Origin of the sequence: Roseomonas gilardii subsp. gilardii, from assembly GCF_023078375.1 — a bacterium.
Classification (GTDB): Bacteria; Pseudomonadota; Alphaproteobacteria; order Acetobacterales; family Acetobacteraceae; genus Roseomonas; species Roseomonas gilardii.
Window position 1 is genome coordinate 113,324 of the sequence record NZ_CP095554.1, and the last position, 57,671, is coordinate 170,994.

Annotated in this window: 49 protein-coding genes (2 of these 49 running past the window's edge); 32 read left to right on the forward strand and 17 right to left on the reverse strand. The window is 71.8% G+C overall.

Translation table 11 applies throughout. The features are described 5' to 3' along the window. From MVG78_RS00575 to MVG78_RS00585, 3 genes are all read right to left on the reverse strand, one after another. Window positions 1-831 carry the 5' portion of an ABC transporter substrate-binding protein gene (locus MVG78_RS00575; RefSeq protein ID WP_247557158.1) on the reverse strand. The gene continues 156 nt to the left of window position 1, outside the view, so 831 of the gene's 987 nt are visible here — the first part of the coding sequence; its start codon is at window positions 829-831; its stop codon lies off the left edge, out of view. 134 nt (window positions 832-965) lie between these two features. Further along, entirely contained in the window at window positions 966-2,102 is a 1,137-nt protein-coding gene (locus MVG78_RS00580) for a DUF808 domain-containing protein (RefSeq protein ID WP_247557161.1), read from the reverse strand. 52 nt (window positions 2,103-2,154) lie between these two features. Then, window positions 2,155-2,655: an MOSC domain-containing protein gene (locus MVG78_RS00585; RefSeq protein ID WP_247557164.1), complete on the reverse strand. Its 501-nt coding sequence runs from the start codon at window positions 2,653-2,655 to the stop codon at window positions 2,155-2,157. Window positions 2,656-2,891: 236 nt separating this feature from the next. On the opposite strand from MVG78_RS00585, the gene MVG78_RS00590 reads away from it, so the two are divergent. Next, window positions 2,892-3,113, forward strand: a complete 222-nt coding sequence (locus MVG78_RS00590) for a DUF4170 domain-containing protein (RefSeq protein WP_247557166.1) — start codon at window positions 2,892-2,894, stop codon at window positions 3,111-3,113. Window positions 3,114-3,216: 103 nt separating this feature from the next. Continuing rightward, window positions 3,217-4,023 carry an IS5 family transposase gene (locus tag MVG78_RS00595; protein ID WP_247557169.1) on the forward strand — a complete coding sequence of 269 codons (807 nt, stop codon included), beginning with the start codon at window positions 3,217-3,219 and terminating at the stop codon, window positions 4,021-4,023. A gap of 57 nt (window positions 4,024-4,080) precedes the next feature. Here MVG78_RS00595 and MVG78_RS00600 read toward each other — a convergent pair whose 3' ends face one another. Beyond that, entirely contained in the window at window positions 4,081-6,882 is a 2,802-nt protein-coding gene (locus MVG78_RS00600) for an SLBB domain-containing protein (protein ID WP_247557172.1), read from the reverse strand. A gap of 236 nt (window positions 6,883-7,118) precedes the next feature. Between MVG78_RS00600 and MVG78_RS00605 the strand changes: the two genes are divergently transcribed. From MVG78_RS00605 to MVG78_RS00655, 11 genes are all read left to right on the forward strand, one after another. Then, window positions 7,119-8,852, forward strand: a complete 1,734-nt coding sequence (locus MVG78_RS00605) for a heparinase II/III domain-containing protein (RefSeq protein ID WP_247557191.1) — start codon at window positions 7,119-7,121, stop codon at window positions 8,850-8,852. Window positions 8,853-8,929: 77 nt separating this feature from the next. Beyond that, window positions 8,930-10,111, forward strand: coding sequence for a hypothetical protein (locus MVG78_RS00610; protein WP_247557194.1), 1,182 nt, complete (start codon window positions 8,930-8,932; stop codon window positions 10,109-10,111). A gap of 5 nt (window positions 10,112-10,116) precedes the next feature. Beyond that, entirely contained in the window at window positions 10,117-11,337 is a 1,221-nt protein-coding gene (locus MVG78_RS00615; protein WP_247557196.1) for an O-antigen ligase domain-containing protein, read from the forward strand. Next, window positions 11,330-12,034: a sugar transferase gene (locus MVG78_RS00620; RefSeq protein ID WP_247557199.1), complete on the forward strand. Its 705-nt coding sequence runs from the start codon at window positions 11,330-11,332 to the stop codon at window positions 12,032-12,034. Before MVG78_RS00615 ends, MVG78_RS00620 begins: the two co-directional genes overlap by 8 nt. Before the next feature lie 141 nt (window positions 12,035-12,175). Then, window positions 12,176-13,441: a DegT/DnrJ/EryC1/StrS family aminotransferase gene (locus MVG78_RS00625; RefSeq protein ID WP_247557217.1), complete on the forward strand. Its 1,266-nt coding sequence runs from the start codon at window positions 12,176-12,178 to the stop codon at window positions 13,439-13,441. Next, on the forward strand, window positions 13,438-14,703 hold the full coding sequence (locus MVG78_RS00630; protein WP_247557219.1) for a glycosyltransferase family 4 protein: 1,266 nt from the start codon (window positions 13,438-13,440) through the stop codon (window positions 14,701-14,703). The genes MVG78_RS00625 and MVG78_RS00630 overlap by 4 nt, the downstream gene beginning before the upstream one ends. A 4-nt stretch (window positions 14,704-14,707) precedes the next feature. Further along, window positions 14,708-15,847: a non-hydrolyzing UDP-N-acetylglucosamine 2-epimerase gene (gene wecB, locus MVG78_RS00635; protein ID WP_247557222.1), complete on the forward strand. Its 1,140-nt coding sequence runs from the start codon at window positions 14,708-14,710 to the stop codon at window positions 15,845-15,847. Further along, window positions 15,844-17,040, forward strand: coding sequence for a glycosyltransferase family 4 protein (locus MVG78_RS00640; RefSeq protein WP_247557224.1), 1,197 nt, complete (start codon window positions 15,844-15,846; stop codon window positions 17,038-17,040). Before wecB ends, MVG78_RS00640 begins: the two co-directional genes overlap by 4 nt. A gap of 10 nt (window positions 17,041-17,050) precedes the next feature. Then, window positions 17,051-19,036 (forward strand): polysaccharide biosynthesis protein, encoded by a 1,986-nt coding sequence (locus tag MVG78_RS00645; RefSeq protein ID WP_247557227.1) that lies wholly within the window; start codon window positions 17,051-17,053, stop codon window positions 19,034-19,036. Window positions 19,037-19,108: 72 nt separating this feature from the next. Beyond that, on the forward strand, window positions 19,109-20,575 hold the full coding sequence (locus tag MVG78_RS00650; protein WP_247557246.1) for a nucleotide sugar dehydrogenase: 1,467 nt from the start codon (window positions 19,109-19,111) through the stop codon (window positions 20,573-20,575). A gap of 111 nt (window positions 20,576-20,686) precedes the next feature. Beyond that, window positions 20,687-21,841, forward strand: a complete 1,155-nt coding sequence (locus MVG78_RS00655) for a DegT/DnrJ/EryC1/StrS family aminotransferase (RefSeq protein WP_247557269.1) — start codon at window positions 20,687-20,689, stop codon at window positions 21,839-21,841. A gap of 237 nt (window positions 21,842-22,078) precedes the next feature. Here the strand turns inward: MVG78_RS00655 and MVG78_RS00660 are convergent, their stop codons facing one another. After that, window positions 22,079-22,771 carry a LysE family translocator gene (locus tag MVG78_RS00660; RefSeq protein ID WP_247557271.1) on the reverse strand — a complete coding sequence of 231 codons (693 nt, stop codon included), beginning with the start codon at window positions 22,769-22,771 and terminating at the stop codon, window positions 22,079-22,081. Window positions 22,772-23,102: 331 nt separating this feature from the next. Here MVG78_RS00660 and phnC point away from each other — a divergent pair, with 331 nt between their 5' ends. The 7 genes from phnC to MVG78_RS00695 all read left to right on the forward strand — a co-directional run bounded on the left by phnC (window position 23,103) and on the right by MVG78_RS00695 (window position 28,827). Then, window positions 23,103-23,879: a phosphonate ABC transporter ATP-binding protein gene (phnC, locus tag MVG78_RS00665; protein ID WP_247557273.1), complete on the forward strand. Its 777-nt coding sequence runs from the start codon at window positions 23,103-23,105 to the stop codon at window positions 23,877-23,879. Window positions 23,880-23,895: 16 nt separating this feature from the next. Next, window positions 23,896-24,105 (forward strand): hypothetical protein, encoded by a 210-nt coding sequence (locus MVG78_RS00670; protein WP_247557275.1) that lies wholly within the window; start codon window positions 23,896-23,898, stop codon window positions 24,103-24,105. Continuing rightward, a complete protein-coding gene (gene phnD, locus MVG78_RS00675) occupies window positions 24,071-24,892 on the forward strand; it encodes a phosphate/phosphite/phosphonate ABC transporter substrate-binding protein (RefSeq protein WP_247557277.1) in 822 nt (273 codons plus the stop codon). Before MVG78_RS00670 ends, phnD begins: the two co-directional genes overlap by 35 nt. 57 nt (window positions 24,893-24,949) lie before the next feature. Continuing rightward, window positions 24,950-25,831, forward strand: coding sequence for a phosphonate ABC transporter, permease protein PhnE (gene phnE, locus MVG78_RS00680; RefSeq protein ID WP_247557280.1), 882 nt, complete (start codon window positions 24,950-24,952; stop codon window positions 25,829-25,831). Continuing rightward, the gene (gene phnE, locus MVG78_RS00685) at window positions 25,828-26,673 is read left to right on the forward strand and encodes a phosphonate ABC transporter, permease protein PhnE (RefSeq protein ID WP_247557283.1); all 846 of its coding nucleotides are present in this window, start codon (window positions 25,828-25,830) and stop codon (window positions 26,671-26,673) included. Before phnE (MVG78_RS00680) ends, phnE (MVG78_RS00685) begins: the two co-directional genes overlap by 4 nt. A gap of 171 nt (window positions 26,674-26,844) precedes the next feature. Continuing rightward, the gene (locus MVG78_RS00690; RefSeq protein ID WP_247557286.1) at window positions 26,845-27,096 is read left to right on the forward strand and encodes a hypothetical protein; all 252 of its coding nucleotides are present in this window, start codon (window positions 26,845-26,847) and stop codon (window positions 27,094-27,096) included. 72 nt (window positions 27,097-27,168) lie between these two features. Further along, entirely contained in the window at window positions 27,169-28,827 is a 1,659-nt protein-coding gene (locus MVG78_RS00695; protein ID WP_247557289.1) for an isocitrate lyase, read from the forward strand. A gap of 380 nt (window positions 28,828-29,207) precedes the next feature. On the opposite strand, the gene MVG78_RS00700 is transcribed toward MVG78_RS00695, so the two are convergent. Next, window positions 29,208-30,119 (reverse strand): dienelactone hydrolase family protein, encoded by a 912-nt coding sequence (locus MVG78_RS00700; RefSeq protein ID WP_247557292.1) that lies wholly within the window; start codon window positions 30,117-30,119, stop codon window positions 29,208-29,210. 291 nt (window positions 30,120-30,410) lie between these two features. Here MVG78_RS00700 and MVG78_RS00705 point away from each other — a divergent pair, with 291 nt between their 5' ends. Then, window positions 30,411-31,466: an NAD(P)-dependent alcohol dehydrogenase gene (locus tag MVG78_RS00705; RefSeq protein ID WP_247557294.1), complete on the forward strand. Its 1,056-nt coding sequence runs from the start codon at window positions 30,411-30,413 to the stop codon at window positions 31,464-31,466. 36 nt (window positions 31,467-31,502) lie between these two features. Here MVG78_RS00705 and MVG78_RS00710 read toward each other — a convergent pair whose 3' ends face one another. Continuing rightward, entirely contained in the window at window positions 31,503-32,264 is a 762-nt protein-coding gene (locus MVG78_RS00710; RefSeq protein ID WP_247560560.1) for a DUF2189 domain-containing protein, read from the reverse strand. 875 nt (window positions 32,265-33,139) lie between these two features. Here MVG78_RS00710 and proV point away from each other — a divergent pair. The 3 genes from proV to MVG78_RS00725 all read left to right on the forward strand — a co-directional run bounded on the left by proV (window position 33,140) and on the right by MVG78_RS00725 (window position 36,244). After that, complete coding sequence (proV, locus tag MVG78_RS00715) at window positions 33,140-34,327, forward strand: glycine betaine/L-proline ABC transporter ATP-binding protein ProV (protein WP_247557297.1); 1,188 nt, start codon at window positions 33,140-33,142, stop codon at window positions 34,325-34,327. 73 nt (window positions 34,328-34,400) lie between these two features. Further along, window positions 34,401-35,321, forward strand: coding sequence for an ABC transporter permease (locus MVG78_RS00720; RefSeq protein ID WP_247557300.1), 921 nt, complete (start codon window positions 34,401-34,403; stop codon window positions 35,319-35,321). 35 nt (window positions 35,322-35,356) lie between these two features. Next, on the forward strand, window positions 35,357-36,244 hold the full coding sequence (locus tag MVG78_RS00725) for a glycine betaine ABC transporter substrate-binding protein (RefSeq protein ID WP_247557302.1): 888 nt from the start codon (window positions 35,357-35,359) through the stop codon (window positions 36,242-36,244). Between the two features lie 34 nt (window positions 36,245-36,278). On the opposite strand, the gene MVG78_RS00730 is transcribed toward MVG78_RS00725, so the two are convergent. Then, window positions 36,279-37,136 (reverse strand): sugar phosphate isomerase/epimerase family protein, encoded by an 858-nt coding sequence (locus tag MVG78_RS00730; protein ID WP_247557304.1) that lies wholly within the window; start codon window positions 37,134-37,136, stop codon window positions 36,279-36,281. 289 nt (window positions 37,137-37,425) lie between these two features. Between MVG78_RS00730 and MVG78_RS00735 the strand changes: the two genes are divergently transcribed. From MVG78_RS00735 to MVG78_RS00755, 5 genes are all read left to right on the forward strand, one after another. Further along, window positions 37,426-39,594: an anthranilate synthase component I gene (locus MVG78_RS00735; RefSeq protein WP_247557307.1), complete on the forward strand. Its 2,169-nt coding sequence runs from the start codon at window positions 37,426-37,428 to the stop codon at window positions 39,592-39,594. 425 nt (window positions 39,595-40,019) lie between these two features. Beyond that, the gene (locus MVG78_RS00740; protein WP_247557310.1) at window positions 40,020-40,727 is read left to right on the forward strand and encodes a DUF1194 domain-containing protein; all 708 of its coding nucleotides are present in this window, start codon (window positions 40,020-40,022) and stop codon (window positions 40,725-40,727) included. A 226-nt stretch (window positions 40,728-40,953) separates the two neighbouring features. After that, on the forward strand, window positions 40,954-41,160 hold the full coding sequence (locus tag MVG78_RS00745; protein WP_247557312.1) for a cold-shock protein: 207 nt from the start codon (window positions 40,954-40,956) through the stop codon (window positions 41,158-41,160). 122 nt (window positions 41,161-41,282) lie between these two features. Then, window positions 41,283-41,513, forward strand: a complete 231-nt coding sequence (locus MVG78_RS00750) for a hypothetical protein (RefSeq protein WP_247557315.1) — start codon at window positions 41,283-41,285, stop codon at window positions 41,511-41,513. A gap of 48 nt (window positions 41,514-41,561) precedes the next feature. Continuing rightward, window positions 41,562-41,762 (forward strand): hypothetical protein, encoded by a 201-nt coding sequence (locus MVG78_RS00755; protein WP_247557317.1) that lies wholly within the window; start codon window positions 41,562-41,564, stop codon window positions 41,760-41,762. 103 nt (window positions 41,763-41,865) lie between these two features. On the opposite strand, the gene MVG78_RS00760 is transcribed toward MVG78_RS00755, so the two are convergent. The 9 genes from MVG78_RS00760 to MVG78_RS00800 form a co-directional block, all read right to left on the reverse strand. Continuing rightward, window positions 41,866-43,164 (reverse strand): D-amino acid dehydrogenase, encoded by a 1,299-nt coding sequence (locus tag MVG78_RS00760; RefSeq protein WP_247557320.1) that lies wholly within the window; start codon window positions 43,162-43,164, stop codon window positions 41,866-41,868. A 193-nt stretch (window positions 43,165-43,357) separates the two neighbouring features. Beyond that, complete coding sequence (locus MVG78_RS00765) at window positions 43,358-46,459, reverse strand: efflux RND transporter permease subunit (protein ID WP_282615034.1); 3,102 nt, start codon at window positions 46,457-46,459, stop codon at window positions 43,358-43,360. Window positions 46,460-46,466: 7 nt separating this feature from the next. Next, on the reverse strand, window positions 46,467-49,622 hold the full coding sequence (locus tag MVG78_RS00770) for an efflux RND transporter permease subunit (protein ID WP_247557323.1): 3,156 nt from the start codon (window positions 49,620-49,622) through the stop codon (window positions 46,467-46,469). Then, complete coding sequence (locus MVG78_RS00775) at window positions 49,619-50,941, reverse strand: efflux RND transporter periplasmic adaptor subunit (protein WP_247557326.1); 1,323 nt, start codon at window positions 50,939-50,941, stop codon at window positions 49,619-49,621. The genes MVG78_RS00770 and MVG78_RS00775 overlap by 4 nt, the downstream gene beginning before the upstream one ends. A gap of 14 nt (window positions 50,942-50,955) precedes the next feature. After that, complete coding sequence (locus MVG78_RS00780) at window positions 50,956-52,434, reverse strand: efflux transporter outer membrane subunit (RefSeq protein WP_247557329.1); 1,479 nt, start codon at window positions 52,432-52,434, stop codon at window positions 50,956-50,958. Continuing rightward, window positions 52,418-52,963 (reverse strand): periplasmic heavy metal sensor, encoded by a 546-nt coding sequence (locus MVG78_RS00785; RefSeq protein WP_247557331.1) that lies wholly within the window; start codon window positions 52,961-52,963, stop codon window positions 52,418-52,420. The genes MVG78_RS00780 and MVG78_RS00785 overlap by 17 nt, the downstream gene beginning before the upstream one ends. Before the next feature lie 2 nt (window positions 52,964-52,965). Then, complete coding sequence (locus MVG78_RS00790) at window positions 52,966-53,436, reverse strand: hypothetical protein (protein WP_247557334.1); 471 nt, start codon at window positions 53,434-53,436, stop codon at window positions 52,966-52,968. Window positions 53,437-53,441: 5 nt separating this feature from the next. Next, window positions 53,442-54,113, reverse strand: coding sequence for a sigma-70 family RNA polymerase sigma factor (locus tag MVG78_RS00795; RefSeq protein ID WP_247557336.1), 672 nt, complete (start codon window positions 54,111-54,113; stop codon window positions 53,442-53,444). 214 nt (window positions 54,114-54,327) lie between these two features. After that, complete coding sequence (locus tag MVG78_RS00800; RefSeq protein WP_247557339.1) at window positions 54,328-55,182, reverse strand: TVP38/TMEM64 family protein; 855 nt, start codon at window positions 55,180-55,182, stop codon at window positions 54,328-54,330. 235 nt (window positions 55,183-55,417) lie between these two features. Between MVG78_RS00800 and MVG78_RS00805 the strand changes: the two genes are divergently transcribed. From MVG78_RS00805 to gpmI, 3 genes are all read left to right on the forward strand, one after another. Then, entirely contained in the window at window positions 55,418-56,479 is a 1,062-nt protein-coding gene (locus MVG78_RS00805) for an MBL fold metallo-hydrolase (protein WP_247557342.1), read from the forward strand. 81 nt (window positions 56,480-56,560) lie between these two features. Then, window positions 56,561-56,824 carry a DksA/TraR family C4-type zinc finger protein gene (locus MVG78_RS00810; RefSeq protein ID WP_247557345.1) on the forward strand — a complete coding sequence of 88 codons (264 nt, stop codon included), beginning with the start codon at window positions 56,561-56,563 and terminating at the stop codon, window positions 56,822-56,824. 125 nt (window positions 56,825-56,949) lie between these two features. Next, window positions 56,950-57,671: the start of a 2,3-bisphosphoglycerate-independent phosphoglycerate mutase gene (gene gpmI, locus MVG78_RS00815; RefSeq protein WP_247557348.1), read on the forward strand. The gene runs 808 nt beyond the window's last position; only the first 722 of its 1,530 coding nucleotides appear in the window; the start codon lies at window positions 56,950-56,952; its stop codon lies off the right edge, out of view.

A 57,671-nucleotide genomic window follows, 5' to 3' on the forward strand; every position in this document is an offset into this window, starting at 1 on the left:
GAAGGCCAGTTGCACCGGCTTCTCCGGCAGGCGGATCAGCTTCGCGTTATAAGCGGCGTAGTCCGGCAGATGCGCCGTGGCCCAGTCCCAGCCCCGGCGCTGCCGCCGCATCAGGTCGGCCAGCTCGCCGCGCCGGTCGCGCAGCGCGTTGCGGTGCGCCGCCAGGAAGCTGACCGTGGGGGTGAGGCCCGTGCCATCCTCCAGCACCCGGGCGCCGAACTGCGCCACCTCGATGGAGACATAGGGCTCCCAGATCGCCCAGGCATCCACGGAGCCCGAACGGAAGGCCAGCGCCGCCTCGGCGGGGCCGAGGAAGACATGCTCCACCGCATCCGCCGGCAGCCCGGCCCGTTGCAGCGCCGCCCGCACCAGGAACTGCCCCCAGCCGCCCCGGTTGCCCGCCACCCGCTTGCCGCGCAGGTCGGCGAGGCTCCGGTAGGGCGCGTCGCCGCGCACCAGGATGGCCTGGGAGCGCGGATCGGCGCGGGTGGCGGCATAGGCCTGGAGCGGCGCGCCGGAGGCGAAGACCGAGAAGAAGGCGAGGTCGCCCATGGAGCCGACATCCAGCGCATCGGCGGACAGCGCCTCCAGCAGCGGCGCGGCGGCGGGGAACTCGCTCCACTCGATCCCGTAGGGCACGCCCTCCAGCGCGCCGGAGGCCTCCAGCAGCGAGCGCAGCCCGCCCTTCTGGTTGCCCACCCGCAGCACCGGCGCGGCCCTGGCGGCGCGGGGCAGGCCCAGCAGGGCCGGGGCGGCGAGCAGCCCGGCGGCGGCGATCAGGGAACGGCGGCGCAAGCGTCGCGAGGCCGGGGAAGCAGGGAGCGTCGTCATGGCTGCATTCTGGACCGGCCAAGTCCCCGTCCCGAGTAGTCCAGTCTGGTAAAGTTCGGACGGAAAGGAGGAGATTCCGCTCCCGCGCGCCAGGAGCGGAAAAGGGTTTTCCGGCCCGCCCTGGCGCCCCGCCCTCAGCCCGTTCCGCCACCCAGATCCGCTCCGGCCGGCCGCTTGCGGCCGAAAAGGCCACGGACCCAATCCCATGCCGGGCCGCCCAGATGCTCCACGAAGGGGATCAGCAGGAAGCCCACCACCAGCCCCAGCAGGCCGGACAGCACGGCCGTGACCAGCCAGGACGCCGCTGCCGCGGTGACGGCGGGCACCGCGGCAGCGGCCCAGGCGGCCACCGCCTCCACCCAGTGCTCCGGCAGGGCCAGTCCGAATGTCTCCATCCCATGCAGCAGGATGCCCCCGCCGACCCAGAGCATGGCGGCGGTGCCGACGATGGCCAGAAGTCGCAGGAAAGGCGGCATCCCCCGCACCAGCCCCCGCCCGACCGCCCGCGTCACCGGCGCCAGGGCACGGTCGGCGCCCAGGGGCTGCGGCGCCTCCGGCAGGCGCCGCAACCCGAGCAGGCTGGAAACCGGGCGCGGATTGGACGCCAGCGCCACGCCCACATCATCCGCCCTCACGATCAGCGCCACGCCGCCATAGACCAGCACCGTGAGCCCCAGCCCCACCACCGCCAGGATCACCGCCTGCGCCACCACGGAATCCGTGGTCAGCGAGGCCAGGGTCAGGGCCATGATCTCGGCGGACAGGATGAAATCCGTCTGGATCGCGCTGCGGACGCGCGCAGCCTCGCGCCGCTTCGCCCCGGCCGCGCCGCCGGGCATCGGTTCCCCGGGCACCAGGTGTCCCGGCGACGGCTGTCCGGGGGCCGGCTCGTCATGTTCCTCTCCGCCGGACGGCGGGTGGATCGCGTGCCAGACCTTCTCGGCGCCCTCGTAGCAGAGATAGGCACCGCCCAGCATCAGCAGCACGGCGATGCTCCAGGGCGCCACGACGCTCAACACCAAAGCGAGCGGCAGCAAATAGAGCAGCTTGTTCTTCACCGAGCCGACGGCGATCTTCCACACGATCGGCAACTCGCGGGAGGCCGCGAAGCCCGTCACGTAGCGCGGCGTCACCGCCGCGTCGTCCACCACCACCCCCGCCGCCTTGACCCCGGCCCGCGCCGCCTGGGCGGACACATCGTCCAGCGAGGCGGCCGACATCTTGGCCAGCCCGGCGATGTCGTCCAGCAGCGCCAGCAATCCCGTGCTCACATCCGGTCCTTTCGCCGATCCGGCGGCGTTCCGGCCGCCGCCGCCGGAACACCTAACCGACCCGGAGCGCCGGGGATGCGCCCATGCCGCCGGGATCCGCTTCGCCATCCAGCCGCAGGATGGCTCCACCCAGCGACACCTCTCCAGCCCGCAGCACCCGCGCGGTGATGCCGCCATGGCCGCGCACGGCGTTGTAACCGCCGGGGCCCAACGCCTCCTCCATGCGGGAACAGGGGTGGCATTCCCCGGTCATCTCCAGCACCGCGGTGCCGAGGCGGAAGCGCCGCCCCTTCAGCGCCAGCAGGTTGATCCCGGAGGTCACGATGTTCCGGCGCAGCTCCTCCGGCGCCACCCGCTCCCGCCCCAGGAAGGCAGCGATCGCCGCCAGGTGCTCCGCCTGGATCAGCGTGACCTGTCGCGCCCGGCTCTGCCGGTTGCGGTAGTGGTCCCCCGCCAGCCCTTCCTCCGGCCCCATCCCTGCCAGCAGCACCGGGTGCGGCGGGGCACGCCGGGCGGGGCGCAGGCCGATCCATTCCACCCGGCCGGTCCGCATCGGCGCGTCGAAGAGGCGGGACAGGGGGAGGCGGGGTTCAGCATCGGGGCCGATGCTGAAGCCGCCGCGGTGCCGGGGATCAAGAGGGCACGGGATTCCGTCGGGCTTTCTGACGGTATCCTGATCAGGACATGGCTGATTTCGCCAATCCGATGGTCCCGGGACCATGATCGGGTCTGCCCTTTGGCGGTGCGGAAGCCTAGATATGCCGCACCGCGACAATCCGGAGGCTCAACATGGCAGACAGGAAGCTCTACTTCGTCTGGGGCGGCGTCTTCACCGATCCGAACTGGCAGGAACTCGAGCCCGGCACCGAGGAGTGCTACGGCCCCTATCACGACGCCCAGCAGGCCGAGCGCATCTGGAACGAGAAGGCCCGGCGGAACATCGACATCGCCGCGCACCGCCTCTTCGTCCTGTCGGTGGACCGCCCTGGCGCCACCGCCCTGGCGGCCTGACCGGCCGGTTTCCAGGGGCACGGCCCAGGGACATCAGCCCAGGGACATCAGCCCAGGGACCTAGAGGGTGTTACGGACCTGTAGGTGGCTTCGTTTGGGGTGAATGCCCTCTCGTAAGCCGTACCCGTCCGATGTGTCTGACGAGGAGTGGGCGCTGGTCGCGCCCTACCTGACGCTGCTGCCCGAGGAGGCCGGTCAGCGCGAGCACCCGTTGCGGGAGGTGTTCAACGGGCTGCGATACCTGGTGCGCTACGGCGTGGCCTGGCGGGCCATGCCAAACGACCTCCCGCCCTGGCACGCCGTCTACGACCAGGCGCAGCGCTGGCTGCGGGCGGGCTGCTTCGAGATGCTGGTTCAGGACCTTCGGGCGGTGCTCCGCCTGGCTCAGGGCCGGTCGGAGGAGCCCTCGGCGGCCGTGCTGGACAGCCGCACCTTGCGATCCACACCCGAGAGCGGCGCACGCGCCGCCTGGGACGGGCACAAGCGGACCAGAGGCTCCAAGCTGCACCTGGCCGTCGACACGCTCGGCCACCTGCTGGCACTGCACGTCACCCCGGCCAACGCCGATGACCGCTCGGCCGTCTCCACACTGGCCGAGGCCGTCCAGGACGCAACCGGCGAGAGCGTGAACCTGGCCTATGTCGACCAGGGCTACACCGGTAAGCGGCCCGCCCAGGCCGCAGCCGCCCACGGCATCACCCTGGAGGTCGTCAAACTCCCCGAAGCCAAGCGCGGCTTCGTCCTCCTGCCCAGGAGGTGGGTGGTCGAGCGCTCCTTCGCCTGGTTCGCCCGCTTCCGCCGCCTCGCACGCGACTACGAGCGACTGCCCGAGACCCTCGCAGGCCTTCACCTCGTCGCCTTCACCGTCCTGCTCCTCAAGCGTGCCGCAGAACTCGCCCCCAGTCCGTAACACCCTCTAGCACAGGGACCCAGCGGCGTGGCGGGGCGGCCCGCCACCCTGCCTTCCCTACTGGGCCTGCCGTGAGATCACGGCCAGGGCGGCGGCGCTGACGCTCACCTGGCCCAGGACCTGCGTGATGTCGCGGATGAAGCCCCAGGTCTCGTAGGGGCTGGGGTCCTGCGGCACCACCACGAGGCTGCCCGGCGGCACCGGCGGCCCGCCGCCCTGCCAGGAGCCGATGCCCGCCGGCACGGACTGCCCGTTGGGCAGCACCACGAAGGCGCGGCCGGCATCGGCGAAGCGCTGCTCGCCCCCCGCCGCGCGGACATAGTCCACCGCCTTCTTCCCCGTGGCGAACTGCACGCTGCCGGGGTTCAGCACCGCCCCCACCACCGTCACCTCGTTCGGCCGCTTGGGAATGGCGATCAGGTCGCCCGGCTCCAGCAGCGTGTCCAGCTCCGGCCGGGCCGCGAGGATCGCCGGATTGGCCTCCACCGACATGCGCCCCGCCGCCTTGGCCTCCCGTAGGGCGGAGGCCATCTGCCGCCCGGCGGTGATGGCGCCGCCGAGGTCGCCGCTGGCCCGGCTGCCCGCCACCGCCTGCCCGGCCGCGACCTGGAGCAGGCTGGATTCCAGTTCCCGCGCCGTGCGCTCGAAACCGTCCTGCTGACGCTGCCGCACGCTTTCCCGCGTGAAGACGGCGCCATAGGGATAGGCCTGCGGCGTCAGCCCCCCGGCGCGGCCGATCAGCTCCGACAGCCGCTCGCCCCGCCGGATGTCATAGGTGCCGGGCCGCACGAATTCCCCCACCAGCGTGACCGAGCCGATCTCCCGGTCGCCGAAGCCGCGCGGGATGCGGATGCCGTCGCGCGGCGACAGGCGCACGGCGGCGAAGTTGCGCGAGCGCAGGTCGAGCCGCAGCCGGGTCAGCGGCACGGCCCCGGCCTGGTCCAGCGGCTCGCGCGAGAATTCCACGGCGGCGAGGTCCGCCGTCTCCCCCACATTCCCCGCCGCCGCCAGCACCTGGTCCAGCCCGGTATCCTCCAGCACGGGATAAAGGCCGGGCAGCCCCACCTCCCCGCCCAGCAGCACGCTCTGGTCCAGCAGGAAGGGCAGCAGGGACGGATAGTCCACGAAGACCTGCGGGCAGGGCGGGTTGCCGAGATCCGGGAAGCCCGCGCCGCGCGCATGGGCATAGCGCATCGGGCTGCCCTTCGCCGCCACGGCCAGGGATTGCAGCGCCGGACAGTCCGGCTGCGCCGGTACCGAGGCGGGCAGCCCGGCGGAGACGGCGGTGTTGGCGGTGGGGCCGCCATCGGGCGGGCGCTGGGCGGTGCCGGCCGAGACCGTGACCGGCACCAGCAGCGGGGTGGGCATCTCGCCGCGCAGGGCGCGCTGCACCGGGGGCGAGGAGAGCCAGAGGATGTCGCTCTGCGCCAGGATGATCACCTCGTCGGATTCGGCGAGGGACAGGTTGGCCTGCCCCTGCAGCACCCGGCCCAGGTCGAAGCCGATGAAGCGCCGCACCCGCGTCTGCGGGTCCACCCGCCAGACCACGCCCAGGCGCACATAGGGGTCGGGCCTGATCTGCCGCGAATCGGCCAGGAGCTGGTGCAGGGAGAAGCCCGCCTTGCCATAGCCGCCGCCGGCCGAACGCATCACCGGCACCGCCACATGCCCGGCCAGCCGCAGCGCGTTGGCGGAAACGTCCGCCCCCGGCTGCACCAGCACCGCGTCGCCCCGGCGCAGCGGCGCGGCGGGGGCGATCTCGGCATAGGCCCGCCGCCCCCCGGCATCCGTGCCGAGGAGCAGGAAGCGGTTGCCGGAGGGGCGCAGCGCCTCCCCCGCCAGGCGCAGCACCTGGGCCAGCGGCTGCTGCGCCGCGCCGGGCGGCAGTTCGTAGATCCCGGGGCGCGTCACCTCACCCGCCACCGCCACCACCCCGCCCAGCGGCGGCACCACCACGCGCTCGCCCTCCCGCAGCGACAGGTCCGGCGTGGCCCCGGTGCCGGCGATGGCGCCGTAGAGATCGACGATCCGCGCCCCGCCCGGCCCCTCGACCCGGATGGCGCGCAGCGAACCGGTGCGGCGCACTCCGCCCGCCAGGCTGAGCGCATCGAGCACGCTGGTCAGCGCCGGCAGGGTCTGCAGGCCGGGGCGCATCACCTCCCCCGCCACGAAGACCGCGATCTGCCGCGTCTGGCCGAGGGAGACATAGGCCTCCGACCCGCCCAGCTCCCGGGCCACCCGCGCCTCGATCTCGGCACGCAGCTCGCCCAGGCTGCGCCCGGCGGCAGGGATGGGAGCGAGGTCGGGCAGGGTCAGCATCCCGTCCCGCCCCACCCGCAGGGTGTAGGAGGTCCGCACCCGCCCCCGCACCGCGATGATCACCTCGTCGTCGCGGCCGAGCAGGTAGCTGTCCGGGATGGCACCGGTGGTCAGGCCCGGCATCGCCGCCTGGCGGAAACTGTCATAGCCGAACTGGCGCAGCGGCGGCTGCTGCTCCGGCAGGCGGGCGGCAAAGAAGCTCTCGGTGTTGGACAGCGGTTCCGGCGGTGGCGTCATGCCGGGAAAGGACCCGCTGGCGAAGGCCCCGGCGGGGAAGGCACCGGCCGCGGCGGGGGGCATCGCGAGGGCGGGCGCGGCCGGCGGCAGGGGCGCCGGGGGCGCGAGGGTGGTGGTGGTGCGGCCGGAGGCAGCGTCCAGCAGGCGCTGCACCAGGTCCCCCTGGGTCCCGCCCGCCAGCCCGCCGGACAGGCCGTTGGCCAGGGCACTCGGCAAGGACTGCCCGCCGGGCAGGGTGGAAGGCAGCGAGGGCGGCATCAGCAGGTTCGACTGCGCCCGGGCCGCCGGAGTGGCGAAGACCACCAGAACTGTCAGAAGCGGGGCCGCGAACGGGAAGGGCGACCGGATGTGGTGCGATCCGGAGGGGTGAAGGAGGCTCAATCTGACGTATTCCCGATTCGGCGCGCACGGCCTTGACGGCCAGGGTCATTCCTTGATTTCGATTTACAACTTTAGATGATCATTAATCATTCTCACAACAATTTTAGGTTGCCCAGACAAGACCTGTATGGCCTCCCAAGCGCCTCCCTCCCGCCACCGTGCTGCTGCGCCTTGATGCCGCCTGGCGCCTCGGGGCTTGGCCGGTGGCCCTGCTGCTGCGCCACCGGCTGCGTCTGGCGACCGGCCTGGCGCGCCGTGCCCTGCCCGACCTCCCGGCCGCCGAGGGCCCCTTCCTGCCCACCGGCCATCCCCCGGTTCCGGCGGCTCTGGCGGCGGAAACGCTGCCCGTGCTGATGGCGGTGGCGGAACTCCCGCCACCGGGGCCGGAATCCCCTGCCGCTTCCCATGGCCCCTTCGCGCCCCGGACGCATGGGCTCTCGCTCGACCTCTTCGCGGCCGGGGATGTGCGGCCGGTCTGGGAGGCCAACCGGCTGGGGGAGATCCCGCTCCTCGCCCTGGCGCACCGGCTCGACCCGCAGGGCGGCCACCGCGACCGGGCCGAGGCGAGGCTCACCGCCTGGTGCCGCGCCAACCCGCCCTTCCGCGGGCCGAACTGGGCCTGCGGACAGGAGGCGGCGCTGCGCGCCCTGCACCTCGCCCTGGCCCATGCCCTGCTGGGCGGCGAGGCGGCCAGCCCGGGGCTGCGGGGGCTGCTGGCCCAGCACCGCCAGCGCATCGCCGCCACCCGCCGCTATGCCGAGGCGCAGGACAACAACCACACGGTCAGCGAGCCCGCCGGCCTCTTCGCCTGCGACCTGCTGCTGGGCGAGGACCCCGCCCCCGCCATGGCCCGGCTTTCCGCCGCGCTGGACCGGCTGGTGGCGCCGGATGGTGGCTTCGCCCAGGTCTCGACGGGCTATCATCGCCTGCTGCTGGACGTGCTCTCCACCGCCGAATGGCTGCGGCGCAGCTACGGGGCCTTGCCCTTCCCGCCGCCCTTCGCCGCCCGCGCCGCCGCCGCCAGCCGTTGGCTCGCCCGGCTGCTGGACCGTGGCAGCGGCGCCCTGCCGCGCCTCGGGCATCAGGACGGCTCTCATGTCGCGGACCTGTCGCTGGGCGGGCCGGGCGATGCGCGCGGCAGCGTCGAGCGCGCCGCGCGGCTCTTCCTGGGCGCCTCGGCCGGGGTGGCGGGTGATCCGGGCTGCCTCTGGCTCGGCCTGCCGCCCGCCCCGGTGCCACGGCCCGAGGCGCGCTGGCAGGCCAGCGGCAGCCGTGGCTGGACGATCGGCCGCGCCCGCGCCCTGCTGCGTACCGGCCCGCTGGAGTTCCGCCCCGGGCATTCGGACCTGCTGAACCTCGACCTCTGGGACGGGCCGGTGAACCTGCTGCGCGACGGCGGCACGCTGTCCTACAACCCTGCCCCCGAATGGCGGGTGGTGGCGCTGGGGCTGGAGGATGCCGCGGGCCACAACGCCATCCTCTTCGACGATGCGGAGCCGATGCCCCGCGCCGGGCGCTTCCTGCGCGCGCGCTGGAGCCGGAGCGGGCTGCTGGCGGATGGCGCCTGGGCCTGCGACCGGCGCGGCAACCGGCAAGACCGGCGCGTGCTGGGCCTGGGCCGCCGCTGGAGCGTGCTGGATGAACTGTCCGGCCCCTTTCAACAGGTCACGCTGCGCTGGCGGCTGGCCCCCGCCGCCTGGGAGCGCAGCCCCCAGGGCGTCATCTCCCCACTGGGCCGCATCGCCGTCTCGGCGGATGTGCCGCTCGGCATCGCGCTCACCGAGGGGTGGGAGGCCCCCCGCTATGGCGAGGCGCGCCTCGTTCCCGTTCTGGAACTGCGCGCCCGGGCACCGGTCTCGCGCATCCTGACGGTGATCCGCCTGCCGGTCTGATCCGGCCAGGAGGCGCGGCCGGGATGCCGTGTCCCGTTTCAATCCTGGGTTGAACATTCCGTTCACAAACTCGATACTTGCGCGAAGTCACGCTGGGCCAGGGAATGCCGCTTCCGGAACTGTTGCGCGCCCTCTGGCTCTGGCGCTGGAGGGTCCTGGGAACCTGGCTCGTGCTGCTGGCGGCCGGTGTCACGCTGGTCCTGACCTGGCCGCGCCAGTATGTGGCGGAGGCGGTGGTGACGCCCGCCGAGACCACCGGCCTCGCGGTCTCCACGCTGATCCAGGCCAATGCGGTGCTGCAGGCCGGCGGTCTGCTGGACAATCGCTCGGGCGGGAATTTCGCGGTGTATCTCGCGCTGCTGCGCTCACCGGAGGCGGTGGCGATGCTGATGCGCGACACGGCCCTGCCCGCCTGGATCACCGAGCAGCGCGCCAGCGGCCCGATGGGCCTGTTGCGGCAATGGCTCGACCTGCGGATCGAGAGCAATGCCGACGACCTGCAGACCTGGCTGGAGCGGAACTTCGCCGTCACCCAGTCGCTGCAGACGGTGACGGTGACGCTGGACCTGCCGCATCCCGACCGCGCCATGGCGCTCGACGCACTGGCCCGCCTGCATGCCTTCGCCGAGGACAAGGTCCGGGCGGACCTCGCCAGCCTGACCCGGAACCGTATCGCGCAACTGGAGGAAAGGCTGAGCCGGGAGCGGGACGTCTTCACCCGCACGCCGCTCTACGACCTCCTGGCACAGCACCAGCGCGCCGGGCTCGCACTGCTGACCGACGAGGCGGTGGCGGCGCGGCTGGTCTCCGCCCCCAGCGTGCCGCTCGCCCCCACCCTGCCGAACCGGCCGCTGCTGATCGCGCTGCTGCTGGTGACGGTGCCGCTGGCGGTCCTGCTGGGCGCGGCCTGCCTCGTCCTGCTGCGCCAGGCGCTGCCCGCCGCCAGCCCGGACAGCCGCATGGTGCTGCCGCCCCTGCCACCCGTCGCCCTGCCGCCGGATCTGCGCGGCGGGCAGCCGGGCCACGAGCCGGTAGGCCAGAGCGGGCACGGGAACGGTCCACCGGACGGTCCGCTGGGCGATCCGTTTCCCGCCTCCTCCGGTCTCCCTCCGGGCGCGGCGGCCGGTCCCTATCCCACCGCCCATCCGGCTCCCCCGCGGGCCACGGGAACAGCCGCCGCGCCGCCCCTCGACCGGCGCCGGGGGCATCCGGGTTTCGCGCCGGTGCCGCGCCCGCCCGCCCCGGCGCCGGAGGGCTGAGCCCGGTGCCGCGTCCCGATGCCGCCGCGCCCGGCTCGCTGGCCGGGATGGCCGCGGCGGTGCTGTTCCTGGCCGGGGCGCTGAAATCCGTGCCGCAGACCGCCGCCCTGCCGGACATCACCCTGCTGTCCGCCGGGGCCCTGGCGGTCACCTTCCCCTGGCTCCTGGCCTCCCGCCGCTGGACGGTGCTGCGTCCGGTGGCGCTGCCGCTCGCCGCCGCGGGGGCGCTCTGGCTCTGGATGGTGCTGGCCGCGACCTGGAGCAGTTCGGCGGAGATCCTGGCGCAGAAGTTGCCGGAGGCGGTCCTGCTCGGCCCCGCCATGCTCGCGACGGGCATGGCGACCGGGGCGGATGCGGCGGCCCGGCGATGGCTGGTGGCCACGGCGATGCTGACCGGCCCCTTCGTCGCGGCGGGCGTGGCCTGGGGCCTCGCCTCGGGTGAGGTCGTGCTCGGCGGCCTGGTCGGGGCCACGGATGCGACGCGGGTGCAGTACCAGCTCGCCGGGCTCGCCATGGCCTGCGGCGCCGGGCTGGCGGCGGTGCGGCTGGTGGAGGCGGGCCGGGCCGGGCGGGTGGCCTGGGCGCTGCTGCTGCTGGGCCTCGCCCTGGGGGCGCTGCTGCCGGGCGGGCGGGCGGCGCTGCTCTCGCTGGGCGTGGCGGTCACTCTGGCCCCGGCGGCACGGCTCTGGACCGGCCGCCGCCCGCTGGCCGCCGCAGGCTGGATCGGCGCGATGGTCCTGGCCGGGGGGCTCGGCCTGGGCCTGCTCTATGCCGATCCCGGCCGCAGCCAGGGCCTGCGCACGCTGGAACGCTTCACCGGAGAGGGCATCGCCGCCTCGGCCCGCCCCGTGCTCTGGTTGGCAGCGCTGGACTGGGCCGGGGCCTCCATGCCGCTCGGCCTCGGTGCCGGGGGCTTCACCGTCGCCGCTGGCTATGGCGAGCGGCGCGGCATGTATCCGCACAACCACGCGCTGGAGGCCCTGGCCGAGGAAGGCCCGCTCGGCCTGCTGCTCTGGCTCGGCGCCTTCGGGGGCGGCGCGGCGGTGGTCCTCGTCCGGCTCCTCGCCCTGCCGGAGGATCTGGAGCCCGAGCGGGTGGGGCGGATCGTGGCGCTGGTGATCCCGGTGGCGATCGGCGCCATGGTTTCCACCGATCTGGGCAACCGCATGGTCTGGTTCGCGCTGGGCCTCGCCCTGTCGCTGGGCATCAGGGCGCAGCGTGCCTGAGCCAGGGAAAGGGGCATCCGGACCGGAGGAAGGCCTCTATGCCAGGCGCCTGAAGCGCGGGCTCGACCTTGCGGGCGCGGCGCTGATGCTGGTGCTGCTCGCGCCGCTGCTGCTCGGCACCGCGTTCGCCGTCGCCCTGGCCTTTGGCCGCCCGGTGCTGTTCCGGCAGTGCCGCGCCGGCTGGCGGGGGCAGGTCTTCACCATCCTCAAGCTCCGCTCGATGCGCGACCCCGCCTGGCCGGGCGAACCCGATTCGGCGCGGCTCACCCGCTTCGGACGCTGCCTGCGTGCCAGCGGGCTGGATGAGCTGCCGCAACTGGTGAACATCCTGCGCGGCGAGATGAGCCTCGTCGGGCCCCGTCCCCTGCCGCCCGCCTATACCCCCCTCTACACGGCGCGGCAGGCCCGCCGCCTCGCCGTCCGGCCCGGCCTGCTCGGCCCGGTGACGGCGCGCGGCCGCAACGCCCTGCCGTGGGGGGAGCGGCTGGAATGGGACGCCCACTATGTCGCCCGCGTCACCCTGGCGGGCGACATCGCCATCATCCTCGCCAGCCTGACGCTGCTGCTGCGCGGGCGGGGCGCCACGGCGCCCGGCCATGCCAGCAGCCCCGCCTTCACCGGCGCCTGCCTCGGCACGCCCCCCACCGGCCCGTCCGCGCCGCCCGTGGCGGGGGCGGAGAGCATGGCGCCACGCTGATGCAGCGCCGCAACATTCTTTTCGCGAAGGCGATTTCAGCCTCCGGCCTCATATCTTAAGTTGCAATTCACGATATATTTACAACCCTGAACGCCGGAATCGCCTGGCTGGCCGAGGGATGTCCAGAATGAACAGGACAGCATGGGTATGGATGTGAGCGCCGCCGGGGAGACAGCGCTCCTGTCCTTCTCCGACACGCTGTTCAGCCCGCCCGGACCGATCCGGCATACCGTCCCGCCGCCTCCCCTTTCGCCCGCCCGCATCCATCTCTCCCCGCCGCAGCTTTGCGGGGAGGAGGAACAGGCGCTGCGCGAGACGCTGGCCAGCGGCTGGCTCGCCCCCGCCGGCCCCGCCCTGCCGGCCTTCGAGGCCGCCATCGCCGCCTGCACCGGCTTCCGCCATGTCGCCGCCCTCGCCTCCGGCACGGCAGCGCTGCATCTCGGCTACCGGCTGCTTGGCCTCGAACCCGGTGATGAGGTCTGGACCAGCACCCTGACCTTCGTGGCCACGGTGGCGCCCGCGGCGCAGATGGGCGCGCGCCTGGGCTTCCTCGATGTTTCCCCGGAAAGCTGGACGCTGGACCCGGAGCGGCTGCGCGAGGCCCTGGCCCGCGCGGCCCGGCAGGGCCGCCTGCCGCGCGTGGTGGTGCCGGTGGACCTTTACGGGCAATGCGCCGACCTCGCCGCGATCACGGAGATCTGCACCCGCTGGGGCGTGCCGGTGCTGAGCGACAGCGCCGAGGCGCTGGGGGCCTTGCAGCACGGGCGTTCCGCCGGGCGGGGGGCGCGGCTGGCGGCCTTTTCCTTCAACGGTAACAAGATCGTCACCGGCGGCGGCGGCGGTGCCCTGGCCTCGGATGACGGGGCCCTGATTGCCCAGGCCCGCCATCTCGCCACCCAGGCCAAGGAGCCCTCGCCCCATTACCAGCATGAGACCACAGGCTATTCCTACGGCCTGTCCTCGCTGCTGGCGGCGGTCGGCCGGGCGCAGCTCCGGCACCTGGAGGTGCGGGTGGCCCAGCGCCGCGCCGTCTTCGCGCGCTATGCCGCCGGGCTGGCGGGGCTGCCTGGCCTGCGCCTGATGCCGGAACCCGTCTGGAGCCGCTCCTCGCGCTGGCTCACCGCCATGCTGGTCGACCCCGCCGAGGCGGGCACGGACCGCGAGGCCATCCGCCTGGCGCTGGAGGCTGCCTCGGTCGAAAGCCGCCCGGTCTGGAAGCCGCTGCATCTCCAGCCCGCCTTCCGGCAGGCGAGCCATCTTGGCGGCGTCGTCGCCGCCTCGCTCTTCGAGCAGGGCCTCTGCCTGCCCTCCGGCACCATGACCCCGGCGGAGCAGGACCGGGTGATCGGCATCATCCGCGACTGCTTCACGCCCGCCCGCCCCTCGCGCGGGAGGTCCCGGCCGTGACCGTGCCGCTGCGCATCCTCTATCTGCACCAGCACTATTCCGCCCCGGCCGGCAGCACCGCCACGCGCGCCCATGCCATGGCCTCCGGGCTGGCGGCGCGAGGCCACGACGTGACGCTGGCCTGCGGCCGCTATGATGGCGCCGAGACCGGCCTGGAGGGGCACTTCCGCCGGGGCCGGCGGCAGGGGCGCGCCCCCGGACCGGCGGGCTTCGGCATCGTGGAGTTCGACATCCGCTGCGGCAATGCCCAGGGCCGGGCGGAGCGCCTGATGGCCTTCGGGCGCTACGCCGCCGCGGCCTCGGCGCTGGCACTGTCGCGCCCCTGGGATCTGGTGGTCGCCTCCTCCACCCCGCTCACCGTGGCGGTCCCGGCACTGGCCGCGCGCCGCCTGCGCGGCACGCCCTTCGTCTTCGAGATCCGGGACCCCTGGCCCGAACTGCCGCGCGCCATGGGCGAGGCTCCGGGCTGGGCCCTTGCCGGGATGGAGGCCCTGGCCGATGCCGCCTGCCGCCGGGCCTCGGCGGTGATCGGGCTCACCGAGGGCATGGCCGACACGGCACGGGCGCGTGGCACCGATCCCGCGCGGCTGCATGTCGTGCCCAATGGCTGCGACCTCGACCTGTTCGGGCCGCAGCGCGCGCCCTGGCGCCCCGCCTGCGCCGCACCCTGGGAATGCCTCGCGGTCTATGCCGGGGCGCATGGCCGCGCCAACGGGCTCGACGCGCTGCTCGACGCCGCCGCCGAGTTGCGCCTGGCCGGCGAGAACCGCATCCGCATCCTGCTGGTCGGCGAGGGGGGCGAGAAGCCGCGCCTGATCGCCGAGGCTGCCTCCCGGGGGCTGGGCAATGTCAGCTTCCTCGACCCCCTGCCCAAGCCCCGGCTGGCGGCACTGCTGGCCGGGGCGCAGGTGGCGCTGCACTGCCTCGCCCCGGTGCCGGAATTCGCCGAATGGACGGCGCCCAACAAGCTGATGGACGGGCTGGCCGCCGGGCTGCCGGTGGTGACCAACCTCCCCGGCCGCGCCGCGCGGATCGTCGCGGAGGGGCCGAGCGGCATCGCCACCCCGCCGGGTGATGCCCGCGCCCTGGCCGAGGCCCTGGCGCGGCTGGCGGTCCGGCCCGGCCTGCGCGCCGCCATGGGCGCCGCCGCCCGCGCCCAGGCGCAGCGGCGCTGGGACCGGCGGCTGCAGGTCCGGCAGTTCTGCGCGGTGGTGGAGGCGGCGGCGCAGCCCCTGCCACGGCTCGCCCTGGCCCCGGCCTGACGCCATGACCCGCCCCGCCACAGCCTCCCCCGAACTGCACCTTGTGGTCGCAGCCCGGCCGAACCTGCCCAAGATCGCCGCCCTCTGGCATGCCCTGCGGGAGCATCCGGCAGGCGCGCAGCCGGTGATCCTGCACACCGGCCAGCACCACGACGCCGCCATGTTCGGCGACCATCTGGCGGATCTCGGCCTGCCCGCGCCGGATGTCTCCCTGGGCATCGCCGGCGGCACCCATGCCGAGCTGACCGGCCGCACCCTGATGGCCTGCGCCGCTTTCTGGGAAGCGCGCCGCCCCGCCCTCGTGGTGGTGCCCGGCGATGTGGACGGTGCGCTGGCTGCCGCCCTGGCGGCGCGCAAGCTGGGCATCCCCGTGGCGCATCTGGAGGCCGGGCTGCGCTGCGGCGATCACGACATGCCGGAGGAGATCAACCGCCGCGCCATCGACGCGGTGAGCGACCTCCTCTGGGCCCCGGACCAGGAGACGGCGGCCCGCCTCCTGGCCGAGGGACACTCCCCCCGGACGGTCCGGGCGGTGGGCAATGCGATGGTGGACAGCCTCCGCCGCGCCCTGCCCGCCGCCCGTCGGCTGGCTCTCCCCGAGGGACTGCGTCCCGGGGGCTACGGGCTGCTCACCCTGCACCGCCCGGCCAATGTGGACAGCGCCGCCACGCTGGCCACGCTGCTGCGCGCCGCCGGCGAGGCCGCGCGCCGCCTTCCCCTCGTCTGGCCGGTGCACCCGCGCACGGCGGCCCGCCTGGCCGCCCTTAAGGCCACGAAGGAGCTGGAGCTTCCCCCCGGCATCCTACGCCTGCCACCGCTGCGCTACGGCGCCTTCCTGTCGCTGATGGCGCGGGCCCGGCTGGTCGCCACCGACAGCGGCGGGCTGCAGGAGGAAGCGGCGGCGCTGGACCTGCCCTGCCTGACCCTGCGCCCCTCCACCGAGCGGCCGGTGACGCTGCTGTCCGGTGCCAACCGGCTGGTCCGACCGGAGGACCTGCCCGGGGCGGTGGAGGAGGTCCTCGATGGCCGCTGGCCCGCCGCGCGGCCGATCCCGCTCTGGGACGGACAGGCCGGCGCGCGCATGGCCGCGCATCTGCGCGAGGTCCTTCCCGCCCTGGGCGCTCCCCGGGGGATCGCCGCGTGACCGCCCTCTCCCCCACCCCTCTGCACACCGGCGCCGCCAAGGCGGCGGCGCCCCTCGTGGTGATGCTGTCCGCCGCCCATCCGCCGGAGGATGTGCGCGTCGTCGGCAAGGAAGGCGCCGCCCTGGCCGCCGCCGGCTGGCGGGTCTGGCATCTCTGCCCCCAGCCCGCCGCCACGGCTCCCACCCCGGCACGGTCGCGCGGCGTGATCCTCGCACCCTATCGCCGCCGGCCGGGCTGGCGCGGGCGGCTGCTCGGCATTCCCGCCCTGGCCCGCCGCGCCCGCGCCTGCGGGGCGGCGGTGCTGCATGCCTCGGAGCCCGATTCCTGGCTGGCCGCGCTGATGGCCGCGCGCGGCCGTGGCACACGGGTGGTGCTCGATGTCCATGAGCACTACCCCTCGCGCCTCGACCATCGCCTGCCCCGGGCGCTGCGCCCCATCCTGGCGCCCCTGGTGCGGGCGGCGATTCGCCGGGCCTGCCGCGCCATGGCGGCGCGGGCCGATGCGGTGGTGGTCGCCAAGGACGGGCTGGACGAGGATTTCCGCGCCACGCCCCGGCTGGTCGCGGTGCGCAACTATGCCGAACCCCTGCCCCTGGTCCCCCGCCGGCGCGCGCCCGGCCCGCTGGTCCTGGCGCATCTGGGCAGCCTGACCCGCAGCCGCGGCACGGAGGAAATGCTGCGGGCCCTGGCGCTCGGCCCGCCGCAGGCCCGGCTGCGGCTGATCGGCCGCTTCGCCGACGGCAGCGAGGCGGAATTCCTGGCCCTGGCCCGGCGGCTCGGGCTGGAGGACCGGGTGGAGCGGCTGGGCTGGATGCCGCAGCCGGCGGCGCTGGAATGCCTGGCCGGGGCGGATATCGGCCTCGTCCTGTTCCAGCCCGGGGTGGAGAACCACCGCCTCGCCCTGCCGCACAAGCTGTTCGACTGCATGCTGGCCGGACTGCCGGTGATCGCCCCGGATTTCGCCACCGAGGTCGCCACCGTGGTGCGGGACAGCGGCTGCGGCCTGCTGGTGGATACCGCCAGCCCCCGCGCCATCGCGGCGGCGATGGAGGAACTGCGCGACCCCGCCCTGCGGAACCGGATGGGCGCGGCCGGGCGCGCCGCCGCCCTGGGGCGTTACGGCTGGGCTGCGGAAGCCGAACGTCTGACCGGCCTTTACGGGCGCTTGGCCCCTCTCCCCGGGAAGGGCTAGACGAGGATGGATGGCGCCCAGACGCATCCTGCTGAACTTCCTCGTCGACCTCGCCCTGGCGGCGGCGGCCCTGCCGCTCGCCCTGTGGCTCGATGCGCCCGGCAACTGGCCCCCGGCCCCGTGGTGGCCGCCCGCCCTGGCCGGCGGGCTGGCCGCTTTCCTGCTCGGCGCCATTCCGCTGCGCCTGGCCCGGCAGTACTGGCGATTCTCCGGCCTGCCGGACATGCTGGCCGTGCTGACCGCCGCCGTGACCATGGCCGCGCTCTTCTCGCTCGGCCTGTTCCTGGCCGGACCCTTTCCTGGGGGCGCGGCGCATGGATGGGGCCCGCCCAGTATCGCCTTCCCCTTCCTCCATGCCGGCTCGCTGGTCGCCCTGCTGGGCGCGGCGCGCATGGCGGTGCGGATGCGCCATACCCATTACCGGGGTGCCCGCGCCCTGTCGTCCACCGAGGCCCCGGCCCGCACGGTGATGCTGGCGGGGTCGGGCGAGGCCGCCGACCTCTTCCTGCGCGCCCTCTCGGCGCAGCGCATGCCGGGCTTCCGCGTGCTGGGCATCCTGGCTCCCCGGGCACGGCAGGCCGGGCGGCGCATCCTCGGCGTGCCGATCCTGGGCGCGCTGGACGATGCGGACGAGGTGCTGGAGCGGTTGCGGGAACAGAACCGCCTGCCCGCCACGCTGGTCCTGGTGGGCAGCGACGTCTCGGGCAAGGATCTGGAGGCGCTGCTGGACGCGGCCGACCGCCACGGCGTGACGGTGCGCCGTGCCCCGCGCCCCACGGCGCTGGACCCGACGGCGCCGGAGCGGCAGCGCCCGGCCGGCATGGAGCGCCGCATCACCCTGCGCCCGATCGGCATCGAGGAACTGCTGGACCGCCCCCAGGTGCCGCTGGACCGCGACGGCATCGCCCGGCTGGTGCAGGGCCGGCGGGTGCTGGTGACGGGCGCCGGCGGCACCATCGGCGGGGAGCTGGCGCGGCAGGTGGCGGGCCTCGGCCCCGCCATGCTGACGCTGCTGGACCATGGGGAATTCGCCCTCTACTCGATCGACCTGGAACTGGGCGAGCTGCACCCCGGCGTGCCGCGCCGGGCGGTGCTGGCGGATGTGCGCGACGAGACCCGCATCCGGCGGCTGATGGAGGAGACCCGGCCCGAGCTGGTCTTCCACGCCGCGGCGCTGAAGCACGTGCCGATGGTGGAGAACGACCCGGCCGAGGGGCTGCTCACCAATGCCCAGGGCACCCGCATCGTGGCCGATGCGGCCCGGGCGGCGGGGGCGGTCGAGATGGTCTTCATTTCCACCGACAAGGCGGTGAACCCGACCTCGGTGATGGGCGCCGGCAAGCGGCTGGCGGAGATGTACTGCCAGGGCCTCGACATGCAGGCGCGGCAGGCCGCCGCGAACGGGGGCGGCGGCATGCGCTGCGTCACCGTGCGCTTCGGCAACGTGCTGGGCTCCACCGGCTCGGTGGTGCCGCTGTTCCGGCGGCAGCTCGAACGCGGCGGGCCGCTGACCGTCACCCATCCGGACATGCGCCGCTACTTCATGACGGTGCGCGAGGCCGTGGGGCTGGTGCTCCAGGCCAGCGTGGTGGGGGCGGAGGACCGCGCCGACCAGCCGCCGGAGCTGCGCGAGGGCGGGATCTTCGTGCTCGACATGGGCGATCCGGTGAAGATCGTGGACCTCGCCCGCCGCATGATCCGCCTCGCCGGGCTGCGCCCGGAGGAGGATGTGGAGATCCGCTTCACCGGCCTGCGCCCCGGCGAGAAGCTCTACGAGGAGCTGTTCCACGGGCAGGAGCCGCCGAACCCGACGCGCTTCCCCGGCCTGCTGGTGGCCACGCCCCGCACCGCCGATCCGGCGCTGGTGGGCCGGGCGATCGACGAGATCGCCGCCGCCTGCCGCGCCGGCCAGCCCAAGCTGGCGCTGGCGCAGCTTTCGCGCCTGGTGCCGGAATTCGACCACGATCCGCATCACGCGGCGGCGCGGGGGGCCTGACCCCTCCCCGGGCCGCCCGGGCGGCCCCCCTGCCGTGCATCCCGGCATGCGGCGGGCCGATGGAGGCCCGCGATGAACGCCCCCTTCCTGCCCTCCCGCGCCCGCGGCCTGATCCGGCGGCTGGAGGCGCGGCAGGCGCGGATCGGCATGATCGGCCTGGGCTATGCGGGCTTCCCGCTGGCGCTGCGCTATGCCGAGACCGGCTTCCGCGTCACCGGCTTCGACATCGACCCGGACAAGGTGGCGGCGGTGCGGGCCGGGCGCTCGCCGATCCACGGCATCGCCGATTCGCGCGTGGCGGCCGTGGGCATCGAGGCCCAGGCGGAGATGGCCGCCGCCGCCGCCTGCGACGCGCTGGTGATCTGCGTCCCCACCCCGATCGGCCCGCACAAGGAGCCCGACCTCTCCTCCGTGCGCGACACGCTGCGCGCCCTGCGGCCCTTCCTGCGGCCCGGGCAGGCGCTCTCGCTGGAAAGCACGACCTATCCGGGCACCACCGAGGAGCATGTCCTGCCCGTGCTGGACGAGGCCGGGCTGCGGGTCGGGCGTGATGCCTTCTGCATCTACAGCCCCGAGCGCGAGGACCCCGGCAACCCCGAGGGCACGGTGGGCCGCGTGCCCAAGCTGGTGGCCGGCGCCACGCCGACCTGCCGCGCCGTGGGGGAGGCGCTCTACGCCCCGGTGGCGGGCTCGGTGGTACCGGTCTCCTCGCTCGCCGTCGCGGAGCTGGCCAAGTGCTACGAGAACGTCTTCCGCGCCGTGAACATCGGCCTGGTGAACGAGCTCAAGCGCCTCAGCCACGCCATGGCCATCGACGTGCACGAGGTGATCGACGCCGCCGCCACCAAGCCCTTCGGCTTCATGCCCTTCCGCCCCGGCCCCGGCCTGGGCGGCCACTGCATTCCGGTCGATCCCTACTACCTCGCCTGGAAGGCGCGGGAGCTGGGCGTGCCGAGCGACTTCATCGAGCTGGCGGGCCGGGTGAACGACGCCCAGCCGCATTACGTGGTGAACCGCCTGCGCGATGCGCTGGACATGCGCGGCCGCACCCTGCGTGGCGCCCGCGTGCTGCTGCTCGGCCTTGCCTACAAGCCCGACGTGCCGGACACGCGGGAAAGCCCGGCGGTGGAGATCTTCCGCATCCTGGAAGGCCATGGCGCGCATCTCGCCTATCACGACCCGCTGGTGCCGCGCTTCCCGGCGACGCGGCGGCTCTCCGGCACGGCGCCGACGCTCGAAAGCCAGGACCTCACCCCCGCCTTGCTGGCGGAACAGGATGCGGTGGTGATCGTGACCCCGCATCGCGGCATGCCGCTGGATCTCGTGCGCCGCCACGCCCGGCTGGTGGTGGACACGCGCGGCGCCCTGCGCCAGCCCCCCGCCGCCCCCCCGCCCATCCCCTGGCCGGTCACCGGGATGCGGGAGGATCAGGCAGGCTTCCTCGGCCCTGGGTCCGGGAAGCCGGGAGCAAGATTGCCGGGCGACACGAAGGGTGACTTGGCCCCCGGGGGCGGTGGGGCCTACATCCTCCCCGCATAGGGCCGGCCCCGCCGCTCCCCCGCCCATCCCGGCGGCGGCGGCCGGGCGGGCCCGCGCTCACCGAGAACGGGGCCGGGCCGCGAGGCCGGGCCCCCAGCCAGCTGGATTGCCATGACCGCCGCTCCCGAGTCCTCCTCCCGCCCCATCGCCCTCTTCGACATGAAGGCGCAGCAGGCGCTGATCCGTGGCGAGCTGGACCGCCGCATCGCCTCGGTGCTGGATTCCGGCCGCTTCGTGCAGGGGCCGGAGGTGGATGAGCTGGAGAAGCAGCTCGCCCGCTTCGCCGGCTGCAAGCACGCGGTCGGCGTGTCCTCCGGCACCGACGCCCTGCAGATCGCCATGATGGCCGAGGGGATCGGGCGTGGCGACGCCGTCTTCCTGCCCGCCTTCACCTACACCGCCACCGCCGAGGTTCCGCTCGTGCTCGGCGCCACCCCGGTCTTCGTGGATGTGGACCCGCAGAGCTTCAACATCGACATCGCCGACCTGAAGCGCCGCATCGCCGCGGTGAAGGCCGAGGGCAGGCTGCGCCCGCGCGCCGTGGTGGGCGTGGACCTCTTCGGCCTGCCCGCCGACTGGCCGGCCATCGAGGCGATCTGCGCCGAGGAAGGCATGTTCGCCCTCGACGACGCCGCCCAGGCCTTCGGCGCCAGCCTCGACGGCAAGCGCCTGGGCCGCTGGGGTGGCGCGGCGGCGCTCAGCTTCTATCCGACCAAGACGCTGGGCTGTTACGGCGATGGCGGCGCCATCCTGACCGACAGCGACGAGAAGGCCGAGCTCTACCGCTCGCTCCGCACCCATGGCGAGGGCAAGCAGCGCTACGAGGTGCTCCGCACCGGCATGAACGGGCGCCTCGACACGATCCAGGCCGCCATCCTGCTCTGCAAGCTGCCGCTCTTCGAGGAGGAGCTCCGCAGCCGCGCCCGCATCGCCGGCTGGTATGCGGAGCGCCTGGGCAACCGCGTGCAGACCCAGGCACAGCGCCCCGGCGCCGAAAGCGCCTGGGGCCTCTACTCCATCACCCTGCCGGCCGCCGCCGACCGCCCCCGCGTCCAGGAGGCCTGCAAGGCCGCCGGCGTGCCCACCGGCATCTACTACCCGCTGCCCCTGCACCACCAGCCGGCCTATCGCGACCACCACGCCGGCGCCGCCCCCCTGCCGGTCAGCGAGGAACTCTGCACCCGCATCCTCAGCCTGCCGATGCACCCCTACCTCGACGAGTCCCAGGCCGACCGCGTCTGCCACGCCATCCTGTCGGCGCTCTGAAGGGATCGGACCGGGGCCAGAGGGGCCCTGCCCCTCTGGACACCCCGCCCAGGGACGTTGGTCCCTGGGAACCCTACGAGCGCTCCGCGAGGAGGGGGATGGCTGCCGGCGTGCCAATGGCGGCCGCTGTCCCAATCCCCCTTCTCGCGGAACGCTCATGGCGGGGTCTCGGGGGGATACTATCCCCCTGAGCGGAGGGTCCGGGAGGCAGGGCCTCCCGGTTCCCAGGCCAGATCCTCAGAAACCCCGACGCAGGGTGGCGAGGCCGAAGCCGGCCAGGACGAGGCCGGCGAGGCGGTCGATCCAGAGGCGGGCGCGCGGGGTAAGGAGGTGGCGCAGGCGGGTGAGAGCCGCGACCAGCCCGCACCACCAGAGCATCGAGCCGGCGAAGACGCCGAGCACGGTGAGGACGGCCGTGGCCGTGTCGAATCCGCCGCGCGGCGCCAGGGCGGTGAAGATCGCCGCGAACATCAGGATCGTGGGCGGGTTGGTGAGCGTCAGCAGGAGCGCGCTCGCCAACGCGGGCCAGGGCCGCAGCCGCACTGCCTCGGGCGTGGTCCCAGTCCCGGTCTCAGCGGGGCGGCGGCGCCAGCTTCGCAGGCCGAGATAGAGCAGGAACAGCCCGGCGGCGAGGTGCAGCGGCTTCTCCCGCGCCAGCAGGAAGCCGGACAGGCCGGAAAGCCCCAGCGCCGCCACCAGCGCATAGCACGCGTCGCCCAGCGCGATCCCCGCCCCCGTGGCGAGCCCGGCCTGCCAGCCCTGCCCCTCACCTTGCCCCAGGCAGCGGCGCATGCAGAGCAGGCTCATCGGCCCGACCGGCGCGGCGACGGCCAGGCCGAAGCCGGCGGCCTTGAGGAACAAGGGGAGAGAGGCACTAGGTTCCACGCGGAACTCCCGTTCGGCGAAGGCAAAGAAAAAGCCCCGCGACATGGTGTCGGCGGGGCCTGCTGAGGGTTGCGGATGTCGGGTCTCTAGGCGGCGGGTCGTCCCCGGTCGCCGCCCCGCGCCGGATCGTCATCCGGGCGAGGCACACACATCCCCTCGGCGCAGGCCGTGAACGGCTGCGCTTGCAGCGCTTGTCGCGCAATGGGGAGGAGTCGGCTCAACATTCCGCGAACAGGATGGGAGCAACCTTCCCATAACGTCAATGCAATTCCGTGCTGCCCCGCACCATTCCGCGGCCTGCCCGGGTGCCGGGGGGCTCGCACCCATGAGGCACGGCGCTATGCTCCCGCACCGCCATCGCGGAGGGTGTCGCGCCATGCTGGAGATCCGGGACCTGACCCGCCGCTTCGGCAACCGCGTGGCGGTGGATGGCGTCAGCCTCAGCATCCCCGACGGGCAGATGGTGGGGGTGATCGGCCGCTCCGGCGCCGGGAAGTCCACCCTGCTGCGCATGATCAACCGCCTGACCGAACCGAGCGGCGGGCGCATCCTCTTCGACGGGCGCGACGTCACCGCCTTGCACGGCCAGGCGCTGCGCGACTGGCGCACCGACTGCGCCATGGTCTTCCAGCAGTTCAACCTCGTCCCGCGCCTCGACGTGCTGCGCAACGTGCTGGTGGGCCGCCTCAACCGCCGCCCCGGCGCCTGGGGCGCCGTCACCGGCTTCCTCGGCGCCTTCAGCGCGGAGGAACGCGCCCTGGCCCTGGCGACGCTCGACCGCTTCGACCTCGCGGATCTCGCCTTGCAGCGCGCCGACACGCTTTCCGGCGGGCAGCAGCAGCGTGTCGCCATCGCCCGCGCCCTGATGCAGCAGCCGAAGCTCGTCCTGGCCGACGAGCCGATCGCCTCGCTCGATCCGCGCAATGCCGGGGTGGTGATGGCGGCGCTGCGCGACATCAACCGGCGCGACGGGCTGACCGTGCTGGTGAACCTCCACCATATCGAGACGGCGCGGGAATACTGCGGCCGCATCGTGGCGATGCAGGCCGGGCGCGTCGTGTTCGACGGTGCGCCGGACGCCCTGGACGCGGCCCGGCTGCGCGCGATCTACGGGGTGACGGAGCCTCTCGCCGATGCTCCGCTTCCCGCTTGAACGGAAGACGAATGGCATGAGCACGCGACGCAACCTCCTGACCTCGGCCATGGCCCTGCCGCTCCTGGCGCACGCCCTTCCCGCCCGCGCCGAGGACACCCCGCGCCGCACGGCGGATGGCAGTCCCTTCCCCAGTCCCGGCAAGCGCGCCTGGGCGGCGCAGATCCCCACGCTGCGCATCGGCATCTCGGGTGGCGAGAACGAGGCCGACCGGCTCGGTCGCTAACGCCTATCGCAAGCTGCTGGAGGAGACCTTCCAGGTGCCCGTCCGCCTCTACCCGGCGGCGGATTTCGCGGGGGTCGGCCAGGCCATGGCGGCGAAGCAGGTCGAGGTCGCGCAGATGGGCGCCGCCGCCTTCGCCGGCGCCTGGCTCGACACGAATGGCGGGGTGGAGCCTCTGGTGGCGGCGGAGCAGGATGACGGCTCCATCGGCTATATCGCGGTGATGGTGGTGCGCGCGGATTCCGGCATCACCGACATCGCCGGCATGAAGGGCCGGTCCCTCGCCTGGGCCGACCCCAACTCCACCTCCGGCTATTTCGCGCCGCGCGCCGCGCTGCGCGCCCAGGGCATCCCGACCGAGGACGGGAAGTACTTCTCGCACACCGGCTTCGCCGGCGGGCACGAACAGGCCGTGGTGGCGGTGCTGCAACGGCAGTACGACGCCGCCTGCACCTGGGCCTCCGGCCAGGGCGATCCGGCGCAGGGCTATTCCCGCGGCAATCTCCGCGCCATGGTGGACAAGGGCCTGCTGAAGATGAGCGACCTGCGCGTCATCTGGCACTCCGGCCTGATCCCCACCGGCCCCATCGCCGTGCGCGCCGACCTGCCCGAGAGCTTCAGGAACGACCTGCGCGACTTCCTGCTCGCCCTGCCGCGCGTGCATCCGGAGATCTACCAGCAGATCGAGCGCGGCGAGGGCACCGGCTTCCGTACCGTCACCCTCGCCGACTACGAGTTGCCTATCGCCCTGCGGCGCGAGGAGGCGGCCGCGCGCCGCCAGCGCAACTGACGCGGGGCCTTTCCGCGACAGCCCGCCGCATGAGCCCCGCCGCATGAGCACCATCGCATGAGCGGGGCATCCGGCGCCGTGGCGCGCGGCGAGGCCGCCTTCCGTGCCGCCCGGCGGCGGCGCTGGCTGGGCGTCCTGCTGGTTCTGGCCGTGCTGCTGCCCTGCCTCTGGCTGGCCGCCTGGGTCAGCGAGTTCCGCTTCCCCACCCTGGTCGCCGGCTTCCCGCGCATGGGCGACTATTTCCTCCGCACCCTGCCCGACCTGCGCTGGAACAGCCTTTTCGCCGGGGTGAAGACCGAGGGCAGCCTCGCCTACTGGTTCTACCGCCTCGACCGCTGGGCTTGGCTGCTCTTCGAGACGGCGAACATGGCCGCGCTCGCCACCGTGGCGGGCACCCTCCTCGCCCTGCCGCTGGCCTTCCTCGGCGCGCGCAACCTCTCGCCCAACGGCTGGGCCTTCCAGCTCTCGCGGCGCGGGCTGGAGGCGGTGCGGACCGTGCCGGAACTGGTCTTCGCGCTGATCCTGGTCTGGGCCTTCGGCGTCGGCGCGCTGCCGGGCATCATCGCCATCGCCCTGCACACGGCGGGCGCGCTGGGCAAGCTCTTCGCCGAGGCCATCGAGAATGCCGAGATGGGGCCCTGGGAAGGGCTGCGCGCCTCGGGCGCCAACTGGGTGCAGGCCTGCCGCTGGGCGGTGCTGCCACAGGTTGGGCCTTCGCTGCTGTCCTATGTGCTGCTGCGCTTCGAGATCAATGTGCGCGGCGCCAGCGTGATCGGCTTCGTCGGCGCGGGCGGCATCGGGGAGGAGCTCTACACCGTGATCCTCTCCAACTACTACGAGGAGATCAGCGCCATCGTCGTGCTGATCATGCTGACCGTGATGGCCATCGACCTGACCAGCGAGCGCCTACGCCACCGCCTGATCGGGCGCCGCGCATGAGCCCCGGCGAACTCGCCCGCTGGAAGGCGTCGCAGCCCGCCGCCTTCGGCCCCGGCCCGGGCGGCCTCGCGCTGCGCTGGCTCGGCGGCCTCGCCTTCCTCGCTTGGCTGGGCTGGGCGCTGTGGTGGTTCGGCATCTCGCCGCAGCGTCTCTGGAACGGTCTCTGGGGCCTGGGCGTCATCGTCCGGCTGATGATCCCGCCCTCCCCCGGCGCGCTGTGGTGGGACATCCTGCGCGGCATCGGCGAAAGCCTCGCCATGGCCTTCCTCGGCAGCGTCATCGCCGGGACGCTGGCCATCCCGCTCGGCTTCCTCGGCGCGCGCAACGGGCTCACCACCTTCCTGCTGCGCTTCTCGCTGCGCCGGATCTTCGACGGCGTGCGCGGCATCGACCAGCTCATCTGGGCCCTGGCCTTCGTGCGTGCGGTCGGCCTCGGCCCGCTGGCCGGCGTGCTGGCCATCGTCACCTCCGACACCGCCGTGCTCGCCAAGCTCTATGCCGAGGCCATCGAGAATGCCGAGCCGCGCCAGGCCGAGGGTGTCATCGCCGCCGGGGGCTCGCGCCCGATGGCGCTGCGCTGGGGCGTCTGGCCGCAGGTGCTGCCGGTGATGCTGGCCCAGGCGCTCTACTTCTTCGAGAGCAACACCCGCTCCGCCGCGATCCTCGGCGTGGTCGGTGCGGGCGGCATCGGCCTGCAGATCGCCGAGCGCATCAAGGTCCGCAACTGGGACGAGGTGGCCTTCATCATCATCGTCATGGTTCTCGTCGTCGCGGTGATCGACGCCATCTCGGGCCGCATCCGGCGCCGCCTGATCGGCCGGCGGGACGTCACCGCCGCATAGGGCGGGCAGGAACTCCCTGCGCTTTACAGGATTTACCGTTTGAGTACTGGGATAGTAAATCCTGTAACCACTTTACAAGCTTCACTGTGAATCCCGTGTTCCCTCCCGGGCGAGGAGGACGTTCTATGTCCATCGAGAAGTCGTTCTCGGATCACCAGGGAGATCGAAGCCATGTTCATCACCACCAAGACCCAGACCATTCCCTCCGTGTCCCAGTCGCGGGACCTGCCGGGCAGCGCGACTGCCTCCGCCCGGCCGCAGGACGAGAGCGGGTACGATGACGGCCTGGTGCACAACCACGACTGGGCGAATGAGCGCCGCGAGAACGGCCCCGTGGGAATGCGGCCCGAGCGGCTGGTGGCCGACACGTCCAGCGTGCCGACGCCCAGCAGCGCCGTGCACGACGACCTCCACTACAGCTGAGCCGACCGCCCCGCGGCCGCCGCGCGGCAGGACCATCGCACCGGATTTCTTCAGGACAGCAGGAACAGAGACATGCCCCTCCCGACCCACGCACCGGACGGACTGAGCGGCGGCTTCCCCGGCCCGCGTGGCGCCGCCTCCGCCTATCGCGACGATGTCGAGCAGATCGGCAAGCTGGTGGAGAGCCGCCAGGGCACCTGGGACGCGATCAGCCCCGAATCCGCCGCTCGCATGCGCTTGCAGAACCGCTTCCGCACCGGCCTCGACATCGCGCGCTACACCGCCGGCATCATGCGCGCCGACATGGCGGCCTATGACCGGGACCCCGCGCTCTACACCCAGTCGCTCGGCGCCTGGCACGGCTTCATCGCGCAGCAGCAGATGATCGCGGTGAAGAAGCATTTCGGCGGCACGGAACGGCGCTACATCTACCTCTCCGGCTGGATGGTCGCGGCGCTGCGCTCGGAGTTCGGCCCTCTGCCCGACCAGTCGATGCACGAGAAGACCAGCGTGCCCGCGCTGATCGAGGAGATCTACACCTTCCTCCGTCAGGCCGATGCGCGCGAGGTGAACGACCTGTTCCGCGCCTATGACAAGGCCCGGGCCGCGGGCGATCACGAGAAGGCAGCGGAGCTCCTGGCGAAGGCGGAGAACCACCAGACGCATGTGGTGCCGATCATCGCCGATATCGATGCGGGCTTCGGCAATGCCGAGGCGACCTATCTCCTTGCCCGGAAGATGATCGAGGCGGGCGCCTGCGCGTTGCAGATCGAGAACCAGGTCTCCGACGAGAAGCAGTGCGGCCACCAGGACGGCAAGGTGACGGTGCCGCATGAGGACTTCATCCAGAAGATCCGTGCCATCCGCTATGCCTTCCTGGAGCTCGGCGTGCCGGACGGGATCATCGTCACCCGCACGGATTCGCTCGGCGCCGGTCTGACCAAGCAGATCGCCTATAGCCGCGAGCCGGGCGATATCGGCGACCAGTACAATGCCTTCCTGGACTGCGAGGAAATCACCGCCGAGCAGGCGAAGGATGGCGACGTGCTGATCCGCCGCGAAGGCAAGCTGCTGCGCCCGAAGCGCCTGCCGAGCAATCTCTACCAGTTCCGCCCGGGCACCGGCGCGGACCGCTGTGTGCTGGACAGCATCACCTCCCTCCAGAACGGTGCCGACCTGCTCTGGATCGAAACGGAAAAGCCGCATGTCGAGCAGATCGCCGGCATGATGGACCGCATCCGCGAGGTCGTGCCGAACGCCAAGCTGGTCTACAACAACTCGCCGTCCTTCAACTGGACGCTGAGCTTCCGCCAGCAGGTCTACGATGCCTGGCAGAAGGAAGGCCGCGACATCTCCGCCTATGACCGCACGAAGCTGATGAGCGTGGACTACGACGGCACCGATCTGGCGCAGGAGGCGGATGCCCGCATCCGCAGCTTCCAGGCCGATGCCTCGAAGCGCGCCGGAATCTTCCATCACCTGATCACGCTACCGACCTATCACACGGCCGCGCTGTCCACCGACACGCTGTCGCAGAAGTATTTCGGCGAGCAGGGCATGCTCGGCTACGTGCTGGATGTGCAGCGGCAGGAGATCCGCCGCGGCGTCGCCTGCGTCCGCCACCAGAACATGGCGGGCTCGGATATCGGTGACGAGCACAAGGAGTATTTCGCCGGCGAGGCCGCGCTCAAGGCCGGCGGCGCCCACAACACGATGAACCAGTTCGCCTGAACGGGTGTTTCCGCAGCGTCAGGGCCGCCCCGGTGAGGGGCGGCCCTTCGCGTGTCGCGCTGTCCTTCGGGGGACAAGGCTCCGCCGTCGACGCAGTGCGTCGACCCCCCGAACCCCCTTATCCGCCAGGAACCTGAGGTTCCTGGACCTCCCATTCGCTGGTCCCTACTGACGCCGGAGAGCATGGCTCTCCGGCGACGGCCGGTGCCGCCAGCGCTGAGAAGGGATTTTTTCTTTTCGGGAGCCCCGCTGATCCATCTGCGCTCAGGGATCGGACGGCAGACTGACGGCCGCCACCCGGACCAGCGAAAGCCCGGGGTCCGGGGGCGAGGCAGCGCCTTGCCCCTGGCGGCCAGCCATGAAGCGCCCCGCCCCGCCCTTCAGGCCAGGTTCTTGCGGAAATGCGCGAGGGTCCGATCCCAGGCGAGCTTCGCCGCCGCCTCGTCGTAGCGTGGCGTCGAGTTGTTGTGGAAGCCGTGCTGCGTGCCTGGGTAGATGAACGCCTCGTACGGGATGCCATTCGCCTTCAGCGCAGCCTCGTAGGCAGGCCACATCGCATTGATGCGCTCGTCCTTCTCGGCATAGTGGATCAGCAGCGGCGCCTTGATGGAGGGCACGCCGGCGGTCTCCGGCGCGGCGCCATAGAAGGGCACAGCCGCCTTCACCTCCGCCCCAAGGGCGACCGCCAGCGTATTGGTGGTGGTGCCGCCCCAGCAGAAGCCGGTGATGCCAAGCTTGCCCGAGGACAATTCATGCGCCTTCAGCCAGGTGGCGCCGTTGCGCATGTCCATGCGCAGCCTGCCCTGGTCCAGTCCCGCCTGCAGGTCGCGCCCGCCATCGTCGTTGCCGGGATAGCCGCCGGCCGGAAACAGCCCGTCCGGCGCCAGGGCCAGGAAGCCCTCGACCGCGAGGCGGCGGGCGACATCCTCGATATAGGGGTTCAGCCCCCGGTTCTCGTGGATCACCAGCACCGCCGGGAAAGGTCCCGTCCCACTCGGCTGCACCAGATAGCCGCGCATCGTGCCGGAGTTGCCGCCGGGTGAGGGATAGGTGACGTAGCGCGCCCGGATGCGCTCATCGGTGAAGGAGATGGTCTGCGCCTGGGCATAGCGGGGCAGCAGCGCCTGCGCCATGGCCAGGCCACCCGCGATCATGGCGGCGCGGGCCAGGAACTCGCGGCGTTCGAGGCGACCATGGCAGTATTCGTCGTAGAGGTCGTAGACCCGCTGGTCGATCTCCATCTGTGTCAGCGGCGGCGGAACAGGCGTTTCCACTTCGATCATGTCGGGCATCGGGCGTTTCCTCCGCTGGTGGCGCCCCGCCTGCGATCCGCGCTCAGGACATGCCGGGGGTAGTCTAGCCATCCCTCGCCATGCCACCAGAAGTGATCGCCGGCCTGACGGACCATCACGTTCCATTGATCGCCGTTCTTTTCCGCCATGCCCTGTTTCGGGAAGCCCTGGCTGAATGGCCGTCCCGGGACTAGATCCCCCGCGCCCGATCTTTCATCGCCCCTTCGTCTCGCGGCACCCGCACCAGGGCGGCCGCGAGCCTTTCCCACGCCTTCATGCGAGGACATCCGCATGTTCACCTGCACCGGCTATGCCGCGGGGGCCGCGACGGCCCCGCTCGCCCCGATCACCTTCGAACGCCGCGATCCGGGGCCCACGGATGTGCGGATCGACATCCTCTATTGCGGTGTCTGCCATTCCGACCTGCACCAGGCCCGCAATGAATGGCACAACACCCTCTATCCCTGCGTGCCGGGGCACGAGATCGTCGGCCGCGTCTCGGCGGTCGGCGATGCCGTCACCCGGTTCAGGCCGGGCGACATCGCAGGCGTCGGCTGCATGGTCGATTCCTGCCGTGAATGTGCCAGTTGCCGGGAGGGGCTGGAGCAGTATTGCGAGCGCGGCTTCGTCCCCACCTATAACGGCGAGGACAGGCATGGCGGCGGACATACCTTCGGCGGCTATTCCCGCGCCGTGGTGGTGGACCAGGCCTTCGTGCTGAAGATACCCGGAAATCTGGACCTCGCCGCCGTGGCGCCGCTGCTCTGCGCCGGGATCACTACCTATTCGCCTCTGCGGCACTGGAAGGTCGGCCCCGGTCAGCGCGTCGGCATCGTCGGCCTGGGCGGGCTTGGCCATATGGCGGTGAAGTTCGCACGGGCCTTCGGCGCGCATGTCGTGCTCTTCACCACCTCCGTCAGCAAGGTCGAGGACGCTCTGCGCCTCGGCGCGCATGAGGTGGTGCTGTCGCGGGACGAAGCCGCGATGGCGGCCGAGGCCGGGCGCTTTGACTTCATCCTCGATGCCGTGGCGGCGCAGCACGACATCAACACCTATCTCAACCTGCTCAAGCGCGATGGCACGCTGGTACAGGTCGGCGCGCCGGAGCAGCCTCTGCCGGTCGCGGTGTTCAGCCTGATCTTCAAGCGCCGCAACTTCGCCGGCTCGCTGATCGGCGGCATCGCGGAAACGCAGGAGATGCTGGATTTCTGCGGCACGCACGGGATCACTTCGGATATCGAGATGATCCGCATGGACGAGATCAACACCGCCTATGAGCGCATGATCCGCTCCGACGTGAAGTACCGCTTCGTCATCGACATGGCGACGCTGCCCGAGGCCGCCTGACGGGCCGGCCGGGGCGCAGGCCCCGGCCGCTTCCCCTCACGCCACGATGCGCCGGTACAGGTGCCAGGTGGCATGGCCCAGGATGGGCATGACCACGGCCAGACCCACGAAGCAGGGCAGAGCCCCCAGCACCAGCAGCACCGCCACGATCAGTCCCCAGCCGAGCATCGGCCCCGGATTGGCGGCCATGGCCTGCATCGAGGTCCGCACCGCCTCTGCCACGCCCACATCGCGGTCCAGCAGCAGTGGGAAGGACACCGCCGAGATGCCCAGCACCAGCAGGGCGAACAGGAAGCCGGCGCCATTGCCGAGGAGCATCATGGTGCGCCCTTCCCGGGTCCGCAGCACATCGTGCAGGAAGTCGCCCAGCGAATCCGGCGGGGCGGCGCCCAGCGTGGCGACATAGATGGCCTTGGCCACGAAGAGCCAAGCGACGAAGATGGCGAACAGCACCACGCCCAGCGCCGCGATCGAGAAGAGCGAGGGCGAGCGCAGCACGTCGAAGGCATTCACCCAGGATGCGGGCTCGCCACGCTCGCGGCGCCGACTGATCTCGTAGAGACCCACCGCCGCGACGGGTCCGAGCAGGCTGATGCCCGCCAGCATGGGGAAAAGCAGCGGCAACAGGTCGTATCCGAAGGCCGCGCGGGCGGCGACGAAACCGACCAGCGGATAGATCACGCCCAGGAAGACCAGCTGGGTCGGCGTTTCCCGGAAATCCCGCCATCCATCAGACAGCGCGGCGCGCAGGTCGTCATAGCCGATGTGGCGGATGGCGGGACGCGCCGACACCCCCATGCCGCCAGTGGCCGCGGACGAATTCCTCACCATTCTCTCTACCCTCCCGAAGACAGGGGCCCGATGCGGGGCCCGGGTGCAGGGGCTGGGCGGGAACCAGGTGGCACATGGCCAGGAGAGTGGTCGGGTCGATCAGGCCCCCTGACGGGGTCCATCGCTGCTCGTGGCGCCGTGCTCCATCGTTCGGTCTGCCCTTCGCCGGGCCTGTCGCGGGGAGGCGGCGGTCCGGCTGCCTCGATCTGGGCGGAACCGGAACGGTTTGCCAGCCTTTCCAGCTCGAGGGCGGGAGGAGGAACGGTCATTTCATGGTGAGGACCGAGCCCGATTCGGGCTTCCAGGACCATGGGTGTCAGAGAGTTACAATATCGTGATCGGGGCCATCAGAACCGGTTCAATCAATCCCCGATCCACCATGGTGGCGCTCAGGATAATGCGCCCCCTTCCCGAACATATCCAAGGCAGACGCCAGAATAATTCGCTTTTCCCGAGGCGCTTCCGGCCCTCTCTCCTGAGGCATTCCGCCGATCATCTTTCCTGGAATGTCGCCTGCACAGCGCATGTCTGTCCCGACAGGAGTGGACAATCCGGTTCATCCATTCTACATCGCGGCTATCGTTATTTACGGCAGCGACACATCATTGTGTCATTTTCAGGGCAGAAAGGTCCGTATCGGATCTTTCCGCCCGTTCTATGCTCATAGCCGTCGTGCCTGCCGGCGACAGCTCGCATGGAGGATCGAGTGCCATCCCAGGGCGGATGGCCAACTGGGAGACGCATTCTTGATGGATACGGCAACGAACGGGCCGTCCCCCGGGGCGCCCGCGACTACTTCCCTTCCGGCGGATACCGCCGCCGACGCGAGTACCGAACCGCAGGTGAAGATCGCCCTGCGCGACGTCTACAAGATCTTCGGGGACCATCCCGACCGCGCCATGGAAATGGTGCGCCAGGGCCGCGGCAAGGACGAGATCCATGCCGAAACCGGTTGCACGCTGGGCGTCAACGGCGCGAATTTCGACATCATGGCGGGCGAGATCTTCGTGATCATGGGCCTCTCCGGCTCCGGCAAGTCCACCCTGCTGCGCCTGCTCAACCGCCTGATCGAGCCGACCTCCGGCTCCATCCTGGTGGATGGCCAGGACATCACCCGCATGTCGAAGCGCGAGCTGACCGAGCTGCGCCGCCGCGACATGAGCATGGTCTTCCAGTCCTTCGCCCTGCTGCCCAACCGCACGGTGCTCGACAACGCCGCCTTCGGTCTGGAGGTCGCGGGCGTGGCGGAGGCCGAGCGCCACGCCAAGGCCATGGCGGCGCTGGAGGGCGTGGGCCTCGCCGCCTATGCCCAGAGCCGCCCGGACCAGCTTTCCGGCGGCATGAAGCAGCGCGTCGGCCTCGCCCGCGCCCTGGCCAGCGAGCCGACCGTGCTGCTGATGGACGAAGCCTTCTCGGCCCTCGACCCACTGATCCGCACGGAGATGCAGGACGAACTGCTGCGCCTTCAGTCCGAGCACAGCCGCACCATCATCTTCGTCAGCCACGACCTCGACGAGGCCATGCGCATCGGCGACCGCATCGCCATCATGCAGCACGGCAACGTGGTGCAGGTCGGCACGCCCGACGACATCGTGGCGAACCCGGCCAACGACTATGTCCGCTCCTTCTTCCGCAACGTGGACGTGTCGCAGGTCTTCCGCGCCGGCGACGTGGCCCGCGACGCGCAGGTCGTGCTGATCGAACGCAAGGGCCTCGCCGTCCCGGCGGCGCTGGAGCGCATGCGGCGCCACGACCGGGACGTCGCCATCGTGGTGGGGCGCGACCGCCGCTATCACGGCATGGTCAGCGCGGAATCCCTCTCCCGCGCCGCTCGCAGCGGCGAGGCGGACCCCTACCACCGCGCCTTCCTCTCGGAGATCGAGCCGATCGACGCCGACCAGACCCTGTCGGACGTGCTCGGCCGCGTCGCGCAGAGCCCCTGGCCCGTGCCGGTGGTGGATGCGCAGAAGCGCTACATCGGCTCCATCAGCAAATCCGCCCTGCTGATGACCCTGGACCGCGCGGCCTGAGGCGCGCTGCCCGCGGCAGGCGCCGCGGGCCCCAGAGCGCGCATTCCAGGCCCACAGCACCGGATCACAGACCATGAACATGCATCTCGGCATCGGCGAAGCCGCCGACACCGCCGTCAACTACATCCTCGACCATTTCATGCCCTTCCTCGATGGCATCGCCACGGTGATCGGCTTCGTCACCGGCACCATCAAGGCCGCCCTGACCGGCGTCCCGCCGCTGGCCGCCGTGGCGGTGATCGTGCTGCTCGCGCTCTGGCGCGTGGGCTGGAAGTTCGCCCTCTTCGCCGTGGCCGCGCTCTTCGTGATCCTGGGCATGGACCTGTGGGAGCGCACGATGGAGACCCTCTCCCTCGTCCTTTCCGCCACCGTGATCGCCATCGTGGTCGGCGTGCCGCTGGGCATCGCCATGGCGCGCAACGAGGCCGTGGCGCTCGTCGTCCGCCCCGTGCTCGACCTGATGCAGACCATGCCGGCCTTCGTCTACCTGATCCCGGCCGCCATGTTCTTCGGCCTGGGCGCCGTGCCCGGCACCATCGCCACGGTGATCTTCGCCATGCCGCCCGTGGTGCGCCTGACCAATCTCGGCCTGCGCCAGGTGAACAGCGAGTTCATCGAGGCCGGCCTCGCCTCCGGCTGCACGCCCGGCCAGTTGCTGATGAAGGTGCAGCTCCCGAACGCGCTGCCCTCCATCATGGCCGGCATCAACCAGACGATCATGCTCTCGCTCTCGATGGTGGTGATCGCCTCCATGATCGGCGCGGGCGGCCTGGGCAACACCGTGCTCACCGGCATCCAGCGCCTCGATGTCGGCACCGGCTTCGAAGGCGGCCTCGCCGTCGTGATCCTCGCCGTGCTGCTCGACCGCATCACCCAGAGCTTCGGTCAGAAGCGCCCCTCGCTGCTCCCCGGCCTGCGCGCACTCTTCGCGCGCAACACCACGGACGGCGAGGCGAAGCAGGGCAACGCCGCCGCCCGCCTCGCGAGCCACTGACCGTCCCACACGAACCGCAGAAAGGAAGACGCCCCATGCTGAACCGGCGCAACCTCCTCACCCTCGCCGCCACCGCCGGCGGTGCCCTCCTCAGCGGCGGCCTCGCCCGCCCGGCTTTGGCCCAGGCGCGGCAGAAGGTCACCCTCGGCTACGCTCCCTGGGCCGATGCGGAATTCGTCACCAAGCTGGCGGCGAAGCTGATGCGGGACCGGCTGAACGTCGAGCCGGCGCTGATGCAGAGCGACATTGCCCCGCTCTACCAGGGCATCACCCGCGGTGACGTGGATGCGATGCTGCAGCTCTGGCTGCCCGAGACCCATGCCGACTACTGGAAGCGGATCGAGAGCAAGGTGGACCGCCTCGGCGTGCTCTACACCGACGCCAAGCTGGGCTGGGTCGTTCCCTCCTATGTCCCGAAGGAGGAGCTGGACTCCTTCGCCGACCTCAAGAGCGACGAGGTGCGGGAGAAGCTCGGCGGCATCGTCCAGGGCATCGAGCCCGGCGCCGGCCTCACCCGCGTGTCGCGGGAGGCGCTGAAGACCTACGGCCTCGGCGACATGTACCGCCTGCAGGAATCGAGCGAGGCGGCGATGATCTCGATGATCGAGCGTTCCATGCGGCGCAAGAAGTGGGTGGTGGCGACGGCCTGGAGCCCGCACTGGATGTTCGGCAAGTACGACCTGCGCTACCTCGCCGATCCGGAGAAGGCGATGGGCGGCACGGAAAGCGTCTATGCCATCGCCCGCAAGGGGCTGAAGGAGCAGAGCCCCGGCGTCACCAACCTGCTCACCCGCATGAACCTGCCGCTGGACGAGCTGCAGAAGGCCATGCTGGACGCGCAGGAGACCAGCTACGACAAGGCGGTCGAGAACTACATCGCCAGCCACAAGGACCGCGTGGAGTCCTGGCTGAAGACGGCCTGACCGTGCACCGGGGGAGGCCGCGCCTCCCCCTCCCTCACACGGCCCTGTCCACGGCCTGGCGCAGCCGCTCCAGGCTTTGCCGCACCGCCGCCACCTCATCCGTCCCGAAGCGCGGGTGCAGGTGGTCGATCTCCACCGCCAGCAGCCCGTCATAGCCGGCGCGCGCCAGCTCCCGCACCACGGCATCGGCATCCACCACGCCCTGGCCCAGCGGCACGCTCGGCCAGGAGGCGAAGCTGCCCTCCGCCCCCGGTTGTGGCGCCACGTCTTTCACATGCGTCGCCCGCGCCCAGGGGGCCAGCCGCCGCACCACCGCCAGCGCATCCTCGCCCAGCCGCACATTGTTCGCCGTGTCGAGGCAGACGCCGAGCCAGGGCGAATCCACCCGCTCCAGCAGCTCGGCCAGTTCCTCCGCCAGCATGTCGAGATGGTTCTCGATCGCCAGCACCACGCCCTGTTCCCCGGCGGCATCGGCCAGCCGGCGCAGCAGCGGCAGCAGCAGGTCGCGCTGTTCCTCCCACCGCGCCGGCCGCGTGCGCCGCCCGCCGCAGCAGATCCGCATCGCCGGCGCGCCCAGGACACGCGCCACAGCCAGATGCTTCAGCAGGTCCTCCGCCGCCTCCGGCCTTCGCCCCGAACCCAGCCCGTCCGGATGCCCCCAGGCCCAGATCCGGGCGAATCCCGCCTCGTCCAGCGCCGCCCGCAGCCGCTCCAGGAAAGCCGGGTCCGAGGGCAGATGGCAGGCCTCCAGCGACACGCCTTCCGCCCCCATCGCCTGCGCCTCGCGCAGGAAGTCCCAGACCTCCATCCGCCGGCCGGGGTCTTCCTCCAGCCCGGCATAATGCTCCCCGAAGAAGCGGTGGAAGCTGTAGGAATCGATCCCGACCTTCATGGCCCTCTCCCTCTGGCCGCACGCCCTCATGGAACGGCACGGCCTGTTTCCGTCATGGCCCCGCACCCTGCAGGAGCCATCCGCGCGACACCCCTTGCACCACCCCGCGCCACAGGCTACCTAATCCGCCATGATCACGCGCCAACCTTTCAGCCGCTGGTGGTGGCCCCTGTAGAACAGGCGGCCCGCGCGTTTCCCACGTTTCAAGGCCGCCTCGGAGTTCCGGGCGGCCTTTCTCATATCTTCTGCCAGCCATCCCGGACCCGAGGCGCCAAGCCCGGAGTTCACGATGTCCAAGACGAGCTACCGCACCGAAGGTGGATTGACGATCCGGCGGGAAACCCTCGCCGCCGATGCCGCCACGCTGATGCCGGACCTGGCGAAGCGCCTCGACCGCCAGCGCGGCGTGCTGCTCTCCTCCTCCTTCGAGTTCCCCGGCCGCTACACCCGGCTCGACATGGGTTTCGCCGACCCGCCGGTGATGCTCACCGCCCGGGGCCGCGAGGTCACTGTCACCGCGCTCAACGAGCGTGGCGAGATCCTGCTGCGCGCCATCGCCCCCGCCCTGCGCGGCATGGCGGAGGTCGAGGAATCGGAAGCCTCCGCGACCCGCCTCTTCGCCCGCCTCCGCCAGCCGGAAGGCCGCTTCCCGGAGGAGCAGCGCTCCCGCCAGCCTTCCGTCTTCTCCATGCTGCGCCGCCTGGGCGCGCTGTTCCGGTCGCGCGAGGACGAGCATCTCGGCCTCTACGGCGCCTTCGGCTACGATCTGGTCTTCCAGTTCGAGCCGATGACGCTCCGCCTGCCCCGCGCCGCGGACCAGCGCGACCTCGTCCTCTTCCTGCCGGACGAGGTGCTGGTGGTGGACCACATGCGCGGCACCGCCGAGCGCCACCGCTACGAGTTCACCGTGGACGGCACCGCCACCGAGGACTTGCCGCGCGAGACGCCCGCCGATCCCTATCGTCCCGGTACGGAGCAGGATGGCGAGATCCGCAGCGACTACGGCCCCGGCGAATATGCCGCGATGGTCGAGCGTGCGCGCGAGGCCTTCGCCCGCGGCGACCTGTTCGAGGTCGTGCTGGGCCAGACCTTCGCCACCCCCTGCGCCGATGCGCCGAGCGATCTCTTCGACCGCCTGCGCCGCGTGAATCCCGCCCCCTATGGCGCGCTGATGAATCTCGGCGAGGGCGAATTCCTCGTCGCCGCCAGCCCCGAGATGTTCGTGCGCGTCGAAGGCAGGCGCATCGAGACCTGCCCGATCAGCGGCACGATCAAGCGCGGCCGCGACGCGCTGGAGGATGCCGAGAACATCCGCACCCTGCTCAACTCCCGCAAGGAGGAGAGCGAGCTGACCATGTGCACGGATGTGGACCGCAACGACAAGTCGCGCGTCTGCGTGCCCGGCAGCGTCAAGGTCATCGGCCGACGCCAGATCGAGATGTATTCCCGCCTGATCCACACGGTGGACCATGTGGAGGGCGAGCTGCTGCCGGAGATGGATGCGCTGGACGGCTTCCTGTCCCATGCCTGGGCCGTCACCGTCACCGGCGCGCCCAAGACCTGGGCGATCCGCCATGTCGAGAACGAGGAGCGCTCCGCCCGCCGCTGGTACGGCGGCGCCATCGGGCGCACCACCTTCGACGGCAACATGAACACCGGCCTGACGCTGCGCACCATCCGCCTCAAGGACGGCGTGGCCGAGGTGCGCGCCGGCGCCACGCTGCTGCATGACAGCGATCCGGCGGCCGAAGAGGCGGAGTGCCGCCTGAAGGCCAGCGCGATGTTCGCCGCCATCAAGGGCGCCGCGCCCGCCGCGCCGCCGCAGCGCCCGGCGCCCGCGGAGCTGCTGGGCCACAGCCCGCGCGTCCTCCTCGTCGATCACGAGGACAGCTTCGTGCACACCCTGGCCAGCTATTTCCGCGCCGCCGGGGCGGAGGTCACCACCATGCGCCCCGAACTGGCGCGGGAACTGCTGCGCGAAGGCGCCGACGGCATCGACCTCGTCGTCCTCTCCCCCGGCCCGGGCCGCCCCTCGGATTTCGCGATGACCGAGACGCTGGACCTGCTGGTGGAGCGCAGGCTGCCTGCCTTCGGCGTCTGTCTCGGCTTGCAGGGGATCGTCGAGCATTTCGGCGGCGCGCTGGACGTGCTGGCCAAGCCGATGCACGGCAAGCCCTCGCTGATCCACCGCAGGGCGAGCCGCTTCCTGCAGGACCTGCCGGAGGAATTCGCCGTCGGTCGCTATCACTCCCTGCATGCGCGCCGCCTGGTGCTGCCGGAGGAGATCGCCGTCACCGCGGAAACCGAGGATGGCGTCGTCATGGCCATCGAGCACAAGCGCCTGCCCATCGCGGCAGTACAGTTCCACCCGGAATCGCTGATGACGGACCCGAACCGCATCGGCATGCCACTGGTCGCCGCCATGCTCACCCGTCTCACCCGCGCCAACGCCGGCTGACGGCGCGCTTCGTGGCCCTGGGGAAAGGCGCCGCCTTTCCCCAGGCCCCTATCCGCCAGGACCCTGCGGGCCCTGGACCCGGTTCGCTGGCTCTTGCTGTTGGCTGGATCGCGCCAGAGCGCCATGCGCTCCGGCAACTGCGGGCGCCACCAGCGCGGGCAGGGTGTTTTTCTTCTTTTCGGGCGCCCCACCGATCCGCCTGCTCCCAATGATCGGGCCATAAGACAACGGCCACCACCGGCACCCACGAAAGCCCGGGGTCCGGGGACCGGCTTCGGTCCCCGGCGGAGTGGGGGTCTCGGGAGCGAGACGGAGCCTTGCCTCCGGGGGCCAGCCAGGCGGCAGGATGCCCGCCACGGCAAATCCATTTGACATCCCCGCTCGCACCCCGAAGGCTCCGCCCACCCGGACAGGAGGCGCCCGGCATGGCGGACCATCCCTCACCACCACGCCACGCCCGCTGGCGCCGCCGCGATGCGCTGCTGCTCCCCGCCGCGCTCGCCGCCGCCACCCCCGCGCGGGCCGAGGGGCGGGTGATCGACCTGCTGCTGGTCCTGGCCATCGACGCCTCCGGCAGCATCGATGCCGACGAGTTCCGCCTGCAGCGCGAGGGCTGCGCCCAGGCCATCACGCATCCCGACGTGCTGGCCGCCATCAATTCCGGTCCGCTCGGCGCCATCGGCATCGCCGTGGTGGAATGGGGCGCCCCGGGCGGCGCGGCCACGGTGGTGGACTGGCACCGCATCGACGGTGCCGCCGCCGCCCGGGACATGGCCGGCGCCGTGATGGCCGCGCCCCGTTCGCCGCAATCCTGGAACGCCATCGGCGACGCGGTGGACCATTCCGCCCGCCTCCTGGCTACGGCGCCCTGGCGGGCCGACGAGCAGGTGATTGATCTGTCCGGCGACGCGCCCGACATGCGCAGCCTCCGTCCCATCGAGACGGCGAGGCGCGAGGTCGAGGCCCGGGGCATCGTGATCAACGCCCTGGCCATCGAGGGCGGCCGGCCTGGCCTGCGCCAGACCTACGAAGCCACCGTCATCGCCGGCCCGGGTGCCTTTGTCATGACAGCGGAATCCCGTGCCGACTTCGCCCGCGCCCTCCGCGCCAAGCTGATCCGGGAGATCGCCTGAGACCGCCTTTGACCACCTCCCTGGACCACCTCCCTGGGCGCATGGCCCACAGGCGCCCTCGTCACTTGCAAAACCCGTTCCTCACGCCCATCTTGGGCTCGTCAGTTTCGTCGTGCCGGCCTGTTCTCCTTGCTCCTCCGAGCGTCGAGCTCGGTGTCCGTTCCCCTCGATGCCGATCCGGTGCGCATGTCGCGCCCCGGCCTCCGTCGAAAACGGAACACCCATCATGGCCTCAGGCACCGTCAAGTGGTTCAACAGCACCAAGGGCTTTGGCTTCATCCAGCCGGATGACGGCTCTAAGGACGTCTTCCTTCACATTTCCGACGTGCAGCGCGCCGGTCTCCAGGAGCCCCGCGAGGGCGACAAGATCGAATACGAGCTCGTCCAGGGCCAGCAGGGCCGCGTCTCCGCGGGCAATCTCCGCGCGGCGTGACGTGTCGGGGAGGGGCCTCCCCTCCCCGGGACCGGCGGGCATGGCCCGTCCGGATACCGGACCGCCCCCTCCGGGGCTGTCCGGACATCCACGGCAGATTCCGCAACCCGGAAGGAAAGCCCATGGCCAACCACCGTTTCCAGATCGGCGACGAGGTCGAGCTGGTTCCCCACCTCTTCAATCCGCATGAGGCACGGGGCCGCTACACCATCACCCGCCTCCTGCCGAACGATTCGCCGGACCGCGAGTACCGCGTCCGCCAAGGCCAGGACGGCCAGGAACGCGTCGTGCGCGAGAGCGAGATGCGCCTGAGCGCGACCAGCGTCCTCGGCCGGAACACCATGCCAGCCTGACACCCGCTTCGCCGTTCCTCCTTCCTCCCTTCCCCCCAGGTGCATCCCGTGTCCCAGCAGACCAAGCCGAAGCCCAAATCCGCCGCGGAGCCGGCAGCGCCGCCTGAGGGCCTGGAGGACACCATCGCCTATCTGGCCAAGCGCCACCGCGTTTCCCCCGCCATCGTGCGAGAGATCGCCCGCCGCTCCGGCCAGACGGAGCGCAGCGCCCTGGAGCGCGAGATCGAGCGCGGCAAGTCCCGCCGCTGATCCGCGGCCCTGATCCGGACTGGGGCCAACCCGCCTCAGCCCGCATCCACCGAACGCGTGGCACTGGCAGAGTAAAGGCTGTGGGCGGGGAAACGGGGCGGCATCACGCCGCCACGCCCACCGCCCGCGCCATCCGTCCCATCGCATAGGGCTCCACCGGGATCGCCGTGTCCCGTCCCGCGATCATCGCCGCCAGCAACTCCCCGGTGCCGCAGCCGATCGTGAAGCCCAGCCCGCCATGGCCGAGGTTGAGCCAGAGCCCGTCGATCCCGCTCGGCCCCAGGACCGGCTTCCAGTCCGGCGTCGCGGGCCGCAGTCCGGCCCAGGGCTGCGCGCGCGGCCAGTCGGCGGCGGCGGGGAAGACCTCCCGCGCCTGCCGCGTCAGCGTGTCGAGCCGGCGCTGCACCAGATCGGTGCCGAAGCCGACGAGATCCACCATCCCCGCCACGCGCAGCCGCCCCTCGGAACCCGCCGAGGCCCGGTCCAGCAGCGCATAGACCACCTTGTGGTGCGCGTCGGTGATACTGATCTCCGGCGGCAGGTCCCCCGCCCGGGTCGGCACGGTGAGGCTGTAGCCCTTCAGCGGATAGAGCGGGATCGCCAGCCCCAGCGGCTCGGCCAGCGACAGCGCCCCGATGCCGGAAGACAGGACGAAGGCATCCGCCTCCACCAGCCCCGCCGGGCTTTCCGCCGCGACCACCGCGCCGTTCGACAGGCGCAGCGCCGTCACCGGGTGGTTGAAGCGGAAACGGATGTTCGGCCATCCCCGCAGCACGCCGCGCAGCGCCTCGCAGAATCCGTGCGCGTCGCCCACCGCCTCGTCCGGCGTGAAGACGCCGCCCGCCAGCTTCTCCGCCGTGTCGCGCAGCGCCGGCTCCAGTGCCAGGCACTCGCGCGCATCCAGCACCTGTTGCTTCGCGCCATACTGGGCCTGGTACGCCACCAGCGCGGCCGCGCCGCGCAGGTCGCCCTCGTCACGGAACACCACCAGCTTGCCGTTCTGCCGCCAGGAGAAATCCAGCGGGTCACGCGCCATCATCGCATCGAGCACGCCGCGGCTGTGATAGGCGAGCGCCAGCATCTCCCGCGTGCCCTGCTCGAACACCTCGCGCCGGGAGGCCCGCAGGAAAGCCTTCAGCCAGCGCCAGAGCCGCGGATCGGCCTGTGGCTTCAGCCGCAGCGGCGCCTCGCCGTCGAAGATCCAGTGCATGCCCTTGCGCGCCACGCCCGGCGCCGCCAGCGGCGCGACATAGGAGTAGCTGAGCTGCCCGCCATTCGCCCGGCTGGTGCCCAGGCCAGGCCCGGCCTCCCGGTCCAGCACCGTCACTTCATGCCCGTCCCGCCCGAGGTGATAGGCGGCCGCCAGGCCGGCGATTCCGGCCCCGAGAACGCAGACCCTCATGGCCGGACGATCCCAACGCACAGGGATTGCGGGGGGCAAGGACGGTATCCGGGCATGACAGGTCTCACAAGGCAGCGATCTGTGGAACAGGGGGCCGGAAAGCCGGCCCCCCTGTCAAACGATCATGCGCCCTATCCGGACGGCAGGCCTATAGCTGCGGGGCGCAGGACAGCCCCATGCCGGCCTGCCCCCCCTACTCCGCCGGATGCAGCCGGGCCGGCCCCGAATCGCGCCGCCGCCCACGCAGCCGCCAGCGGTCCAGGGCCAGGTAGATCACCGGCGTGGTGTAGAGCGTGAGCAACTGGGACAGGATCAGCCCGCCGATGATGGAGATGCCGAGGGGCTGCCGCAGTTCCGCCCCCACGCCGCTGCCCAGTGCCAGGGGCAGCGCGCCGAAGAGCGCAGCCAGCGTCGTCATCAGGATCGGCCGGAAGCGGTCGCGGCAGGCGGCCAGAATGGATTCCTCGCTCGACGCGCCCTCCTCCCGCTCATGCGTCAGCGCGAAATCCACCAGCATGATCGCGTTCTTCTTCACGATGCCCATCAGCAGGATCACGCCGATCAGCGCCACGACGCTGAAGGAGGTGCCCGTGACCAGCAACGCCAGCAGCGCCCCCAGCCCCGCCGTCGGCAGGGTGGATAGGATGGTCAGCGGGTGGACATAGCTCTCATAGAGCACGCCCAGCACGATGTAGATCGAAACCAGCGCCGCCAGGATCAGCAGCGGCTGCGAATTCTCGAAATCCTGGAAGGCGGCGGCATTGCCGCCATACTGGGTGCGGATGCTGGCCGGCAGCATGATCTCCCGCTCCGCCTGGGCGACCAGTTCCTGCGCCTGCCCCAGGGAGATGCCTTCCGCGAGGTTGAAGGTGATGGTGGTGGCCGGGAACTGGCTGCGATGCGTCACGCGCTGCGGCGCCGTCTCCCGCCGCACCTTCGCCACGGCCAGCAGCGGCACCGGCCCATCGCGCCCGGGCACGAAGACGCGGTCGAACTGCGTCGCGCTCTGCTGAAGGGAGGGTGTGACCTCCAGCACCACGCGATACTGGTTGCGGGACATGTAGATGGTGGAAACCTGCCGCTGCGCGAAGGCATTGTTGAAGGCGGCGCTGATATCCTCCACCCCCACGCCGAGCCGGGAAGCGGCGTCGCGGTCGATGATCAGCCGCTCCACTAGCCCCGCGCTTTCCTGGTCCGAGGAGACGTCCGTGATGCCCTGCACGGTGCGCAGCTTGCGGACCATCTTGTCGGTCCAGTCGCGCAACTCCTCGATATCCGTGCTCAGCATCACGTAGGAGTACTGCGCGTTGCCGCCCCGGCCGCCGATGAAGAGATCCTGCTGCGAGCGCATGAAGACGTTCACGCCCGGGATATGGCTGAGCGGCGCGCGCAGCCGGTCGATCACCTGGGCCGCCGTCACATCGCGTTCGTCGCGGGGCTTGAGCTGGATGTAGATCGAGCCGGAGTTGGTGCCGCCGTTGAAGCCCGTGCCGATGGTGGTGCCGAGGCTGGCCACCGCCGGGTCGGCGGCGATGATCTCGCTCACCCGCTGCTGCAACTGCATCATCCGGTCGAAGGAGGTATCGGGCGCCGCCTGGCTGAAGCCCTGGATCAGCCCCGTATCCTGCTCCGGAAAGAAGCTCTTGGGCACGACCATGTAGAGCCAGATGGTCAGCGCCACGAAGCAGAGCGTGGCCAGCAGCGCGGTGCGCCGGAAATGCAGCACCACGCGCAACGTGCGCAGATAGACGTGGATCACGGCATCCAGCACCCGCTCGAAGCCCCGCGCCAGGCGGCCCGGTGGCCGCTCCGGCCCGGTCCCGCCGAAATGCGCCGTGATCATCGGCGTCAGCGTCAGGGACAGCACGCCCGAGACCAGCACCGCCACCGCCAGCGTCACCGAGAATTCCCGGAAGATGCGCCCGACCACGCCGCCCATGGCCAGCAGCGGCAGGAAGACCGCCACCAGCGAGACGGTGATGGAGACGATGGTGAATCCGATCTCCCGCGCCCCCTCCAGCGCCGCCTCGACCGGCCCCATCCCGCGTTCGCGCAGGCGGGACACGTTCTCGATCATCACGATGGCATCGTCCACCACGAAGCCGACCGCGATGGTCAGCGCCATCAGAGAGAAATTGTTCAGCGAGTAGCCAAGGAACCACATCACCACCAGCGTGGCGAGCAGCGAGAGCGGCACCGCCGCGCTGGCCGCCAGGATCGAGGACAGCCGCCGCAGGAAGACCGCCACCACCCCGATCACCAGGCCGATGGAGAGCAGCAGGGTGAACTCCACCTCCTCCACACTGGCGCGGATCGTGCCGGACCGGTCGCTCTGGACATTGACCTGAACCCCGCCCGGGACCCAGCGCAGCAGTTGCGGCTCCATGGCGCGCACGCCGTCCACCACCTCGATCACATTGGCATCGGCCTGCTTGTACACCTGCAGCAGCACGGAGGGGCGGCTGTCGAAGAACCCCGCCTGCCGCCGGTTGCGGCTACCATCCGTGACATGCGCGATGGCGGAAAGCCGAACCACGCCCCGGTCCGTCGCCTTGACGATCAGCGTCTGGAAATCCCGGGCCTTCAGCAGCCGGCTGTTCAGCCCGATCGAGGCCGCCTGCTCCGGCCCGTCGATCAGCCCGTTCGCCTGGGTGACGTTGGCGTTGCTGAGCGCGGTGCGCACATCCTCCAGCGACAGGCCCGCCGCCGCGATGGCATCCGGGTTCACCGCCACGCGCACCGCCGGCTGGTCGGCGCCCCCCACCTGCACCTGCGCCACGCCATCCACCTGCGACAGGCGCTGCGCCACGATGCTGTCCGCCACGTCATAGAGCGCGCTCTGCGTCAGCGTGTCCGAGGTCAGCGCCAGGATCATCACCGGCGCATCCGCCGGGTTGATCTTGCGCACGGTCGGCGGGTTGGGCAGGCCGGAGGGCAGGTCCTGCCGCGCCGCGTTCACGGCGGCCTGCACATCACGCGCGGCGCTTTCCTGCGTCCGGCTGATGTCGAACTGGATGATGATGTTGCCCGTGCCGGTGGAGGAGAAGGAGGTCATCTCCGTGATCCCCGCCACCGCGCCGATCTGCCGTTCCAGCGGCGCGATCACCGTGGCCGCCAGCGTCTCGGGATTGGCACCGGGCTGGTTCACCTGCACGAAGATGGTGGGCAGGTCCACGCGCGGCATGGCCGAGACGGGCAGCTTCACGAAAGCCACGATGCCCGCCAGCATCATCCCCACCGCCAGCAGGAAGGTGGCGATGGGCCGCCGGATGAAAGGGGCGGAGATCGAGAACACCGCCCCGCTACTCCGCCGGCGCCGGGGAGGTTCCGTCCGAGGCCCCATCCGCCCCGCGCCAGCGCGCGACCATGGCCCGCAGCCGCTCCATCCCCAGATAGACCGCCGGGGTGGTGAAGAGGGTGATGAGCTGGCTCAGCAGCAGCCCGCCGACGATGGAAACACCCAGCGGCAGCCGCAGCTCCGACCCGATGCCGGAGGACAGCACCAGCGGCAGCGCGCCCAGCAGCGCCGCGGCGGTGGTCATCATGATCGGGCGGAAGCGCAGCAGGCAGGCCTCCACCACCGCCTCGCGCGGCGGCAGGCCCCGCTCCCGCTGCGCCTCCAGCGCGAAGTCGATGACCATGATGCCGTTCTTCTTCACGATGCCCATCAGCAGGATGATGCCGATCAGCCCCACCACGGAAAGGTCGAGCCCCCACAGCTCCAGCGCCAGCAGCGCGCCGATGCCGGCGGAAGGCAGGGTGGAGAGGATGGTGATGGGGTGGATCAGGCTCTCGTAGAGCACGCCCAGCGTGATGTAGATCACGATGATCGCCGCCAGGATGAGCCAGGGCTGCCCGGCCAGCGAGGTGTTGAACTCCGCCACGTCGCCGCCGAAGCGCCCCTGCACCGTGTCCGGCAGCCCGATCTCGGCCTCGGCGGCATGGATCGCATCCACCGCCTCGCCCAGCGACATCCCCTCCTCCAGGTTGAAGCTGATCGTCACCGCCGGGAACTGATTCTCCCGCGTCACCAGCAGCGGCGCGCGCGTGCGGGTGAAGGTCGCGATCTCCGCCAGCGGTACCTCCACGCTCGTCGTCGTGGTGGTGCCCGCATTGGTCGTGCTGGTGCTGGAACTGCTGCCGGTGACACGGATCTGCCCGATCATGCTCGGATCGCTGCGGATGGGGTCGGAGGCCTCCAGCACCACCCGGTACTGGTTGCTCTGGCCGTAGATGGTGGAAATCTGGCGCTGACCGAAATTGTCGTAGAGCGCGTTGGCCACGTTCGCCATGCTGACGCCGAGGCGGGAGGCCTTGTCGCGGTCCACCTGGATGGCGACGCGGATGCCGTCGTCGCGCTGGTCGCTCGCCACGTCACGCAGGCCGGGGATCCGGCGGAACCGCTCCACCACACGCGGGGCCCAGAGGCCCAGGCGCTGCGCATCGGAGTCGGTCATCGTGTACTGGTACTGCGTGGTGGAAAGCCGCGCGCCGATCTGGATGTCCTGCACGGCGACCGGATAGGCGATGCCGCCCGGCACGGCGTCGAGCCGCGGCTGCAGCCGCGCGATCACCTGCTGCGCCGTCACGTCGCGCTCGCCGCGCGGGCGCAGCACGGCGATGATGCGCCCGGTGTTCTGCGCCGGGTTGGTCGCCCCCGCCCCGGCGGTGACGGCGACGGAGGAGACCGCCGGGTCCTGCCGCACCACCTCGGCCAGCCGCTGCTGCAAGGCCGCCACCCGGGTATAGGAGGCATCCTGCGGCGCCTCGGTGGTGATCTGGATCAGCCCGTTGTCCTGCGCCGGCAGGAAGCCCTTGGGGATCACCACATAGAGCCAGCCTGTCAGCAGCACCGTCCCCAGCGCCACCAGCAGCGTCAGCCCCTCATGCCGCAGCGTGACCATGAGCATCCGCCCATAGCCGCGCCGCACCCGCTCGAAGCCGTTCTCCACCCAGCGCGCCACCAGCCCCGGCTCGGCATGCGGACGCAGCACCAGGGCGCACATCATCGGCGTCAGGGTCAGGGAAATCACCATGGAGACCAGCACCGCGGCGGTCAGCGTCTCGGCGAATTCCCGGAACAACCGTCCGACCACCCCCTCCATGAACAGCAGCGGGATGAAGACCGCGATCAGCGAGACGGTGAGCGAGACGATGGTGAAGGCGATCTGCCGCGCGCCCGCATAGGCGGCGTCGAGCGGCTTCTTCCCTTCCTCGATCAGCCTCACGATGTTCTCGATCATCACGATCGCATCGTCCACCACGAAGCCGGTGGCGATGGTCAGCGCCATCAGCGACAGGTTGTCGAGCGAATAGCCCATCATCGCCATGACGCCGAAGGTTCCGATGATCGACAGCGGCAGCGACACCGCCGGCACCAGCGTCGCCCGCCCGCTGCCGAGGAAGAGGTAGATCACCCCCACCACCAGCGCCACGGCCAGAACCAGCGTCAGTTCCACCTCGTGCACCGAGGCGCGGATCGTTTCCGTCCGGTCCGACACGACCGCCAGCCGCGCCCCCGCCGGGACGGAGGCCGAGAGCTCCGGCATCAGCGTCTGGATGCGCCCCACCGTCTCCACGATATTGGCGCCCGGCTGGCGCTGCACGTCGATCAGGATGGCGGGCCTGCCGTTGAACCAGGCGCCGTTGCGGTCGTTCTCCAGCGCCTCCACCGAGGTGCCGACATCGCGCAGCCGCACCGGCGCGCCGTTCTGCCAGGCGATGATGACATCGCCGAATTCCGCCGGCGTGCTGATCTGGTCATTGGCCAGGATGCTCGCCGCCTGCCGCGCCCCGTCCAGCGTGCCCTTGGGCGAGTTCTGGTTGGCGTTGGCGATGGCGGTGCGCACCGTCTCCAGCCCGATGCCATAGGCGGCGAGGCGCTGCGGATCGACCCGCAGCCGCACCGCGGGCCGCATGTTGCCCTGCACGCTGACCCGCCCCACCCCGCTCACCTGCGCCAGCTTCTGCGCCAGGATCGTGTCCGCCGTGTCGCTCAGCCGCGCGATGGGCAGCGTGTCGGAGGTCAGCGCCAGGGTGATGATCGCCGGGTCCGCCGGGTTCACCTTGCTGTAGGTCGGTGGATAGGGGAGCGTGGAGGGCAGCGTCCCCCGCGCCGCGTCCAGCGCCGCCTGCACGTCCTGCGAGGCGGTGTCCATGCTCTTGTCGAGCCGGAACTGCAACGTGATCCGGTTCACCCCCGGCCCCGAGACGGCGGTCATCGCCGTCAGGCCGGAGATCTGCGCGAACTGCCGCTCCAGCGGTGCCGAGACCAGCAGCGCCACCGTGTCCGGCGAGGCGCCGGGGAGTTGCGTGCTGACCTCGATGGTCGGGAAATCCACCTCCGGCAGCGAGGAGACCGGCAGGCGCAGATAGCCCAGGATGCCCCCCAGCAGCACCGCGATGGCCAGCAGCGTGGTCGCCACCGGCCGGGCGATGAAGGGTGCGGCGATATTCAATTCCGTGCCCCCGCTTGGCCTCCCGCCTGGCCTCCCGCCTGATTCCCCATCTGGGCCTCGGCCTGGCGGCGGCCCTGCCGCGCCGCCGTGGGCGTTGCCGGTGCCTCCTTCGGCGCGGCCGGGTCCACCACCGAGACCGTGGCCCCCGGGTTGAGCCGCAGCGCGCCCGAGGTCACCACCCGCTCGCCGGCTTTCAGCCCCTGGCGGATCACGGCCTCGCTCAGCGTCAGCGGGCCGAGCGTGACCGGGCGCTGCTCCGCCTTGCTGTCCCCGCCCACCACGAAGACATAGGCTCCGTCCGGCCCCTGCTGCACGGCGACCAGCGGTACCACCATGGCATCCGGCACCGTTTCGATGCCGATGCGCAGGTTCACGAAGGCCCCGGGCCAGAGGCTGCTGTTCTCGTTGGGAAAGACCGCCCGCGCCTTCACCGTGCCGGTGGCGCTGTCCACCTGGTTGTCCACGGTCAGCAGCGTGCCCTCCGCGCCCGGGTCGTCCCCCGCCGCGATGGTCCGCACGGGCACCTTGCCTGCCGCCTGGGCTCGTAGCAGCCGGCCCAGCTCCTGCTGCGGGATGGTGAAGATGGCGGTGATCGGACGCATCTGTGTCAGCGTCACGAGGCCGTTGCTGTCCGAGGTCTGCACGAGGTTCCCCGGATCGACCTGCCGCAGCCCCACCCGCCCGTCGATCGGGGAGCGGATCACGGTGAAGTCCACCTGCGTCTGCGCGCTGTCGATGGAGGCCTGGTCCTGCGCCACCTGGGCCTCGTACATCGCCACCTGGGCGCGCTGCGTGTCCACCTGCTGCCGCGTCACGCCATTGGCCGCCAGCAGCCCCTGGTAGCGTTGCAGGTCCACCTTCGCATTGGCGAGCTGCGCCTGGTCATAGGCTTTCTTCGCCTTGGCCTGTTCCAGCGCGGCGACATAGGTGCGGTCGTCGATGCGGGCGAGGAGGTCGCCCTTCCTCACCTCCTGCCCTTCCTTGAAGGCCACCTCGACCAGCGTGCCGGAGACCTGGGAACGCACGGTGATGGTGTTCAGCGGCGTCACCGTGCCCAGCGCATCGATGGTCAGCGGCAGGTCCTTCACCTCGGCCGCGGCCACCGTGACCGGCACGGGCGCGCCCCCGCCGGGGCCGCCCGGCCCGCGCCGCCGCGCTCCGGCCGGCGGGGCACCGGCGGGGGCACCGTTCCGGGCGCTCGTCGTGCCGCCCTCGCTGCCTCCGCCGAGATAGTGCTTCCAGGCCCAGTAGCCGCCGCCACCCAGCCCGGCGAGCAGGACGATCAGCACCACGAGGCGGGAGAAGGATGACCGTGTCATGGGAATCTTTCGTCTCAGCGCCAGCCACCGCCCAGGGCGCGGAACAGCCCCACCGCGGCCTGGAAATAGGCGAGCCGCGCCTGCACCAGGCTGGTGCGGGCGGAGAACAGAGTCTGCTGCGTGTTGATCAGGGTGATCAGATCAATGGTCCCGGCGCGGAGCTGCGCCTCGGAGATATTGTAGGCCTGCTGCGCCTTTGCAGCCGCATTCGCCTGCCGTTCCACGCGATCCGCCGATTCACGGAAGGCGATCAGCGCGTTCTCCACATCCACCAGCGCCTCGACGATGGCGCGGCGGTACTCCACCACCAGTTCCTGCGCCTGCGCCCGGCTCAGCTCGACCTGCCCACGCAGCGCGCCGCCGTCGAAGATGCTTTGCGTGATCGAGGCGGCGAGCGTGAAGAAGGCGGCCTCCGGCGTCACCAGATTGGCGAGACTCAGCGTCTGGAACCCGCCCTGCGCCGTCAGCGTCACCGAGGGCAGGAGCGCCGCCCGCGCCGCCGCCACATCGGCATTGGCCGAGGCGAGGTTGGCCTCCGCCAGATGCACGTCCGGCCGCCGCGCCAGCACCTCCGCCGGCAGGCCCGGCGCCGCCGAGGGCACGCGGAGCTGGTCCAGCCGTCCGCCCTCGACCTTGAAGCTCTCCGGCGTCCGCCCGATCAGCGTGGCGATGGCGTTGATGTTCTGCCCGATGGTCTGGCGCAGCGGCGGCACGGCCGCCTCCTGCTGCGCCACCACCGTCTCCTGCTGCGCCAGGTCCAGCCCCGTGGCCGTGCCCGCCGCCACCTGGGCGCGGATCACCGTCAGCACCCGGTTGGCGGCGTCCAGGTTGTCGAGCTGCGTGCGCAGCTCCTCCTGCGCCTCCAGCACCGTGAAATAGGTGTCCGCCAGCGAGGCCTGGGTGGTCATCATCACCGTGCCGACATTGAAGCGGCGGGCGATGGCGGTCTGCCGCGCCGCCTCGGTGGCGTTGCGGTTCTTGCCCCAGAAGTCGATCTCGTAGCTCGCCGCCAGGGTCAGGCTCTTGACCGAGCGGGTGGTGGCGCTCGTGCGGCCATAGCCGCTGGAGCGCGCCTGGCTGGCATCGCCGCTGGCATCCAGCGTCGGCAGCAGGGAGGCCCCGGTGATCCGCAACTGCGCATCGGCCTGCCGCACCTGCGCCTCGGCGGCGGCCAGATCGAAGTTCCCCCCCGCCGCGGCTTCCATCAGCCGGTCCAGCTCGGGCGAGCCGAAGCCCTTCCACCAGTCCGGGTCGGGCCATTGCGCCCGGGTCTCCGCCTGGGTCTCGGCCGCCTCGCGGAAGCGGCCCGGCAGGGCGAGGCCGGAGCTCACGGGCTCCGGCCTCGGCCCGCAGGCGGCCAGCGCGGCGGCGGAACAGGCGAGCAGCAGCAGCGCCCGCCGGGGTGCCGAAGGGGAAGCCTGATGGGACCAAGGGCGGACAACATCCCCGGCGGGCCGCACAGCCCCGCCCGCGGTCTCAGCGAAATCGCTCAATCGTCCCCGTCTCCCGACTGGTCCCCGGACTGATCCCTCGCCCGGTCCCCCGCCCCGGGGCCGTGGCCGTCGCCACCCCGGCCGCGCCGCCCCTGGGGGCGGCCGGCGGGCATGTCCTCGGCGATCCGCCGCCGCCCCTCCGGTGAGATCTCACCCATCGCCTGCACCAGGCTTGTGTCGAAACTCCGGCTGAACTCCGCCCCCCGGCCCGCGCGGTGGCCAGCGCCGCCTGCAGCGCCGCCGGGTCGAAAGGCTCGCGCCCGATGCTGGCCCGCACATCGGCGAAGGATTCGCGCAGCCGCCGCCGGGCCGCGTCTCGCGCCTCCCGTCCCGTCTCCATGCGCGCGTGGAAGATCTCCCGGTCCCCGGGCGGCAGCAGGCGCTCCATATGGGCGATCAGCCGGCGCGGGTCCGGCGGCCCGCCGCCACCGCCCGGATCGCGGAACAGCAGCAGCCCGCCGAGCACGAGGTTGAGCGCCAGCGACGCGCCGAGGGCGGCCCGCAGCAGGACAGGAACGGAAAGGCGCATCGTCAGGAGTCGGTATCCAGCAGGGCCAGGACCTGAGTGGCGGAAATCAGGGCGTTGTCGTCGTCCGGGCCGAAGGAATCCGGCAGGCTGAGGCTGGGTGGCGAGATCGCCAGCCAGACGGCGCAGACGGTCAGCATGGCCAGGGCGCCGCATCCGGCCGGCAGCAGCGGGCGGAACCAGGCCCGCAGCCGCCCGCCCGCCTCCACGGACAGGGTGGCGGAGGCCGGCATCCGCGCCACCCGGGCCGCCACCGCGGCACGCATCCGCGCCAGGGCCTCCGGGTCGGGCGGCAGCGCGGCGCCCCCCGGCGTGGCGTCCAGCGCCGCGTCCAGCCGCAGCGCCTCCGCCAGCAGCGCCCTTGCCTCGGCGGAGGTGTCGAGCAGCACCTGGGCCGCCCTGGCCTCCCCCTCCGGCCAGCGCGCGAGGCCGGCCCCATGGGTCTCCAGCCGCCGGCGGAAATCGCGAAGCTCCATGGCCCTCACCCCTTTCCACTCCGCAGCCGCGCCAGAAGGAACAGCCGCCCGCGCCGCAACAGACCTTCCAGCGCCCTCGGGGTCACGTCCAGTGCCGCCGCGGCCTCGGCCCCGCTCAGCCCCTGGTCATAGGCGAGGGCCAGAGCCGCCCGCTGCCGGGGCGGCAGGTCCCGCAGCGCGGCCGCCACCGCCGCCCGGTCCTGCCGCGCCGCCAGCGCCGCCTCCGGGTCCGGGCCCGGGTCCGCCTGCCGCAGCGCTTCCTCCAGCGGCGCGGCACCGCGATGCTCGCCGGGGCGCCGGGCCCGGTCGATCGCGAGGTTCACGGCGATCCGGTAGAGCCAGGTGGACAGCTTCGCCCTGCGCGGATCGAAACGCGCCGCATCCCGCCAGGCCCGCAGCATCGCCTCCTGCGCCACCTCCTCCGCCTCCGCCGGGCGTCCGGTGACGCGCAGCGCCGCGTTGTAGAGCAGCGGCAGTTGCCGGGTGCAGAGATGGTCGAAGGCCAACCGGTCCCCGGCCGCAGCCCAGGCGATCAGGGTCTCGTCCGTCGCGGCCCCGCGGTCCCGCTCCAGGGCCGGAACCTCGGCGGCCAGGTCTCTCGCGACGGACCCGGCTTGGCGGAACGGGGAATATCTCAGGGAGGACTCGATCCGGCCAGAAAGGGTGAGGCTGAGCATGGGGGGAATAAGGGGACCGGTCGGTTGCGTCATCCCTGATACGGTGCAACCGGAGCGAACCCACGCGCCGGGGTATCATTTTTCTGCACCGCGGCCCGCCTCCCGGCTTCCGGAAAGGCCCGATCGCCCGCCGCGCCCCCGGCCGGGAGGGGGAGGCGGGGCCGGCCTTGCCGGGCGTCCCGTTCCGCCCGTTCGGGGAAGACCCGGCCGCCCCTTATGGGAGCCGGGAGCCACGCCGCCGCAGCCTGACCCGCCGCCCCCGGCGCACAGTTGTTCTCTTCCCGCCGCCGTCGGCCCCGTCACCGCCGCGCCGGGCCCGCCACCAACCGGTGAGCAGCCCCAGCCCCGCCAGCACCAGGAAGGGCAGCCCCACCAGGGGCGACAGCACGGCGGACAGGTCGGGCGACCCGCCCCGGGCGAAGATCTCCGCCAGCCCGGCCCCGATCCAGGCATAGACCAGCGTGGCTGGCAGGATGCCCAGTGCCGTGGCGGCGGCAAAGACCGGCCACCGCATCCCCACCATGGCCGGGGCGACATTGCCCAGCCAGAACGGCACCACCGGCATGAAGCGCAGGGACAGCAGATACCAGAACCCGTCCTGTTCCAGCGATGGCCGCAGCCGTTCCACCAGTGGCCCGATCTGGCGGTGCACCAGCGGCTCCAGCGCCGAGCGCACGATCAGGAAGAGCAGCGACCCGCCCAGCGTCGCGGCCGTCACCGCCAGCCCGGTGCCCAGCCAGCGCCCGAACAGGAAGCCCCCCGCGAGTGTCAGGATGGTGCCCGGCACCAGGCAGGCCGTGCAGAGCGCATAGGCCACCACATAGATCAGCACCGCCTGCAGGGGATGCGTCTCGACGAAGACCGCCAGCGTCTCCCGGTACTCCGCCAGCGCCCCCAGGCTGAGATAGCGCCCCAGCCCCAGCGCATAGGCCAGGACACCCCCGGCCAGCAGCAGCGCCAGCGGCCAGAGCCGCAGCCACGTGCCGCCGGACCGTCCACCCGGCTGCCGCCCGGGCCGCCCGTGATGCCGGTCATGCTGCGCCGCCGCGCCGTCCCGCTTCGCCGTCATGCCGGGCCGCCGAACGGGAAGGGTGTCCAGGTGTCGCGCGGCTCGTCCCGGAGCCCACCGGCTCCATCCCCCTGCCCATCCCCCTGCCCATCCCCCTGGCGACATCTCCGCATCCCCCGGCAACGCCCCGCGCCGCCGGCGGATGCGCCGCTCCCTTCCGCGGCCCGACCGAAGGCTGGCCCGGCGCGAAGCGGCTTCCCTTGCCCGCGCGGTCTTGATACGCCGGCCATCACCGATGCGACCTGCCCTGCATGCCTTCCTGGTGAACGGCCGCTTCGGCGACCCCGCCCTCTATGTCGAGCTGCCCTTCGAGCGCCGGGCGCTGATCTTCGACCTGGGCGACCTGCACGTGCTGTCCCCCCGCCGCCTGCTGCGGCTGGAGGCGGCGCTGGTCACCCACGCCCATATGGACCACCTGATCGGCTTCGACACGCTGCTCCGCCACCTCGTCGGGCGCGAGAAGCGCTTCGCCCTGGTCGGGCCGGACGGCATCGCCGCCCGCATCGGCCACAAGCTCCAGGGCTATAGCTGGGACCTCGCCGGCCTCTACGCCGCCGAACTGATCTTCGAGGTCATCGAGGTCACCGCCAGCCCCCATGATGGCCCGGATGGCGGATTGCTCTGGCGCCGCACACGCTTCCGCCTTTCCACCGGCTTCGCCGCCGAACCGGGCGAGACGGGCAGGGCGGAGGACGGCACCGTCCTGCGCCTCCCCCGGCTGGAGATCCGGGCCGCCCTGCTCTCGCACCACGGCGCCCCCTGCCTCGGCTACCTGCTGCGCGAAGTGTCCCACGTGAATCTCTGGCGCGAGCGGCTGGACGTGATGGGCCTGCCCACCGGCCCCTGGCTGAACGGGCTGAAGCGCGCCATCCAGGAGGGCGCACCGGACGATCATCCGGTCCCCGTCCCCGCCCGTGGCCAGGAAAGCACCCTCCCAGGCACTCTCCCCTTGGGTCTGCTGCGCCAGGCCGCCACCGTCACCCCTGGCCAGCGCATCGCCTACTGCACCGATCTCGGCGACACGCCGAGGAACCGCGAGGCCGTCGCCCGGCTGGCGCGGGAGGCCGACCTGCTCTTCCTGGAATCCGCCTTCGCCGCCGGGGATGCCGCCCTGGCCGCGCGGCGCGGCCACCTCACCACCCGCGCCGCCGGGGAGATCGCCCGTGCCGCCCGGGTCCGCCGGCTGGAGCCCTTCCACTTCTCCGCCCGCTATGCCGGGCAGGAGGCACGCATGCTGGCCGAGGCCGCCGAGGCCTTCGGCCGCCCCCTCGCCCCCGCCGAGGTGCCGAAGGGCTGAGGCATCCCTTCATCTCCTTGAAAAACAGCCATTTCCTCCCCATCTCCCAGTGCTTCCGGCAGATCCGAAGGAGAATTCCCGATGGCCAGCGGCTGGGCTCCGGATGGGGCGGTCCAGGACCAGATCGACGACACCGTGACGGACGGCGTGCTGCGCGCCCGTGCCCATATCCCGAAGGGCGAGGGCCCGACCCATTGCGTCGAATGCGACGAGCCGATCCCCGAGGCACGGCGCCGCGCCCTGCCGGGCGTCCGCACCTGCATCGCCTGCCAGTCGGCACTCGACCGCCGCCCGGTGCAGATCGGCTTCAACCGCCGCGGCAGCAAGGACAGCCAGCTTCGCTAGGCCCTCCATCGGACAGCCGGCCGGGCGGGATGGTTCCGGCGGCACAACCTCCACCGCCCCGGATACCGTTCGCGCGCGATCTGCTCTAAGCCTTCGCCCCGGACCTGACCGGAAGGAGCGCCCCGATGTCCCATCCGAAGCCCGCGATGCTGGTAATCCTCGACGGCTGGGGATGGCGCGAGGAAGTGGCCGACAACGCCGTCCGCCAGGCCCATACCCCCTGCTTCGACGAGCTCTGGGCCACCTGCCCGCACAGCTTCCTGCGGACCTCGGGCGAGGATGTCGGCCTGCCGGACGGGCAGATGGGCAATTCCGAGGTCGGCCACCTGAACATCGGCGCCGGCCGCATCGTGATGCAGGACCTGCCGCGCATCACCAGGGCGGTGCAGGACGGCTCCATCGCCAGCCTGCCCGCCGTCACCGACCTCATCGCGAAGCTGAAGGCCAGCGGCGGCACGCTCCAGCTCTGCGGCCTGCTCTCCCCCGGCGGCGTGCACAGCCACCAGGATCACGGCCTCGCCCTCGCGAAGGTCTTCGCCGCCGCCGGCATCCCCGTCGCGGTGCATGTCTGGACCGATGGCCGCGACACCACCCCGCTCGGCTCGGTGGAATTCCTGAAGCGCTTCGAGCCCGGACTGCCGCGGGGGGCGCGCATCGCCTCCGTCTCCGGCCGTTATTTCGCCATGGACCGCGACAAGCGCTGGGACCGGGTGCAGAAGGCCTGGAACGCCATGGTCCTGGGCGAGGGACCGAAATCCCCCTCCGCCACCGAGGCCATCGCCGCCGCCCATGCCGCCGGCACCACCGACGAGTTCATCCCCCCGGCCGTGATCGGCGACTATGCGGG

Bases quoted from the DNA above. Each gene is read 5' to 3' on its own strand.
- MVG78_RS00585 (WP_247557164.1), bottom strand. From the start codon at position 2,655: ATGCGGACCGGCCGGGTGGAATGGATCGGCCTGCGCCCCGCCCGGCGT.
- MVG78_RS00590 (WP_247557166.1), top strand. From the start codon at position 2,892: ATGGCAGACAGGAAGCTCTACTTCGTCTGGGGCGGCGTCTTCACCGAT.
- MVG78_RS00595 (WP_247557169.1), top strand. From the start codon at position 3,217: ATGCCCTCTCGTAAGCCGTACCCGTCCGATGTGTCTGACGAGGAGTGG.
- MVG78_RS00625 (WP_247557217.1), top strand. From the start codon at position 12,176: ATGGGTATGGATGTGAGCGCCGCCGGGGAGACAGCGCTCCTGTCCTTC.
- wecB (WP_247557222.1), top strand. From the start codon at position 14,708: ATGACCCGCCCCGCCACAGCCTCCCCCGAACTGCACCTTGTGGTCGCA.
- MVG78_RS00645 (WP_247557227.1), top strand. From the start codon at position 17,051: ATGGCGCCCAGACGCATCCTGCTGAACTTCCTCGTCGACCTCGCCCTG.
- MVG78_RS00650 (WP_247557246.1), top strand. From the start codon at position 19,109: ATGAACGCCCCCTTCCTGCCCTCCCGCGCCCGCGGCCTGATCCGGCGG.
- MVG78_RS00655 (WP_247557269.1), top strand. From the start codon at position 20,687: ATGACCGCCGCTCCCGAGTCCTCCTCCCGCCCCATCGCCCTCTTCGAC.
- MVG78_RS00660 (WP_247557271.1), bottom strand. From the start codon at position 22,771: ATGTCGCGGGGCTTTTTCTTTGCCTTCGCCGAACGGGAGTTCCGCGTG.
- phnC (WP_247557273.1), top strand. From the start codon at position 23,103: ATGCTGGAGATCCGGGACCTGACCCGCCGCTTCGGCAACCGCGTGGCG.
- MVG78_RS00670 (WP_247557275.1), top strand. From the start codon at position 23,896: ATGAGCACGCGACGCAACCTCCTGACCTCGGCCATGGCCCTGCCGCTC.
- phnE (WP_247557280.1), top strand. From the start codon at position 24,950: ATGAGCGGGGCATCCGGCGCCGTGGCGCGCGGCGAGGCCGCCTTCCGT.
- phnE (WP_247557283.1), top strand. From the start codon at position 25,828: ATGAGCCCCGGCGAACTCGCCCGCTGGAAGGCGTCGCAGCCCGCCGCC.
- MVG78_RS00690 (WP_247557286.1), top strand. From the start codon at position 26,845: ATGTTCATCACCACCAAGACCCAGACCATTCCCTCCGTGTCCCAGTCG.
- MVG78_RS00695 (WP_247557289.1), top strand. From the start codon at position 27,169: ATGCCCCTCCCGACCCACGCACCGGACGGACTGAGCGGCGGCTTCCCC.
- MVG78_RS00700 (WP_247557292.1), bottom strand. From the start codon at position 30,119: ATGCCCGACATGATCGAAGTGGAAACGCCTGTTCCGCCGCCGCTGACA.
- MVG78_RS00705 (WP_247557294.1), top strand. From the start codon at position 30,411: ATGTTCACCTGCACCGGCTATGCCGCGGGGGCCGCGACGGCCCCGCTC.
- MVG78_RS00710 (WP_247560560.1), bottom strand. From the start codon at position 32,264: ATGGGGGTGTCGGCGCGTCCCGCCATCCGCCACATCGGCTATGACGAC.
- MVG78_RS00720 (WP_247557300.1), top strand. From the start codon at position 34,401: ATGAACATGCATCTCGGCATCGGCGAAGCCGCCGACACCGCCGTCAAC.
- MVG78_RS00725 (WP_247557302.1), top strand. From the start codon at position 35,357: ATGCTGAACCGGCGCAACCTCCTCACCCTCGCCGCCACCGCCGGCGGT.
- MVG78_RS00730 (WP_247557304.1), bottom strand. From the start codon at position 37,136: ATGAAGGTCGGGATCGATTCCTACAGCTTCCACCGCTTCTTCGGGGAG.
- MVG78_RS00735 (WP_247557307.1), top strand. From the start codon at position 37,426: ATGTCCAAGACGAGCTACCGCACCGAAGGTGGATTGACGATCCGGCGG.
- MVG78_RS00740 (WP_247557310.1), top strand. From the start codon at position 40,020: ATGGCGGACCATCCCTCACCACCACGCCACGCCCGCTGGCGCCGCCGC.
- MVG78_RS00745 (WP_247557312.1), top strand. From the start codon at position 40,954: ATGGCCTCAGGCACCGTCAAGTGGTTCAACAGCACCAAGGGCTTTGGC.
- MVG78_RS00750 (WP_247557315.1), top strand. From the start codon at position 41,283: ATGGCCAACCACCGTTTCCAGATCGGCGACGAGGTCGAGCTGGTTCCC.
- MVG78_RS00760 (WP_247557320.1), bottom strand. From the start codon at position 43,164: ATGAGGGTCTGCGTTCTCGGGGCCGGAATCGCCGGCCTGGCGGCCGCC.
- MVG78_RS00775 (WP_247557326.1), bottom strand. From the start codon at position 50,941: ATGACACGGTCATCCTTCTCCCGCCTCGTGGTGCTGATCGTCCTGCTC.
- MVG78_RS00785 (WP_247557331.1), bottom strand. From the start codon at position 52,963: ATGCGCCTTTCCGTTCCTGTCCTGCTGCGGGCCGCCCTCGGCGCGTCG.
- MVG78_RS00790 (WP_247557334.1), bottom strand. From the start codon at position 53,436: ATGGAGCTTCGCGATTTCCGCCGGCGGCTGGAGACCCATGGGGCCGGC.
- MVG78_RS00795 (WP_247557336.1), bottom strand. From the start codon at position 54,113: ATGCTCAGCCTCACCCTTTCTGGCCGGATCGAGTCCTCCCTGAGATAT.
- MVG78_RS00800 (WP_247557339.1), bottom strand. From the start codon at position 55,182: ATGACGGCGAAGCGGGACGGCGCGGCGGCGCAGCATGACCGGCATCAC.
- MVG78_RS00805 (WP_247557342.1), top strand. From the start codon at position 55,418: ATGCGACCTGCCCTGCATGCCTTCCTGGTGAACGGCCGCTTCGGCGAC.
- MVG78_RS00810 (WP_247557345.1), top strand. From the start codon at position 56,561: ATGGCCAGCGGCTGGGCTCCGGATGGGGCGGTCCAGGACCAGATCGAC.